Origin of the sequence: uncultured Sunxiuqinia sp. (assembly GCF_963974515.1) — a bacterium.
Lineage (GTDB): Bacteria > Bacteroidota > Bacteroidia > Bacteroidales > Prolixibacteraceae > Sunxiuqinia.
The window spans coordinates 1-57,671 of sequence record NZ_CAXBDD010000010.1; the positions used below are offsets into that span (position 1 = coordinate 1).

The 57,671-nt window shown below is 45.5% G+C and carries 54 protein-coding genes (1 of these 54 running past the window's edge); 19 read left to right on the forward strand and 35 right to left on the reverse strand.

Features of this window, described 5'->3' with window-relative positions; translation table 11 throughout:
- Window positions 1-39: 39 nt before the first annotated feature.
- From pfkA to AAC033_RS04550, 19 genes are all read right to left on the reverse strand, one after another.
- Entirely contained in the window at window positions 40-1,059 is a 1,020-nt protein-coding gene (pfkA, locus tag AAC033_RS04460) for a 6-phosphofructokinase (RefSeq protein WP_339735824.1), read from the reverse strand.
- A 202-nt stretch (window positions 1,060-1,261) separates the two neighbouring features.
- Entirely contained in the window at window positions 1,262-2,113 is an 852-nt protein-coding gene (locus AAC033_RS04465; protein ID WP_339735826.1) for a 4-hydroxy-3-methylbut-2-enyl diphosphate reductase, read from the reverse strand.
- A gap of 150 nt (window positions 2,114-2,263) precedes the next feature.
- Entirely contained in the window at window positions 2,264-2,974 is a 711-nt protein-coding gene (cmk, locus tag AAC033_RS04470) for a (d)CMP kinase (protein WP_339735828.1), read from the reverse strand.
- A 37-nt stretch (window positions 2,975-3,011) separates the two neighbouring features.
- Window positions 3,012-4,034: a type IX secretion system protein PorQ gene (gene porQ / locus AAC033_RS04475; protein ID WP_339735831.1), complete on the reverse strand. Its 1,023-nt coding sequence runs from the start codon at window positions 4,032-4,034 to the stop codon at window positions 3,012-3,014.
- Window positions 4,035-4,144: 110 nt separating this feature from the next.
- Window positions 4,145-4,648 carry a YkgJ family cysteine cluster protein gene (locus AAC033_RS04480; RefSeq protein ID WP_339735833.1) on the reverse strand — a complete coding sequence of 168 codons (504 nt, stop codon included), beginning with the start codon at window positions 4,646-4,648 and terminating at the stop codon, window positions 4,145-4,147.
- Window positions 4,620-5,537: a DMT family transporter gene (locus AAC033_RS04485; RefSeq protein WP_339735835.1), complete on the reverse strand. Its 918-nt coding sequence runs from the start codon at window positions 5,535-5,537 to the stop codon at window positions 4,620-4,622. The genes AAC033_RS04480 and AAC033_RS04485 overlap by 29 nt, the downstream gene beginning before the upstream one ends.
- 59 nt (window positions 5,538-5,596) lie before the next feature.
- Window positions 5,597-7,024, reverse strand: coding sequence for a sodium:solute symporter family protein (locus AAC033_RS04490; protein WP_339735837.1), 1,428 nt, complete (start codon window positions 7,022-7,024; stop codon window positions 5,597-5,599).
- Window positions 7,024-7,245, reverse strand: coding sequence for a hypothetical protein (locus AAC033_RS04495; RefSeq protein ID WP_339735839.1), 222 nt, complete (start codon window positions 7,243-7,245; stop codon window positions 7,024-7,026). Before AAC033_RS04495 ends, AAC033_RS04490 begins: the two co-directional genes overlap by 1 nt.
- Before the next feature lie 2 nt (window positions 7,246-7,247).
- Entirely contained in the window at window positions 7,248-7,463 is a 216-nt protein-coding gene (locus AAC033_RS04500; protein WP_339735841.1) for a hypothetical protein, read from the reverse strand.
- Window positions 7,463-8,323 (reverse strand): putative beta-lysine N-acetyltransferase, encoded by an 861-nt coding sequence (gene ablB / locus AAC033_RS04505; RefSeq protein ID WP_339735843.1) that lies wholly within the window; start codon window positions 8,321-8,323, stop codon window positions 7,463-7,465. The genes AAC033_RS04500 and ablB overlap by 1 nt, the downstream gene beginning before the upstream one ends.
- Window positions 8,295-9,605, reverse strand: coding sequence for a lysine 2,3-aminomutase (ablA, locus tag AAC033_RS04510; protein ID WP_339735845.1), 1,311 nt, complete (start codon window positions 9,603-9,605; stop codon window positions 8,295-8,297). Before ablA ends, ablB begins: the two co-directional genes overlap by 29 nt.
- Window positions 9,606-9,821: 216 nt before the next feature.
- A complete protein-coding gene (locus AAC033_RS04515; RefSeq protein ID WP_339735847.1) occupies window positions 9,822-10,316 on the reverse strand; it encodes a MarR family transcriptional regulator in 495 nt (164 codons plus the stop codon).
- Between the two features lie 124 nt (window positions 10,317-10,440).
- Window positions 10,441-11,061 (reverse strand): carbonic anhydrase family protein, encoded by a 621-nt coding sequence (locus AAC033_RS04520; protein ID WP_339735849.1) that lies wholly within the window; start codon window positions 11,059-11,061, stop codon window positions 10,441-10,443.
- Window positions 11,061-12,020, reverse strand: coding sequence for an L-threonylcarbamoyladenylate synthase (locus tag AAC033_RS04525; protein WP_339735851.1), 960 nt, complete (start codon window positions 12,018-12,020; stop codon window positions 11,061-11,063). Before AAC033_RS04525 ends, AAC033_RS04520 begins: the two co-directional genes overlap by 1 nt.
- A gap of 34 nt (window positions 12,021-12,054) precedes the next feature.
- Window positions 12,055-12,525: an AIR carboxylase family protein gene (locus AAC033_RS04530; RefSeq protein ID WP_339735853.1), complete on the reverse strand. Its 471-nt coding sequence runs from the start codon at window positions 12,523-12,525 to the stop codon at window positions 12,055-12,057.
- The gene (locus tag AAC033_RS04535) at window positions 12,518-14,440 is read right to left on the reverse strand and encodes a DUF4914 family protein (protein WP_339735855.1); all 1,923 of its coding nucleotides are present in this window, start codon (window positions 14,438-14,440) and stop codon (window positions 12,518-12,520) included. The genes AAC033_RS04530 and AAC033_RS04535 overlap by 8 nt, the downstream gene beginning before the upstream one ends.
- A gap of 379 nt (window positions 14,441-14,819) precedes the next feature.
- Window positions 14,820-15,371 (reverse strand): XRE family transcriptional regulator, encoded by a 552-nt coding sequence (locus tag AAC033_RS04540; RefSeq protein WP_339735857.1) that lies wholly within the window; start codon window positions 15,369-15,371, stop codon window positions 14,820-14,822.
- Between the two features lie 48 nt (window positions 15,372-15,419).
- Window positions 15,420-17,681 carry a DNA topoisomerase 3 gene (locus AAC033_RS04545; RefSeq protein ID WP_339735859.1) on the reverse strand — a complete coding sequence of 754 codons (2,262 nt, stop codon included), beginning with the start codon at window positions 17,679-17,681 and terminating at the stop codon, window positions 15,420-15,422.
- 34 nt (window positions 17,682-17,715) lie between these two features.
- Window positions 17,716-18,546 (reverse strand): S1-like domain-containing RNA-binding protein, encoded by an 831-nt coding sequence (locus AAC033_RS04550; RefSeq protein WP_339735861.1) that lies wholly within the window; start codon window positions 18,544-18,546, stop codon window positions 17,716-17,718.
- A 221-nt stretch (window positions 18,547-18,767) separates the two neighbouring features.
- On the opposite strand from AAC033_RS04550, the gene AAC033_RS04555 reads away from it, so the two are divergent.
- Both AAC033_RS04555 and malQ read left to right on the forward strand, forming a co-directional pair.
- The gene (locus AAC033_RS04555) at window positions 18,768-19,865 is read left to right on the forward strand and encodes a Gfo/Idh/MocA family oxidoreductase (RefSeq protein ID WP_339735863.1); all 1,098 of its coding nucleotides are present in this window, start codon (window positions 18,768-18,770) and stop codon (window positions 19,863-19,865) included.
- On the forward strand, window positions 19,852-21,333 hold the full coding sequence (malQ, locus tag AAC033_RS04560; RefSeq protein ID WP_339735865.1) for a 4-alpha-glucanotransferase: 1,482 nt from the start codon (window positions 19,852-19,854) through the stop codon (window positions 21,331-21,333). Before AAC033_RS04555 ends, malQ begins: the two co-directional genes overlap by 14 nt.
- 28 nt (window positions 21,334-21,361) lie before the next feature.
- On the opposite strand, the gene AAC033_RS04565 is transcribed toward malQ, so the two are convergent.
- The 7 genes from AAC033_RS04565 to AAC033_RS04595 form a co-directional block, all read right to left on the reverse strand.
- Complete coding sequence (locus tag AAC033_RS04565; protein ID WP_339735867.1) at window positions 21,362-21,907, reverse strand: DUF1697 domain-containing protein; 546 nt, start codon at window positions 21,905-21,907, stop codon at window positions 21,362-21,364.
- A 155-nt stretch (window positions 21,908-22,062) separates the two neighbouring features.
- Window positions 22,063-23,493: an MATE family efflux transporter gene (locus AAC033_RS04570; protein ID WP_339735869.1), complete on the reverse strand. Its 1,431-nt coding sequence runs from the start codon at window positions 23,491-23,493 to the stop codon at window positions 22,063-22,065.
- A gap of 81 nt (window positions 23,494-23,574) precedes the next feature.
- On the reverse strand, window positions 23,575-24,027 hold the full coding sequence (locus tag AAC033_RS04575; RefSeq protein ID WP_339735871.1) for a VOC family protein: 453 nt from the start codon (window positions 24,025-24,027) through the stop codon (window positions 23,575-23,577).
- A gap of 51 nt (window positions 24,028-24,078) precedes the next feature.
- The gene (locus AAC033_RS04580; RefSeq protein ID WP_339735972.1) at window positions 24,079-24,699 is read right to left on the reverse strand and encodes a dihydrofolate reductase family protein; all 621 of its coding nucleotides are present in this window, start codon (window positions 24,697-24,699) and stop codon (window positions 24,079-24,081) included.
- 36 nt (window positions 24,700-24,735) lie between these two features.
- Window positions 24,736-25,038 carry an RNA polymerase alpha subunit C-terminal domain-containing protein gene (locus tag AAC033_RS04585; RefSeq protein WP_339735873.1) on the reverse strand — a complete coding sequence of 101 codons (303 nt, stop codon included), beginning with the start codon at window positions 25,036-25,038 and terminating at the stop codon, window positions 24,736-24,738.
- Complete coding sequence (locus tag AAC033_RS04590) at window positions 25,038-25,481, reverse strand: VOC family protein (protein ID WP_339735875.1); 444 nt, start codon at window positions 25,479-25,481, stop codon at window positions 25,038-25,040. The genes AAC033_RS04585 and AAC033_RS04590 overlap by 1 nt, the downstream gene beginning before the upstream one ends.
- Before the next feature lie 25 nt (window positions 25,482-25,506).
- Complete coding sequence (locus tag AAC033_RS04595) at window positions 25,507-26,385, reverse strand: SRPBCC family protein (RefSeq protein WP_339735877.1); 879 nt, start codon at window positions 26,383-26,385, stop codon at window positions 25,507-25,509.
- 204 nt (window positions 26,386-26,589) lie between these two features.
- On the opposite strand from AAC033_RS04595, the gene AAC033_RS04600 reads away from it, so the two are divergent.
- The gene (locus AAC033_RS04600) at window positions 26,590-27,105 is read left to right on the forward strand and encodes a GNAT family N-acetyltransferase (protein WP_339735879.1); all 516 of its coding nucleotides are present in this window, start codon (window positions 26,590-26,592) and stop codon (window positions 27,103-27,105) included.
- 3 nt (window positions 27,106-27,108) lie between these two features.
- On the opposite strand, the gene AAC033_RS04605 is transcribed toward AAC033_RS04600, so the two are convergent.
- Window positions 27,109-27,918, reverse strand: coding sequence for an alpha/beta fold hydrolase (locus AAC033_RS04605; RefSeq protein WP_339735881.1), 810 nt, complete (start codon window positions 27,916-27,918; stop codon window positions 27,109-27,111).
- 88 nt (window positions 27,919-28,006) lie between these two features.
- Window positions 28,007-28,723: a pyridoxine 5'-phosphate synthase gene (locus tag AAC033_RS04610; protein WP_339735883.1), complete on the reverse strand. Its 717-nt coding sequence runs from the start codon at window positions 28,721-28,723 to the stop codon at window positions 28,007-28,009.
- Between the two features lie 54 nt (window positions 28,724-28,777).
- Between AAC033_RS04610 and AAC033_RS04615 the strand changes: the two genes are divergently transcribed.
- The 8 genes from AAC033_RS04615 (at window position 28,778) to murI (ending at window position 36,799) form a co-directional block, all read left to right on the forward strand.
- Window positions 28,778-29,443: a CBS domain-containing protein gene (locus tag AAC033_RS04615; protein WP_339735885.1), complete on the forward strand. Its 666-nt coding sequence runs from the start codon at window positions 28,778-28,780 to the stop codon at window positions 29,441-29,443.
- A 14-nt stretch (window positions 29,444-29,457) separates the two neighbouring features.
- The gene (locus tag AAC033_RS04620) at window positions 29,458-30,339 is read left to right on the forward strand and encodes an NAD kinase (protein WP_339735887.1); all 882 of its coding nucleotides are present in this window, start codon (window positions 29,458-29,460) and stop codon (window positions 30,337-30,339) included.
- Window positions 30,340-30,525: 186 nt separating this feature from the next.
- Window positions 30,526-31,320 carry a DUF6089 family protein gene (locus tag AAC033_RS04625; protein WP_339735889.1) on the forward strand — a complete coding sequence of 265 codons (795 nt, stop codon included), beginning with the start codon at window positions 30,526-30,528 and terminating at the stop codon, window positions 31,318-31,320.
- Between the two features lie 5 nt (window positions 31,321-31,325).
- Window positions 31,326-32,069, forward strand: coding sequence for an isoprenyl transferase (locus AAC033_RS04630; RefSeq protein ID WP_339735891.1), 744 nt, complete (start codon window positions 31,326-31,328; stop codon window positions 32,067-32,069).
- A 13-nt stretch (window positions 32,070-32,082) separates the two neighbouring features.
- A complete protein-coding gene (gene bamA / locus AAC033_RS04635) occupies window positions 32,083-34,749 on the forward strand; it encodes an outer membrane protein assembly factor BamA (protein ID WP_339735893.1) in 2,667 nt (888 codons plus the stop codon).
- A 63-nt stretch (window positions 34,750-34,812) separates the two neighbouring features.
- Window positions 34,813-35,328, forward strand: coding sequence for an OmpH family outer membrane protein (locus AAC033_RS04640; RefSeq protein WP_339735895.1), 516 nt, complete (start codon window positions 34,813-34,815; stop codon window positions 35,326-35,328).
- A gap of 43 nt (window positions 35,329-35,371) precedes the next feature.
- Window positions 35,372-35,881: an OmpH family outer membrane protein gene (locus tag AAC033_RS04645; protein ID WP_339735897.1), complete on the forward strand. Its 510-nt coding sequence runs from the start codon at window positions 35,372-35,374 to the stop codon at window positions 35,879-35,881.
- An 81-nt stretch (window positions 35,882-35,962) separates the two neighbouring features.
- The gene (gene murI / locus AAC033_RS04650) at window positions 35,963-36,799 is read left to right on the forward strand and encodes a glutamate racemase (RefSeq protein WP_339735899.1); all 837 of its coding nucleotides are present in this window, start codon (window positions 35,963-35,965) and stop codon (window positions 36,797-36,799) included.
- Window positions 36,800-36,816: 17 nt separating this feature from the next.
- Here the strand turns inward: murI and AAC033_RS04655 are convergent, their stop codons facing one another.
- From AAC033_RS04655 to AAC033_RS04670, 4 genes are all read right to left on the reverse strand, one after another.
- Complete coding sequence (locus tag AAC033_RS04655; protein ID WP_339735901.1) at window positions 36,817-37,893, reverse strand: AI-2E family transporter; 1,077 nt, start codon at window positions 37,891-37,893, stop codon at window positions 36,817-36,819.
- A 126-nt stretch (window positions 37,894-38,019) separates the two neighbouring features.
- On the reverse strand, window positions 38,020-39,558 hold the full coding sequence (locus AAC033_RS04660) for an AbgT family transporter (RefSeq protein ID WP_339735903.1): 1,539 nt from the start codon (window positions 39,556-39,558) through the stop codon (window positions 38,020-38,022).
- Window positions 39,559-39,736: 178 nt separating this feature from the next.
- Entirely contained in the window at window positions 39,737-40,636 is a 900-nt protein-coding gene (locus AAC033_RS04665) for a sugar phosphate nucleotidyltransferase (RefSeq protein ID WP_339735905.1), read from the reverse strand.
- An 80-nt stretch (window positions 40,637-40,716) separates the two neighbouring features.
- On the reverse strand, window positions 40,717-41,232 hold the full coding sequence (locus AAC033_RS04670) for a gamma carbonic anhydrase family protein (RefSeq protein WP_339735907.1): 516 nt from the start codon (window positions 41,230-41,232) through the stop codon (window positions 40,717-40,719).
- A gap of 213 nt (window positions 41,233-41,445) precedes the next feature.
- On the opposite strand from AAC033_RS04670, the gene AAC033_RS04675 reads away from it, so the two are divergent.
- Both AAC033_RS04675 and AAC033_RS04680 read left to right on the forward strand, forming a co-directional pair.
- On the forward strand, window positions 41,446-43,287 hold the full coding sequence (locus AAC033_RS04675) for a 2-oxoacid:acceptor oxidoreductase subunit alpha (RefSeq protein ID WP_339735909.1): 1,842 nt from the start codon (window positions 41,446-41,448) through the stop codon (window positions 43,285-43,287).
- Window positions 43,288-43,290: 3 nt separating this feature from the next.
- A complete protein-coding gene (locus AAC033_RS04680; RefSeq protein WP_339735911.1) occupies window positions 43,291-44,364 on the forward strand; it encodes a 2-oxoacid:ferredoxin oxidoreductase subunit beta in 1,074 nt (357 codons plus the stop codon).
- Window positions 44,365-44,505: 141 nt separating this feature from the next.
- Here AAC033_RS04680 and AAC033_RS04685 read toward each other — a convergent pair whose 3' ends face one another.
- The gene (locus AAC033_RS04685) at window positions 44,506-46,065 is read right to left on the reverse strand and encodes a GH3 auxin-responsive promoter family protein (RefSeq protein WP_339735913.1); all 1,560 of its coding nucleotides are present in this window, start codon (window positions 46,063-46,065) and stop codon (window positions 44,506-44,508) included.
- Between the two features lie 534 nt (window positions 46,066-46,599).
- Here AAC033_RS04685 and AAC033_RS04690 point away from each other — a divergent pair.
- The 3 genes from AAC033_RS04690 (at window position 46,600) to AAC033_RS04700 (ending at window position 48,705) form a co-directional block, all read left to right on the forward strand.
- On the forward strand, window positions 46,600-48,153 hold the full coding sequence (locus tag AAC033_RS04690; RefSeq protein WP_339735915.1) for a hypothetical protein: 1,554 nt from the start codon (window positions 46,600-46,602) through the stop codon (window positions 48,151-48,153).
- A gap of 215 nt (window positions 48,154-48,368) precedes the next feature.
- Window positions 48,369-48,554, forward strand: a complete 186-nt coding sequence (locus AAC033_RS04695; protein ID WP_339735917.1) for a CsbD family protein — start codon at window positions 48,369-48,371, stop codon at window positions 48,552-48,554.
- Window positions 48,555-48,558: 4 nt separating this feature from the next.
- Window positions 48,559-48,705, forward strand: coding sequence for a lmo0937 family membrane protein (locus tag AAC033_RS04700; RefSeq protein WP_339735919.1), 147 nt, complete (start codon window positions 48,559-48,561; stop codon window positions 48,703-48,705).
- A 194-nt stretch (window positions 48,706-48,899) separates the two neighbouring features.
- Here the strand turns inward: AAC033_RS04700 and AAC033_RS04705 are convergent, their stop codons facing one another.
- Both AAC033_RS04705 and AAC033_RS04710 read right to left on the reverse strand, forming a co-directional pair.
- Window positions 48,900-49,826, reverse strand: coding sequence for a YihY/virulence factor BrkB family protein (locus tag AAC033_RS04705; protein ID WP_339735921.1), 927 nt, complete (start codon window positions 49,824-49,826; stop codon window positions 48,900-48,902).
- Window position 49,827: 1 nt separating this feature from the next.
- Window positions 49,828-50,928 carry an AI-2E family transporter gene (locus tag AAC033_RS04710; protein WP_339735923.1) on the reverse strand — a complete coding sequence of 367 codons (1,101 nt, stop codon included), beginning with the start codon at window positions 50,926-50,928 and terminating at the stop codon, window positions 49,828-49,830.
- Window positions 50,929-51,187: 259 nt separating this feature from the next.
- Between AAC033_RS04710 and AAC033_RS04715 the strand changes: the two genes are divergently transcribed.
- The 3 genes from AAC033_RS04715 to AAC033_RS04725 all read left to right on the forward strand — a co-directional run.
- A complete protein-coding gene (locus AAC033_RS04715) occupies window positions 51,188-53,074 on the forward strand; it encodes a BamA/TamA family outer membrane protein (RefSeq protein WP_339735925.1) in 1,887 nt (628 codons plus the stop codon).
- A gap of 225 nt (window positions 53,075-53,299) precedes the next feature.
- Window positions 53,300-57,178, forward strand: coding sequence for a translocation/assembly module TamB domain-containing protein (locus tag AAC033_RS04720; RefSeq protein WP_339735927.1), 3,879 nt, complete (start codon window positions 53,300-53,302; stop codon window positions 57,176-57,178).
- A 155-nt stretch (window positions 57,179-57,333) separates the two neighbouring features.
- Window positions 57,334-57,671 carry the 5' portion of a mechanosensitive ion channel domain-containing protein gene (locus AAC033_RS04725; protein WP_339735929.1) on the forward strand. The gene runs 721 nt beyond the window's last position, so 338 of the gene's 1,059 nt are visible here — the first part of the coding sequence; the start codon lies at window positions 57,334-57,336; its stop codon lies off the right edge, out of view.

Here is a 57,671-nt window from a genome sequence, read left to right on the forward strand (position 1 = left end):
GAAGTTGTCTTTGATACAATCAATTTTCAAGTCTGACGGCTAGCTGTTGAGCATGTGTTGAATTTTTATTAGGTTTTCGTCAATGCTGTGGTTGAGCTTAACAGCGTCAGCAAATGGCACGTGTACCACTTGGTCATGTCTCAATCCAATCATGATGTTTAGCTGGTTGTCTATCAGTGCTTCCACGGCGGCAACACCCATTTTGGACGCTGCGATCCGGTCTTTGGCTGTCGGACTGCCTCCTCGTTGCATGTGTCCAAGGATGGAGACCCGGATATCCAGATCAGGATTTTCCTTTTCTGCTTTGGCGGCTATTTTTAGGGCACCACCCATTTCGTCACCTTCAGCAATAATAACAATTCCGCTGGTTTTTCTTCGTTTGTATCCTTTGCTGATAAATCGGTCAAACACCTTTTGGTCGTCGGTCGATTCTGGAATCAGGATTACCTCTGCACCCACGGCAATACCGCTGTTGAGAGCCAAGAGCCCGGCTTCACGGCCCATGACCTCGATAAAAAAGATCCGGCCATGAGAGACAGCTGTATCCTTGATTTTATCGACTGCCTGCACGACCGTGTTGAGTGCCGAATCGTACCCAATGGTGTACTCGGTTCCGAAAATGTCATTGTCGATCGTGCCGGGAATACCGACGAAAGGGATATCATATTCTTCGGAGAACACCAAAGCACCGGTAAATGATCCGTCACCACCAATGACCACCACCGCATCAACTCCTTCTTTTACCAAATTTTGCCAAGCTTTCTTTCGGCCAGTTTTGGTCATGAATTCTTTGCTGCGGGCTGTTTTCAGCATCGTGCCTCCGGTGTGCAGGATACCGCTGACATCGCGCCAGCTTAAATCTCGAAATTTACCTTGGATCATACCTTGGTAACCACTTTGGATGCCGACTACTTTCAAGTCTTTTGCAATGGCGGCCCTTGTTACCGCGCGAATAGCTGCGTTCATTCCCGGTGCATCACCTCCTGAAGTTAAAACGCCGATTTTCTTCAACTGGCTTGACTTTCCTGTTTGTTGAATTGTGGACGGGTTATTTGGCATGGTATTTCCTTTTGAATCGCTTTGCCGCAAATTAAGAATTGAACGTCCGAAAATCAATTTATTGGCGGCTTTTTTTGATTTTTATTCTAATGCAAGTTTTATTTTGACATGGAAGGAAACGAGAGCACGCCCTGGAAAGCGATGTGTGTGGCCGTTGGAGTTGGTTTTCAAAGGTTTATGCTTCATTGAAATTGCCGGTGATTTAGTACGCTCTAATTTGTTCGGCAACGTTTTCCATTAGCCATTTGGGTGTGGAAGTAGCCCCGCAAATACCGGCCGATTCTTTTCCTTCAAACCATTCCTGGTTCAGTTCTTCGGCCGACGAAATGAAGTAGCTGTTGGGGTTTTCCTTTTTGCAAACGTCAAACAGGAATTTAGCATTGGAGCTTTTTTTTCCGCCGACAAAAATCAGGATGTCATGCTGTGTGGCAAATTCTTTCATACGTGGAACCCGATTGGCTACTTGCCGACAAATCGTGTCTTTTACCACCAGTTTCCCGGTTGATTTTTGCCCGATCTTTCCGGCTAAATCATGAAATTGATCCAATGATTTGGTGGTTTGCGAAAACAGGTAAGCCGGCTTGTTCGGGTTGATTTTCTGCAAGTCGTCTTCATCTTCAACAATAATGGACTGGTTGTTGGTTTGTCCGTTTAGCCCGGTCACTTCGGCATGCCCTTTTTTACCGAAAATGATGATTTGTCCATCTTTTTGCTCCATTTCCCTGAAAGCCTTTTTAACCCGCTGCTGCAGTTTGAGCACCACCGGGCAAGTGGCGTCAACCAACTCAATATTGTTTGCTCTGGCGTATTCGTATGTTTCCGGAGGTTCGCCATGTGCCCGCAACAATACTTGGCAATTTTTTAAGGTGAAGAAAGTTTCGCGGTCAATGGTGACTAAGCCGATGGCTTCGAGTCGTTTGACCTCCATGCCATTGTGTACGATATCTCCCAGACAGTAGAGTTTCCCTCCCTGGTCAAGTGTTTCTTCCGCTTTCTTAATGGCATTCACCACCCCAAAACAAAAGCCTGATTTATGATCGATCTCTACTTTCACAGTCTTTGTCAGTTTCGAAATTCGAGTTTTCAGTTTCGGATTCCAAGGTCCATATTTCAAGTTGTCTAATCTCTGGCGACCAATGTGACACCTAATGACAACGGAATGATTTAAAATGCCTAATTCCCAATGACCAATCCCCAGTCACGACTAATCAACGTCCATTCGCTCCTGTGCTTTAGCCAGTGTCCATTCCAACTGCTCCTCCCGGTTCAGGTAGCTGTTGTCCAGAATCAACGCGTCGTCGGCCTGTTTTAAAGGGCTTTCTTTCCGTCCCGAATCAATACGGTCGCGGTCTTCCACGTTTTTCAGAATCTCCTCGAAGCTCATTGTTTGACCCTTGGCAGTCAGCTCATCGTAACGCCGTTGGGCACGTACTTCGGGACTGGCGGTCATGAATATTTTAAGTTCGGCATCAGGAAAAACCACCGTGCCAATATCGCGGCCATCCATGACAATGCCTTTGTTTTTACCCATTTCCTGTTGTTGTTTGACCATGGCTCTACGTACTTCGCGAATGGTTGCTACCGGACTAACATGGCTGGCAACAGGCAACTGCCGGATTTCCTCCTCTACATTTTCGCCATTCAAATAGGTTTCGTTTTCCCGGGTGGTTTCATTTAGCCTGAATTCAATGTTGATTTCATCCAGACGGTCAATGAGTGCTTGTTCATCCACACGACCGTTTCCGGCCAGTTGATGACGCAAGGCAAAGAGCGTTACGGCCCGGTACATGGCACCGCTATCCAGATAAATGTAGCCGAGCAGTTTGGCTAATTGTTTGGCAACCGTGCTTTTGCCGCAGGAAGAATGACCGTCAATGGCAATGACAATCTTTTTGTTATCCGTATGTTGATTCATGATCGCAAAGATATTGTTTTTCGACAGAACAGCAGATTTAATGAAAGCTTTCGTTTAAGTTGATGGCTACTGATATGTGGTTGCTGCTTGCAGCCAAATGGTAGCGGGCCGATCCGTAGTTGAAATGAAAACGGTTGACCTTGAATCCAAATCCCCATGAAAAGCCTACGGTTGAAGCTTTATCATCAAACATGAGTTCTTGCCGACGTTGGTAATTATAGCCGGCCCGGATGGAAAAATTTTCAGAAGGAAGCAGCTCTACTCCCAGTAAGAGGTGACGCATGAACATCTTTCCAAACCCATCTTTCTCTATTCGTGTTTCAAAAGCCGAGCTGACCTCTTGCGGCTGAGTCAGCTTCCATTGTTGCATGTGTTGAAGCGTGGCTGATAAACGGAGTGGGGCATGTTCCAGTCGTTTCGAAAAGCCCAGTTGCAGGTCAAACGGGATGGACTCGCGTTCGGCTCCATCATAATAGGCGGTGATTTGTGTGCCCATGTTTTTGAAAACCAAGGCCACATTAGTCAGGTGATCCAGGCTGGCGTAGCTTACCCCGGCATCCAAGGCTATTCCCAGCGATTGATAAGCTTCAAAAGATGAGAGAATGGGTTTCAGTGTCGCTCCGACGCGAAATCGTTTCAGCTTTTTCGACCACAAAATGTTTAGTGCGTATTCGGCGGCTTTGAAAGTTCCGCCTCGTTCGCCAAACTCATCGGCATAAATAAATTTGCCGTAATTGATGTAGTGCATGCCCAGGGCGAAAGTCCCCAACGCTTCGTAGTCTTTGGCAAACGAAGCATAGCCAAATTGAATATCGTCGAAGTAATTGACGTAGTTGACCAGCAGCTTGTTGTCCATGCTGGCATGCAGCAGAGACGGGTTGTTGTAGGCAACATTCAAATCGGTTGAATCGTTGATGGCCACTTGGTTGCCGCCGAGCGCCGCCATTCGGGCTGAGTTCGGCAGGTTCAGAAATTCGTAAGTGGACTCACCTCCAATCTGGGCGCTAAGCCGGACTGTAGCAAAAACAAATACAAGTAACAGGAGTCGTTTGGTTACCATCAGCCGATACCGGTTTATTTGATCAGAGACCAAAGATATTTTTTTATTTTGATCAAGAGATGAATTTGGCGGATTTTCACAGGTATCGATGTCGAACATTTGAAGCCGGGCTACCAATCTTTCTTTGTCAGTTCGTCGGTGATGGCATAAACAACGGGGCACACTTCGCAGTTCTTGTGCGTCAGATTCAGAATTTGATAAAAGCGTTTCCTGTCGGTGTGAGGGTATTCGCGGCACGCTCGCGGCCGGTTTTCATATACACAGCAGTAATTGTCGCCCATCAGGAAAGGGCAGGGGGTTTGTTGAAAAACGTAATCTTGATCTTCATCCACATACAGGTACTGGCTGATGAAATCGACCGTCTTTATTTTCTGGCTTTTGGCCAGTCGTTCAGCATCCTTGTCAGTTACAATCGGGCTAATCCCGGAGCAGCAATTGGCGCAGTCAAGACAATCAAACTGATCGAAGGCTTCGTCGTGCAGTGCATGAACAATCGCGTCAAGGTTCTTGGGCTTTTTCTTTCTCAGTTTCTGAAACAAGACCGAGAATTCCTGCTTTCGGTTGGCAGTCATTTGCCTGAGTTCTTCAGGTTTGTAATAGCGGATAGCTTCCATCTGTGCGTTTTTTGCGTTTCAACTGGGCCAAAAACAGGCCGGTAATCACCACGGTAATTCCCAGCATTTTCTGAACTGTAATTTCGTCACCCAAAATAAAAAAGGAAAAGAAAGCGACAAACACGGGAATCAGGTTGATAAACATGTTCGACTTGTTGATGCCAATGTGACGAATGCTGTAGGTGAAAAAGATAAATCCGAGAATGGAGGCAAAGACTGCCAGTTTCACAATGGCGGAAAAAGCCACAGGTGAAAAGGGAGTCGCCAAAGCGTTTTTGGCCTCGAATATGCCCCAAAAAGGCAAAAACATGATAGCACCGATCAGGTTTTGGTAGCTGATGATGGTGTATCCGTTGTAGGTGGCTACCATCTTCTTTAGAATCACCGCATAGCCAATGGTGGAGAGCACGGCAATAAATTCAAGTCCAATACCGAGAGGCGAAGCGGTGAGGCCGGTTGACAGGTCGAATACCACCAGGCTTACGCCGGCAAATGAAATGACCAGCCCGGCCAAATTGGCTCCGCTTAGTTTTTCCTTAAAAAAATACCAGGCCGCGAATGGAGTGAATAGCGGAATGGTGGCAACTATGACCGCCGCAACGGTGGACGACACATACTTTAAACCAAAACTTTCGCCCATGAAATAGAGGAACGGTTCGAAAAACGACAACAGCACCATCCAGCCTATGTCGCTTTTTTTTACGGTTTGCAGTTTTCCAATCGCTTTAGCAACCATAAACATAATGGCCGCAGCCAATGTCAGCCGGATGAGCACAACGGTCATGGGCTCGTAGGCTTCGTAGGCCACCTTGAACCAGACGAACGAAAAGCTCCAAAAAAACATGGAGAGCAGTGCCGCTCCATAATATTGCAACCTTTTATTTTTCATGAAATCCCTGATAATTGAGCGGCAAAAATAGAGATTAGTTTGCGAATCTGAAACAGTTTTTAGCGGGTTGCAAGCTTTCGGTTTGTCAGCATGGCAACCAGCAGGAAAACGGCCAGCGAACTGGAAATTCCAAAAATAATCGGATCCAATCCAAAAGGCAGTTCCGGGTTCAGAATGATCAGGCTGAGAGACATTCCTCCGCCGGCAATCATCGACCAAAAAGCTGCTGCCGGATTGTTGTGTGTTTTGATTAGCGCAGCAATGACCGGAACAAACAGTCCGGAAACCATGAAGGTGTAGGAATGAAGCATTAATTCCAGCACGTTGGGCATTTTTAGTGCAATGAGCAAGGCCGCAGCTCCCATCAAAAAAGTTAGAATCTGCGAAAAACGCAAGCTTGAACGGTGGTTGTGTCCACGAAAAATATCGGTCAGCACATTGCCCGACGCAGCCATAAGGCAGCTGTCGGCTGTTGACATGATGGCTGAAAAGTAGGCAGACAGCACGATCCCTGTAAGGCCAACTGGAAGGACGGTTTTTAGCAACAAGGGCAAGCCCATTTCGGAGTCGATGGCGCTTCCTGCCGGAAATCCCGCTCCGGCCAGCATGCCATTGTCAAAAGCTACTTTTGAGAGCAGGCCGAGAATAACGCCGGTGAAAGCCATAATGGGATATTCAAACAAGCCGGCAATAAACCAGGCGCGTTGGGCCGATTTGGGCGTTTTTGAAGCATAAATACGTTGGTAAAGGGTCATGCCGATAAACCAAATGGGAATGACAATGGCCATCCAGTTAAGGAATTGCTGCCAACTGATGTTGGTCAGGCTCAGAAACGAAGCCGGCAAGGTTGCCCGAATGGTTTCGTAACCGCCCACTGCGTAGTAGGACAGAGGCAGCGCTACAAAAATTAATCCTACCATCAGGATAATCCACTGAATGGTGTCGGTATAAATCACTGCTTTCAACCCGCCAATTACAGTATAAACGACGGCAATAACACCCATAACCAGCAAGGCTGTCGTGAAGTCAAGCGCCGGGAATGTGGCTGATGCCAGTTTGGCTCCGGCCAGAATTTGCGAACTGGTAAATCCCAGGTAGCCAACGGCTGAAATGATTCCGGCAATGAGTGCTACCTGTTTGCTGTAGCTGTTTTCGAGAAACTGAGGAAACGACAGTAGGTTTTGACGCTGCGAAAGCCGGTGAACCTTGGGAACCAGAACAACGGCCGTTAACCAGGCGCCAATTAGTCCGGAGAACAAAAGCCAGCTGCCAGATAATCCCATGACAAAGCCCAGTCCGCCCAGCCCGATGGAGAAGCCTCCGCCAACATCGGTCGCCACCACCGATAAGCCAATGTGTAAACTGCTCATTTTACGTCCACCAACAAAGTAGTCATCTGTAGTTTTGTTGCGACGTAGAAAAAAGTAGCCTACGCCCAACATGAAGATGAGGTAGACCGTAAAAATGGTCAGATCAATCCAATGCATTATTTAAGGTCTACGTTGATGGTATAATACGGTGCTTTTTCCGTGTTGCTTACCCATTCCTTGTCCAGAAGCGAATTCAGATATTCATGTCCGCGCTGGTAGCTCAGCTTTAACTTCATCAGGATGTCACCCATCATGAATTTTTCGTTTTCACTCAGCAGTTTAATAATTTCTCGCTCGGTGTTGTCTTCAATTTTTTCCAATTCAATTTTTTCTCTCATTATTATCTTTGTTTATATGGGGTTGCTGTTACTGGGATTTCCTGTCCCTCGTCTGCCAGCTTGAACCGCTCGCAGTTTTTCCATCCTTTGTATCCCCGGTTGCAAAAAACATTTTTGATCAGAAAAGAGGAAACCTTTTCGATCTTTAAATCTTCCTGATATACCGGGCAATCTTTGGCATAAGGACATAATTTTCCCAAATGTCGTTGACTAATCATTATTCAATGGTTTTGTAATACACGTTCATGCTTTCAATTTGACCGGAAATGTTGGTGTTGTTTTTCAACAAACCCGAAAAACGGTACCCATGATTGATAAACGTTTTATTCATTCCCGGCGAATTTAATCGGGCAATGGTGTATAAGGTTTTATACTGCTGTTCTTTTAATTTTTCTTCCATCATTTCAAGAAGGAAGTAGGCCAGCTTGTGTCCGCGATAGTCGGGCAACACAGCAAAGTCAGTCATTTCAGCGTTTTTGTTTTCAGCGTCAACTTCGGCCGACGAAACGCCGATCAGCTTGCCTTGGTCCCAGACTCCAAAGTAAATGACTGAGCCATCCAGCATGGTTTCTTTGAGGTATTCGGGATTGGTAACCGGAAATGGGTAGGTGGCAAAAACCTGTCCGAATATTTTTGCCATCTCTGCGGCATGTTCTGGTCTGGCTACGCCTAGTTCGAAACGATCGTTAAGTGTAGTGCCGTTGTTGTTGGGCGCTTCATTCAATAAACCGGTAAGTGTAGAAAGGGCCTCGTTTGGGCTTGTTCTTCGTTCGTCGCTTAAGAATTTCGACATGAAAAACACATCATCATGCCCGTTGTAAAAAGAAGGGATAAATGCTTCCTGCGTAAATCCATCCTGCAAAAATACGGGTTGGGCAGCAGCCGGAATTTTGGCGATGATTTTGGTATATCCTTTCGCCTTGGCCAGTTCGTTCAACTGCCGGGTTATGTTCGCTCGGTCACCCGGGTCGTATTTTAGCAGAAAAATCCGGTTGTTGAATTTTCCGTGGTGAACGACAGAATGTCCTATTTTTTCAATTAAATCCATACTATTCCTCTCTTCTGTTATAACGTTCATTATTTTCAGGAATTAACGAAATGGAGTCATTCGAATCGGCCAGGAGCCGTTCAATTCCGAGTGCTTCTATTTCTTCGCTTCCTTCGAGTTTCAGGTCGAGGTTGCAGTTTTCGCAATCCCGATCGCAAAAAATATTTTCGTAATGATCAGGTTCTTTATAGGTTGTGATGACACCTTCGTAGTTTCGTAGCACCACTTTGTGGGTCGACCACGAAATGATGTAGTTGGGCATCACCGGAATTTTTCCGCCACCACCAGGGGCATCAATCACATAGGTTGGCCGTGCAAAACCACTGGTGTGTCCGATCAGGCTTTCCATAATTTCGATTCCCTTGCCAATGGGCGTACGGAAATGCGAAAGTCCTTCTGACAAGTCGCACTGGTACAGGTAGTATGGTCGCACCCGGTTTTGCACAAGTTTGTGTACCAGGTTTTTCATGATTCGAGGGCAGTCGTTTACATTGGCCAGCAGCACACTTTGGTTGCCTAAAGGGAAGCCCCCGTCCGCCAGTTTTGCAAGGGCCTCTTTGGCCGATGAGGTGATTTCTCGTGGATGATTAAAATGTGTGTTGATCCAAAGGGGTTGGTATTTTTTCAGAATTTTAATCAAATCGTCTGTAATTCGGTAGGGAAGAACCACCGGCATCCTCGTTCCTATGCGAACAACTTCAACATGAGGAATGGCGGTCAGTTCACTCAGCAGCCAGTCAATTTTGCTGTCGGGCAGCATGAACGGATCGCCTCCCGAAAGTAGTACGTCGCGTACTTGTGGCGTTCTTTTAATGTAGTCGATGCCCTTTTGGAGTTGCTCCCTGGAGGGAACAAAATCGATGTCGCCAACTTTTCGTTTGCGGGTACAATGGCGACAATACATTGCGCAGACGTTGCTTACATGAAACAAAACCCGGTCCGGGTATCGGTGGGTAATCCCTTCCTCTGGGCTGTCACTGTCTTCCGAAAGCGGATCGGCCAAGTCAGTATCTAAAACATTTAGTTCATGAATATTGGCAAATGACTGCTTAAACACCGGGTCATGCTCATAATTTTTTTTCGAAATTAAGGAGGCATAATAAGGAGTAATGGACAAAGGGAATTTATCCGTGGTCTTTTTTAGTTGTTCTTTTTCCTCCGTACTAAAGCTAATTCCAGTCAGCATTTCAAATTGTTCCACGGTGCTAATTGAATTTTTTAGTTGCCACTTCCAGTCACTCCAGTTCGACAGAGTTGACGTTTTATTGATTTTTGTTGCGATCGCTTGTTGAGCGCCATTAAAAATTCCCATAGTCGATGTATTGGTTTCTATAGGAACAAAAATACGCTTTTAACCATCAATAGCCAAATTCAGCGCGAATGCAAGCATGGGTGTTGATCTAAACTTAACAGAGAAAGAAGTTGAAAATAAGCCTTTTATTACGGCTATCAAGAATCAAAAAAAAAGAATGAATTGAATTGTGGACCTGCGAACTTTTCGAATTGGGTTGGTGTGGATAGATTAGGACTAGCTGTCGAGCATTTTGTTTTCTTCAATGGGTTCATCGCTGGTAAGCATGGGCGAAGCTTCCAGTTGTCCAATGTCAAGCAGGTTGACCAGGGTTTGGAGGCTTTCCTGTATTTGTTGAAGTTTCACATTCGGCAACGATTGCAGCTTTTCCGTTAGTTGGTCGTGGAGGAGCGGTGGAATCCCGTTCAGTAATTCGGATCCTTTCGATGTTAATGCGATATTGACCACGCGCTTGTCGCCTTGCTTCGGAAGCCGGGCCAGAAATCCCTTGATTTCAAGTCGGTCAATGATTCCACTCGTGGTGCTGGAGTTCAGATTTAGAAAGCGGCGAATTTCGCCTTGAGTTGACTGAAAGTTTTTCGATGCATGCAGGTAGCTCAAGCACAGGATTTGAGGAATGCTGACGCCGTATTCCTTTTGAATTTTCTTGGACTCTAAGTTGATTGATCGGACAATTTTCCGAATGGTAATTAGTATTTCAGTCGTATCCATGTCATTTTGTTTCCGTACGACAAAAATAGTTGAGTTTTTGAATATTCCAAAAGCACAATTCGAAGCATTTTTGCTGTCAGAAGCCTATTAGGTTACAGTGCGAAAAAAATGATTTTCCGAACCGTTAGAAAAAGGAGACTTCACCGGATTCAACATCATACATACCTCCCACGATCATCATCTTTCCTGCTTTTTCTAAATCGGAGAGGATCGGGCTTTTTAGGCGTATCTGGTTGATTGTGAGCTGAACATTTATTTTGCTGACGTGATTAACAAACGCAAAGTTTTGGCCATTTCTTTCAGCAGTTGTCGCTGTTTCGCTTTCAATGGCCGGATTAATTTTGCTGAGTAGCCCGGTGATATGCCCCAATTTTACCTGGTTGCAAGCACTGATAACCGCACCGCATCTGGTGTGTCCCAACACAACAATGATTTTTGAATTGGCCACACCGCAGGCATATTCCATGCTTGCCAGGATGTCGTTGTTGAGAATATTGCCAGCAATTCGAATGCTGAAAATGTCACCCAGTCCCTGGTCGAAAATTAATTCGGCCGAGGTTCTCGAATCGATACAACTTAAAATGGTGGCAAAGGGAAACTGCCCTTCCGAGGTTTGATTGACCTGCATAAGCAGGTTTCTGTTCACTTTCAGGTTATTTAAAAACCTGAGGTTACCTTCTTTTAAAAACTCCAGCGCTTGCTGCGGAGTAATTTTGTCCTGCGTTTCTTTGGTATGTGCCCACATTATGCTGTTGGTTGATATTTGTATGCTGCTTTTTTAATCCGGTCCATGATGGCGACGCCCAAACCTGATTCAGTAACAGGTTCAATAAATATTTGTTTAACCGTTGCATCGTCTTCCATCGTATGAAGCGCTGAAAATAAGTTTGCTGCGATTTCCAGTTGGTTATGAGTTTTTGACGTATAAATGATCTTATGGCTGTTTGTGAGCAGGTCTTTTTGTCCGTGCAAGATAAGTCCTGATGCATCCGGAAGCCGCACATTTGTCTGATTGTATATGTATAAAGGTTTGTTTGGCGAGTAATGGCTTTTTAGCAGGCCGGGAGCGACCAGTTTTTCCGGCTTTGTGGTGTTGAAAACAAACCGGCCGGGCAAGGCTTTTTCGATATCGTTCAGGCTAATTTTTCCCGGACGAAGCAAGGTGCAAACGTTTCCTTCAACCGAGATGATGGTTGACTCAATACCTACAGTGGTCATTCCTCCATCCAGAATGTAATCTACGTCGGGTAACTGTTTTCTGACATGCTCAGCGCTTACCGGGCTTAAGTGTCCGAATTTATTTGCACTGGGTGCGGCAATCGGGCATTTAGCCATCCTGATTAGCTTCAATGCAATTTGATGATCCGGCATCCGAATCCCCACGGTTGGTAATCCCGAAGTGACAATGTCGGGAACGAGTTTGCTTTTGGGCAGAACAAGGGTCAGTGGGCCGGGCCAGAACTTCTTAGCCAACTGCATGGCCGCATCAGAGGGATTTTCGGTCAGCATTTTTAGATCGTCAAGCGAAGCGATATGCACAATTAGCGGATCGAACGATGGCCGTTCTTTCAGTGCGAAAATTTTAGCAACAGCTACGGAATTAAGCGTGTTGGCGCCTAATCCGTAAACTGTTTCTGTTGGAAATGAAACGAGACCGCCCTCGTTGATGATTCGGGCGGCTTCTTTCAATTGTTGGATATTCATTCCTGTTGGTGTTCTATGTCATCAAACGTTCTGCTCACGATTGCAAGGCTTGGTCTGCTTCTTCGAGTTCGACCCGTTTTTTATTTTGATATTCGGTAATTTTCGATTGGATCTGTGGATTGTTCAAACCCAATATCTTGGCGGCTGCCAATGCTGCATTTTCCGGGCTGAGGACCGTTAATGGTGCCACGCCTGATGGCATGCGAACGCTTGAAAAAAGATCACCTCCGCCAAATTTATCACTGTAAGGCGGACATGCAATTACCGGGCAATGGGTTTGCGCATCGGTAAATCCGCTCAGCGCATTGCTCATTCCGGCAATGGTGATAAACACCACATTTTCCTTTTCGTACGCTTTGATCAGCTCGTAGCATTTTAGCGGTACTTTGTGTGCTGATGCAATTCTGGAAACGTTGCTGATCTCAAAGTGATCCAGCAATTTACTTATTTGATTGGCCCAATCAAGATCAGCTTTTGAGCCCATAATGATCACTACTTTACTCATTGTCGTTGGTTATTAAAAATGAATATTGGTAATCCATTGGAATAATGGATAAGTACTCGTCAACACCCGCGCCGGACAGGCAGGCATCAATGATTTGTTTTCCGGTTTCAGACAGCTCGGGTGTCTGGTATTTCTTCAACTCTGTTTTGAAAAAATCATACAACATCTCAGCTCCGGCATCGTAACCTTTCGTTTCAACTTCGGCTTGTTGGTGAACCTGGAGAAAGCGTGCCGGTATTTTAGCGCCTTCAATGGTCAGGTAATTCAGTTCAAAACCCAAGAGCGGACAGCGTGCGTTTTGGTATTGGTCGCTTCGGAGTTTGGCATTACCCCGTCGGGTCAGGTACTCACGCATCAATAACTGTGGTTTGAAGCCTACTTTCCAGGCCCCGATGTGTTGATTGGGAACGAGTGTATAGCGCATGCGGGGATTTTGAATAATCTGCTCAAGCAGCAGGTTGGCGTGCGTCACCATTCTACCGGTGGCAAATGGCCAGTAAGAACCAACGCCTTCGCTTCCCATTCCTCCGCCATCAACAATGCTGGGATTGGCATGTCCGCGTGGCGAAACGAGTCGCCAAAGCCATGCGAGGGCGGGTGGCAAAATGTGAAACAATCCGACGATTCCATAGGTCGGGTTTTCTTTTGTGCAGGGCGGAGTGCGAACACCGAAGCTTCGGATGTCAACGGTAACCGGCTTGCTCACCACATTGGGCACGATCGCTCTGGGTACGACAACGCGTGGGTTGGGGCATTTCTTGCCAGGGGCATCTTCGGTATGATCCCAGACTAAAGCGGTGCAGTCTGGTTTCGATTTTATATTTAGAAACAGAAGAGGATCTTCTGGCTTGATTGTCAGTTTTTCAAGAAACGGATCATCGCCATAATCGTTGATGCTGTCAACACGGATGAACCAAGCATTTTCGGCATCTAAAACGGTTAGTTTTCCATTGTTTTTTTGAATGGACGGCGGGCATAAAGCCATGTCGTCGGTGACTGGGTTGAACGAACAGAAAATTGGAAAGTTGATCAGTCGTTTTTCACCCGTTTTAATGTTTTCACCAATCTGAACCTGTCCGTTGGGTTCCCGCACAATGTTTTGGAGCATTTCGCTCTTCCCGCCACCGCTGGCTCCTTCGTGCATAAATGTGGTGATGTTGTCATATGGGCTGACCACCTGTACAGTAGAGCAGTGCGCGGTAATCCACCCTTCTTTTTCTCCTTTGGACAGCAAGGCTCCGTATAGGCCCTTTTTTGCACTGGGGCCAGGGTAAAGGTTGTACGAAAAGATTTCGTGTAAGTCCTTCGAACGTTTGTGGACAACCACTTGTTTGCCATCAAAATGTGTGTGCCGAAAGGTTGGTGCTACGTAGATGGCAGAGTCAACGGAAAAACCTTCGGGCAATTCGTTTACCGGAATAATTTGTTGAAGCATGGCCAGACCCATAGCAAAAAAACCAGCATTGGCAGGAGCCACCGCAATTCCGCCCGATCCAATCTGATCGCGACCGGCGAAGTAGAAAAATATGGCCAAATCCTGTTGCTGGAGCCAGTTGATGGTTTCGTTTCTCAATGAATCAAAATGATAGCCAAATTTATCCGCAAAGCGTTCTTTGTCACTTGGCAGATCGTCGGCAATGGCCATGGTGTCAGGGTCTCTCCGCCGCATATACGCGTCGGTATAGTTTGCCGAGATCCCGTTGCTGACTTTGTGTATGATTGCTTCGCTGGCTTCACCTTTTCCGGGGATATCGTATTTTACCTCAAAACTTGTCTTGTCGCCATCAACGGCTGCTGATGCCAATTGTTTAACTGTGTCAAAGGTGTTATAGGAAATACAGTTTTTTAGAATTGCCTGTACATCCGTTGGTAGGGTGATCTTTTTGTTGTTAAGGATGTTGAATAAATCGCTCATAAATTTCACTTTTAAAATTGCTGCTCAATAAATTTTGGTTTTTTTAAACTATTTTTCAATTACTCCATAGCGGAGGCCAGGTCGCAGCATGGTTTGTGTCCGGATTGAAATCCGAAACAGACCAGTAATGGACTGGTATTTATTTGCAAAATATATTGCGAATTTCAGTATGTAATTAATGATTTGGTGAAAGCGATTTTATTAAGTCAGGCTTTTTTTATGAAATAAAACATGTGTATTTTTTGCTCACATGTTGTTTGTTGCAACGTTTTCTTCGTTCAGATTCATTGGTTTGTCTTTCCCATTTCTCATTATTTCGATCGCAAAGATATAAATTCTACTTAAAAAATAAAGTACAGCTTAATTTTTTTGAAAAAAACTAGAAGTTGGGGGGAGACTGGATCCACAGAAGTTCGCTAATGCCATTGTGGTTGTTGATGGCGTCGTGTGGTGTTTTGGCATTGAAATAGATGTTGTCGCCCGGCTTTAGCAGGTAGCTTTTTCCATTCAGGTCGAAGCGGATTTCACCTGAAAGAACATGACAAAAAATCTGGCCGTGGGTGTTGCTGAAGAAACCTTCAATACCCGATGTTTTGGCAAACCGAACTAAGTACGTGTCCATTTGTTTGTTGGCATCATGATGCGATAGAAGATAAATGATTGTGCCCGATTGGTTCTGGTCGATGTATTTGATATCTTTCCGGCTGACTACCGGATTGTTGACGAGCGATTCGTTCTCTCCAATGAGTTCTCCAACAGTGGTATGAAGGTTTTCAGCAATCGATTTCAAGGTTAAAATTGAAGGAAACGATTTGGATTTTTCGATTTGCGAGAGCGCGCTTGAGCTGATTCCAACTTTCCCGGCAAGTTCATTCAGGTGAAGGTTCAAGAGTTCCCTTTTCTTTCTGATTCGTTCTCCTATGCGATTCATGCTGTTGTTCTTGTTTCTGGCAAAGGTATAAATTTATTAAGTATTACTTCATTGGTTTTTGTCTGCCGCTTCAATTTCAAATGGTACCCTGAAGTCGCAGCCGCTTTTAAAGTTGGAGCAGCCCCAGGCGGTTTTGCCTTTCATGATTTTACCGGTATTGCATTTGGGGCAAGAGGGTTCGTCTTTTATTTCTGGTTGAAGCTTAATGGAGTGGTCTTCATGCAGGAGCAGCCGACCATCCAGTTTCAGTCCGTTGTAGCTGAAAGCTTTAATTAGGGGCGATTTGCTTTTGGTAGCAAGCGCTTGAACTTGTTTGTCGGTCAGTTTTTTGCCAAACCATTTGAAGGCAATTTTGAAATGGCAGCCATTGTTCCATTGCGAGCATCCCCAGGCCGCTTTCCCCTTCAGTAGTTTTCCTTTTTTACATTTCGGACAAATCAATTCTCCGGCAGGTTCGCTCGCTCGTTTCTTCTTTGCTTTGCCAGCCGCCTTATCCGGTTCTTTCGCCTTCGCCTGTTCTTCGGGGTCTTCTAGAATGGTGATTGCCTTTTTCTTTGAATTTTTCACCTGCCAGATTACTTCGGTCACCATGTTTTTTAGCTCCGCCATAAACTGGGCGATCTCCAGTTCGCCCGATTCAATCTGACGGAGCTTTCGTTCCCACATGCCGGTCAGTTCAGCCGATTTCAGCAAGTCATTTTCAATGGTGTTGATCAGGTCAATGCCCGTCGGTGTTGCCACCAGCCGCTTGCGTTCCTTTTGGATGTAACGCCGGCGGAAAAGCGTTTCGATGATGTTGGCGCGGGTCGATGGTCGTCCGATGCCGTTTTCCTTCATCAGTTCGCGTAGTTCATCATCATCCATATTTTTTCCGGCAGTTTCCATGGCGCGCAGCAAAGTTGCTTCGGTGTAATAGTTAGGTGGTTGGGTTTGTTTTTCCTGCAATTCGGGTTGGTGTGGCCCATGTTCGCCAGTGCTGAATGCCGGCAAAATGTTGTCGTCGGATTGGCCCGCTTTTTTGTCGTTTTGAAAGACGGCACGCCAGCCAGGTTTTAAAATTTGCTTGCCGGTCGCCTTAAATTGGTGCTGTTCAATGTTGGCTTCAACCGTGGTGTTGGCAATTTCGCAGTCGGGGTAAAAAACCGCGATAAAGCGTTTGACGACCATGTCATAAACTTTGCGTTCAGCTTCGGTCAGGTCGATACGGTAAACGCCGGTAGGAATAATGGCGTGGTGATCGGTGATCTTCTTGTTGTCGAATACTTTTTTCGATTTTCGGATTTTCCCTCCGCTCAACACTGGCTGGGTAAGGCTTTCATAGCCTTTCAGCGCTTTTAGTGTACCGGGTACTTTCTTATAGATATCATCCGACAAAAATGTAGTATCGACACGTGGATAGGTGGTGATTTTCTTTTCGTAAAGCGACTGGATGGTGCGCAGGGTCTCGTCGGCACTCAGGTTCAGCTTGCGGTTGCATTCCACTTGCAGCGAGGTAAGGTCGAACAAGCGAGGCGGGTGTTCCTTGCTGTTTTTCTTTTCAATTTTCCCGATAAAAAGATCCTTGTCCGAAATTTCCTGCAATACTGTTTCTGCTTTTTCTTTTTGCTGGAATCGTCCAGTTGTGTACGAAAAAGTGGCTTCGCGATACCAGGTTTTAATTTCCCAAAATGGTTCGGGTTTGAAGTTGACAATTTCCAGCTGACGGTTTACAATCAGCGCTAGGGTGGGGGTTTGCACCCGGCCAATGGAAAGCACTTGCTTGTTTTGTCCGTATTTGAGGGTGTACAGGCGGGTGGCGTTCATTCCCAAAAGCCAGTCGCCAATGGCCCGGGCGCTTCCGGCTTCGTACAGTTTATCAAATTCTTCGCCAGGCAACAGTTTTTCAAAACCTTCCTGAATGGCTTCTTCGGTCAGCGAGGAAATCCATAGCCGCTTGATTGGCGCCCGGTTGCCTGCCTTGGCCAGCACCCAGCGCTGAATCAGCTCTCCTTCCTGGCCGGCATCGCCGCAGTTAATGATTTCGTCGGCTTTGGAGATCAGTCGTTCCAATATCGAAAACTGCTTTTTCACCCCCGAATCATCAATCACTTTTATGCCAAAACGCTTGGGAATCATGGGCAGCTCGTGAATATTCCAGTATTTCCAGCGGGTGGTGTAGTCGTGTGGTTCCTTCAGCGTACACAAATGCCCAAAGGTCCAGCTCACCTGGTAGCCATTTCCTTCAAAATAGCCATCATGCCGGGATTTCGCTCCAATAATTTGTGCAATCTCTTTTGCTACACTTGGTTTTTCTGCAATACAAACTTTCATGAAAAGTGGTCAGTTGTCCGTTCTCGGTTTTCAGTTAAAGCAACTTGATGCCATTATCTTCGATGCTAATGAGCCGTTGCCTGTACAGGGCTCCAATGGCTTTTTTAAAGTTCTTTTTACTGATATATAGGGTCTGTTTAATTAGCTCGGGGGAACTTTTATCGGTTAACGAGAGAAATCCGCTGTTGGCAGCCAGTTTGTTGAGAATGGATTGCGAGATGTCGTCGATTTTTTCGTAGCCTTCTTTTTGAAGTGACAAGTCAATCTTTTCATCTTCGCGGATGGTTTTGATGAAGCCTTTCAGCCTTTGTCCGGTTGTAAGTGGTTGAAAAACTTCATTTTTATAAAGCATTCCCCAATGGCTGTTGTCGATGATGGCTTTAAATCCCAAATCAGTTTGTCCGGCTATAAGCAGGTCTACTTCTTCACCCACTTCATAATCAACCGGAATGTTGTCCACACATTTGTCCAGCTTTGAAGTGGCGACAATACGCTGGCTTTCATTGTCCAGGTAAACATACACGAGGTAGGACTTTCCGGCTTCCATGGTTTGCTGCTGCTCGCGGAAGGGCACCAGCAAATCTTTGGGCAATCCCCAGTCCAGAAAGGCACCCACCGAGGTAACCGAAACGACGGTCAGCAGAGCAAAATCGCCCACCATTGCTTTGGGCTTTTCGTTGGTTGCCAACAGCCGATCTTCCGAATCGAGGTAAATAAATACCTCGAGCGTGTCTCCCGGCTTGGATCCTTCGGGCACGTAGCGTTTGGGCATCAGGATTTCGCCATGTGGGCCGCCATCAAGATAAACACCAAAATCTACTTCTTTTACAACTTCCAATTCGTTTATTAAGCCAATTGCTGCCATTGTTTTTCAATTTTAAAGTCTTGCACTTCTTCTGCTTTGTGATCGCTTTTATCTTCGGATTGTTAAACCCTGATAGACGACGTTCAAAAATTCAGACTTATTGCTATCGGGCAAAGGTACGTTTTCGGAGGAAATATTGATAACAACCCACCGATTTAATGGGAAAAGGAAAACGGTTCAGGAGAAAAGGCTTATTTTTGACGCTCAAACAGGAAATGCTTATGTCAAAGGTTAAGATAGGATTTTTAGGTGCCGGCGGAATTGCCAAAGCACATGCTTTTTCATTGAATTCGCTACGCTATTTTTATCCGAAAACGCCGCAGGTGGTTTTTGAGTCGGTATGTTCGCAGCGGCTGGAAAGCCGCGGGCAGTTTGCTGAAAGCTATGGTTTTCGGCAAGCGCAGTCGTTCGATGATTTTGTGCAGAATGAGGCGATTGACACGGTGCTGATTCTGGGGCCGAACAAGGTACATGCCGATCATCTGAAGGCAGTGGCTACGATGCCGAATGTAAGGCGAATTTACCTTGAAAAGCCCGTATGTTCCAGCCTACAGGAAGAAAAGGAATTGGCTGCCTTGCCGCTGGATGGACGGAAAGTCCAGCTTGGTTTTCAGTATTTGCAAACGGCTTCGGTGCGCGAAGCCATCGACTTTTGGAAGTCGGGAAAGCTTGGGAAGCCGATTCATTTCGATTTAAAATACTTTCACGGCGACTATTTGCAAAAAAGCTACCGCGACAAGCGGCAGACCCGCTTGACGCCTGCTCCTGATGGTGGCGCAATGGCTGATCTGGGCTCGCATGGCATTAGTTTGCTGTTGGCATTTTTTGGAGAGCAACTGGAAATTACCAGTGCATTGCAGGGAGGGCAGTTTGCCGACGTTCCCAAGGATTCGGATTTATTCTCGCTGATTTCGATTGTTGAGCTGAAAACCCGGGCCGTAGGTAATCTGTCGGCCAGCCGAATCAGTTCAGGAACCGGTGATTTGGTTCATCTTGAAATTTACGCCGAAAAAGGAACGCTGCGCTATTCATCGCACCGGGCCGAATCGTTCGAGTATTTTTTGGAAGAAACGCAACAATGGGTAAGCCAGCCTGTTGGCAGTCATTATAAGCCCATCAGCAGTTTTCCTTCGGGACATGTGCCACCGGGTTGGCTGCGCTCCATGATTCATGGGCATTACCTGTTTTTAGGCGGTCGCGATGAGAAAGCGTTTGTGCCCGATTTGAAGCATGGTTTGGAGGTTCAACGCTTAGTTCGCGAAACGGCAGAGCATTTAAATACCTATAGAAAACAACTGGAAAAGTATGGCGAGAAGTAGCGGAATTTTAGTGCATATCAGTTCACTGCCCGGAAAATACGGGATTGGAAGCATGGGCGAAGATGCTTTTACCTTTGTAGATTTCCTGAAAGAAACCGGACAAAAATATTGGCAGATTTTACCGCTTGGGCCAACGGGTTACGGCAATTCACCTTACCAAAGCTATTCGGCGTTTGCAGGAAGCGACTTGTTGATCAGTTTGGATAAGCTGGTGGAAGACAAGCTGCTGAAGCCCGAAGAATTACTTGATCTAACTCATTTCTCGGAGCGGAAAGTAGAATACGAAAAGATTGGTGTGTTGAAAAGTAGTCTATTGAAGAAAGCTTTTGGACGGTTCAATACCAAATTTGACGACTTTAAGGACGCTTATTATAACTTTTTGGGCGAGCATTCATGGTGGCTTGATGATTATGCTTTGTTCCAGGCGTTGAAGGAATATAACTTGGATGTGATCTGGAACGAGTGGAAAGCCGATTATAAAAAGCGGGATGTGCACTCGCTCGATAAAGCCCATTTACAGTATGCGGAGTCGATTAATTTTCATCGTTTTGTGCAGTTTATTTTTTTTAAGCAGTGGTTTGAACTGAAACAATATGCCAATGACCTTGGGATTCAGTTGTTTGGCGATTTGCCTTTGTATGTGTCGCTGGATAGCTCAGATGTGTGGGGAAATCAGGATATTTTTCTGCTGGATGATGAAGGAAAACCAACGCATGTTGGAGGTGTTCCTCCCGATTATTTTAGTGAAACCGGCCAGCTTTGGGGTTGTCCTGTATTTGACTGGAACCGGTTGGCTGAGCGGGGTTTTGATTGGTGGATGGCACGCTTGCATTTCTGTCTAAATATGTTCGATGTCATCCGCATTGATCATTTCCGGGGCTTGGAGTCATTTTGGTCGGTTCCGGCTAGCGAAAAGACAGCCATAAACGGCCAGTGGTGGCCGGCCAAGGGGTACGAATTGCTTCAAATGTTGCAATCGCAACTGGGTGAGCTGCCTGTGATTGCTGAAGACTTAGGCGTGATAACGCCGGAAGTGGAAAAGTTGCGTGACGATTTTAATTTGCCGGGGATGAAAGTTTTGCAGTTTGGTTTCGCCTCGGACGCAACCAACGAGCACCTACCCCACAACTACGGGAAGAATTTTGTGGTTTACACCGGGACGCACGATAACAACACCACACTGGGTTGGCTGAAGTCGGCTACGAAGAAAGAGCAAAGAAATATTCGGAAATATTTCAGGCGAACCCGACGTCGGGCGCTTGACCCGGTGATTGAAGCTTGCTGGGGTTCTGTAGCTGAAATCGCGATTATGCCCATGCAAGACTTGCTTCGGCTCGATGCCAAAGGGCGGATGAATGTTCCCGGGGTACCCTCAGGAAACTGGGAGTGGCGCTTCCGCTGGAGGCAACTCCGGCAGTCGAGGCGTGACTTTCTGAAAGAAATTACCCAAAAATATAATCGAAGATAGTTTTATGCCTGTGTGGTTGTCACACGTTTCAGTCTAATTTTTTAGCAATTCGCTTGATGGTGTTCCAGTTTCGGGTGGTCATGGTTGCTTTGCCAAAAAGCTGTCCCAGGGCATCCATTCCTTTGACCGTGTTGGTTACCGAAAGATCGAGCACACTGCAAATGGCTTTCTGGTATACTGACAGGATGCGAAATGAGCCATCATCCGCAGTCCACGGCAATTCGATTCGGGTTTTCGGGTTTTGTTTCAAAAAAGAAACATACAAACGGGTGTCTTTGGTTTCTTCTACTCCTTTAAATGGCTGGGAGCGGATCAGTTGACGGATGTCGTCAGCAGTTCGAATCAGCACCGGGATCGGAAATCCGAAGGCTTTTTCAAGGCCTGTGCTGAGTTGCTCTTCTGGGGCTGTTTTCAAATAGAAAGTTCCTTCAAAAATTACATTTCCGGAGTTGAGCAGCGTTTGCACCTTTTCGAAGCCCATTTTTTCCATCGTTGTTCGTAGGTCGGCCATGGGGACTTTATGATGTCCGCCAACGTTGATGCCCCTAAGGAGGGCTACATAAGTTTCTGACATGGTATTTGTTTTATAAATATCGGCTCGATTATCTAATGTCATTAAAATAGCCACTCATGGTTATTAGGTGGCCATTGATTCGTTTTGAAACGATTAGTGACGCCAAATCGTTCATTGCTGAATGCAGTTGCAGTCCAAATTTCAAAAGGCTGTGTTTATACCTGCATTCGTTTCCAGGCTCCCCGGCTAAACAGCCACAGTGTAAATAAGCCGGCAGATGTTTCGGAAAAAAAGACGGCCCAGAAAACACCTGAGTGTTGCCACCCGAATTGGATGGCCAGAACATATGACAAGGGGATTTGAATCATCCAGAAGAAGACCAGGTTGATTTTTGTTGGCGTTTTGGTGTCGCCGGCGCCATTGAAAGCCTGAGTCGAAACCATCCACCATCCGTAAATCAGGTAGGAGTACGATAAGATGCGTATCCATTCGGAGCCAATTGCGATTACCTGGCTGTTCGAAGTGAAAATTTGCATGAGAGATTGGTTGAAGAAGAAGTAAACCACCGATACGATCACTAAGAACCCCATGTTGTAAAGTCCGATTTTCCAGATGGATGATTCGGCGCGCTCCGGCCTTCCTGCTCCCAGGTTTTGTCCCACCAGGGTTGCTGCTGCATTCGACAGCCCCCAGGCTGGCATCAAGGTAAACAGCATGATCCGCAGGGCGATGGTTGAGCCGGCAACGGCTTCGCTCCCGACATCGGCCAGAATTCGCATCAGGAAGATCCATGAAGTCATTGCCACAATCATTTGCCCGATTCCCCCAATTGATGTGCGCAAAATGTTGACTGTTGTTTTGGCATCCCAGTGAATGTGCGAACGGGTGGCCCGAATGTGCTTGCCTCCTCTGAAAAGTACCCACAACTGGGTGGCTACGCCAATGCCCCGGCCAATATTGGTGGCAATGGCCGCTCCTTCGATACCCATAGCCGGAATAGGGCCTAGTCCGAAGATGAGCAGCGGGTCCAGGGCAATATTGATCCCGTTGGAAATCCAGAGCACGCGCATGGCAATAGCCGCGTCGCCTGCTCCGCGAAACACGGCATTGATAACAAAAAGTAGCATGATAATGCCATTTCCGCCAAGCATCCATTGCGTGTAGCGGTAGCCGTGTTCAATGGCCCATTCGTCGGCGCCCATCAACGCGAGCAGATCCTTCGCAAAAAAGATGCCTCCCAGCGCAAAGGGGACAGAGGCCAAAATGGCCAGGAAAATGGACTGGATGGCTGATGTTCCGGCGCCTTCCTTGTCTTTTTCGCCAATGCGCCGCGCTACGATGGCCGTCACGGCGGTTGCCAGTCCCATGGCAATGGAGTAAAGTAAAAAGAGATAGGTTTCGGTTAAGCCGACCGTAGCTACAGCCGACGCACCTAGCTTGCCCACAAAATAAATGTCAACCACAGCAAAGGTTGATTCCATAACCAATTCCAAAATCATGGGTACAGCTAACAGGAAGATGGCCTTTTTGAGTCCAATCTGCGTGTAGTCCGATTCGGTGCCTTTGAGTGCGTTTTTAAACTCTTGCCAGATGGATGTGCGCTGGCGCGTTGTAGAATGGCTTAGGGGGTAACTCTCTTCTTTCACATCGATTCAATTTCTGTTCATAAAGATTTGTAAGACGGCCTAGTGTCATCAAAAGTTGCGTTGGCCACTTAAACTTCCTGGTCACTTACCATCGAGTGGTTCTGCCAGCCCGATGAGAATCCCCTCGGGGCCGCGAATGTAGCAGAGCCGATACGCGTTTTCGTACTGAACGACTTCGCCGACGAGATGGGCGTCGTGCTTGCTGAGCCTGGACAGTAGCTCATCGATGTCTTCAACAGCAAACATGACACGCAGGTAGCCGAGAGCGTTGACCGGGGCAATGCGGTGATCAGAGACAACCGGCGGGGTCAGGAATCGCGAAATCTCCAGTCGGCTGTGTCCATCGGGGGTAACCATCATGGCGATCTCCACACGCTGGGTGTCCAGTCCGGTAACGCGACCCGCCCATTCCCCTTCGACGATGGTCCGCCCCTCGAGCTCCAGACCGATTTCCGTAAAAAAGGAGATGGCCTTATCGAGTGATTCGACAACGAGGCCAACATTGTCCATTCGTAGTAATTTGTTTTCTGCCATAATTTGATCGTTTTGCAGCAACCCGAAGGTGGCGATTTCGGAACACTTTCGTTATGATTCTCTGTCCAACAAGTAATTCAGTTCAGTTACCCCGCAAGTAAATTGTCGAGTCGCAGGCAATAGCTTGAGCGTTATTTTTTCTTTGATGTCTGCAAACAATGGAATGCCTTTTCCGAGAATAATTGGATTGACAAATAACCAGTAGCCGTCAATTAAGTTTTGTTGAATGAGTGAATGTGTTGCTGTCGGGCTGCCAAAAAGCAAGATGTCTTCACCCACCTGTTGTTTTATTTCATTAATGCTGGCTGGAAGATTGTCACGGATAATGGTTGTGTTGGCCAAATCCGCATTTTTTATTGTTTTTGATAGAACCACTTTGTGAACTTTGCTATACCACTTAGAATGTTCAATGTCATGTTTGGTTGCTGTCGGCTTGTCTCCTGCTGTCGGCCAGTAGCTTTCCATCATCTGATAAGTTACTCGTCCATATAAGGCCGTGTCGCCTTTGCTGATCCGCTGACCGACATAGTCAAAAATTTCCTGGTCAACTTTAATCCAGTTCATTTCTCCGTTCGGTCCTGCTACAAAACCGTCAAGCGATACGTGCATAAATGAAATTATTTTCCTCATGAATTTGCTTTCTTTATTTGATTGTCGGCTGTTCCTTGCCATACCTGCCAATTCAATGGCTATACGGACAATCCGATTTTATTTTTTCGACCTCGGGTCGGTTTGAAATCGGAGTCCATGTTCTTTTAGTGCCGAATGAAGCTTTGGCAAGGAACTCTTTCCCATACCATGCAGTTGTAAAATCTCCGATTCGCTCCGTTCAGCCAGTTGCTGTATTGTTAAAATACCCTCGTTTTCCAAAGCTCTTCTTGCCGGAGCTGCAAGCGAGGAAAGAAAACCGGCCGTTGGCTTTCGCTCCTCTTCGCAAACCGGGCAAGTAGGGCAGTCACTGCTTTTGTAGTACAGGTGACCATTTTTACAGGTTCGTAATGATGCCGGCATCAATCCGCCTTCTCTTCACAGTTAAACATCCATTGCACCCCAAAACGGTCTTTGCAACTTCCGTAGTAATCGCCCCAAAACATGTCTTGTAACGGCATTTCCACCTCGCCTCCGTCTGAAAGCGCGCTAAACAGGCGTTCGGTTTCCTTGCGGGTGTCCGGCTGCAGGTTGATATAGACGTTGTTTCCTTGTTTTGGTTTGAAACCCATGGACTCCGGCGTATCCGATCCCATAAGCATATGGCCGCCGAGCGTGGGTAAGGAGACGTGCATAACCAGGTTCAGGTCTTCTCCAGGAAGGGGTGGCATCTCTTCGGTTGGAGGAACATCTTTGAAACGCATGATGCCTTCGCCCCAAAATTCGGTTCCAAAAACAGACTTATAAAAGTTGAAGGCTTCCTCCGTGTTACGCTTAAAATTTAAATACGTGCTTACTGTTGCCATGATCGTTGTGTTTTCAGGTTGATAATTATCGTTCGCAAATTTCTTTCAATTTGTTCAATGCCTTGGGCCAGGCCTCCGAGAAGTACTTTTCGTATTCATGGTTGGTGTCTACATCAACCGAAAGCAAGGTTTTTCCACCAGTCTCTGTGAAAGTGTAGTTTTCAAGGGCGCCTGCCCAGCCTTCAACCTCCGGACCGCTTGTAATCTCCCGATCGTTTTGAAGGATTCCAAGGTGTTCGATACTGATGAATTGATGGGGAATGTTTTCTTTAATTCGAGACACCATTCCGCCAACATTGCCTTTTTCATCTTCACCAATGAAAAGAATCTTTTCGCCTCTCTCCCACGATCCCCGGTAGTGTGATGTTGGGTTAAAAAGTGCCGTCCACTCGCGGTAGTGCGTTTCGTCGAGCATGGTTTGGTAGACCCTTTTTGCCGAGGTGTTGATTTTAACTTCGAAATGCATTCTTTCCATATTGCTATGAGATTCAACGTACTTTTTGAAGTTATTCAAAATAGCTTGCCAGCCTTCCCTTTGCATTTCGGGCGAGTTGGTTGTTTCTGCTTCAAAGGTTTCTTCAACCCTGGTTTCTTGTCCGTGGCTGCGAAAGGTTATTTCTACGCGTCGGTTGTCTCCCATGGTGTAGCTCAGTTTCTGGTTCGGGACCACCTCATCAAACACGCCTTCAAAATCAAAGCCCATACTTCCGTCTTTGGCTTCCATGCGCGAACTGAATGTTCCTCCCACGCGTAAATCACTTTCTGCTTCGGGCGTGTGCCAATCGTCTGACGCGTTGTTCCAGTTTACGATATGCTTAGGGTCGGTCCACAATTGCCAAACTTTTTCAACTGGTGCCTGAATGTTCGCACTTACCATGATCAGTGTTTTGTCTTTTGTCTCCATGATGAATCGTTTTAATGGGTCACTTTGTTCTACTATTTCGATAGGATAAAATTAGAGCCATTTTCTCAAATTGATGGCGTGCAAATACGACGAATCAGGGGGAGGATTGCGACAATCCTTCGTCGCGCCTTATTTTCATTTCCGGAATTATTTGTTAGCTTGAAGTTTTTCGCAAAAACAAAATCAATTTTGAAAAATGAGCAAATGATACAGAATAAAACGATTGAAATTATTCCTATGGAGGCCCGGGATATTGCGAATGCCGTTGGATTGATTAGCCAGGCCATGAACCAAGACGAAGGGAAATGGGCTTCCGAAACCATGCATTTTCATTTTAAATGCGCGGAGCAGGAGTTGGACGATGGACACGATTACTATTTATGGTGGGAGCATGATGAGGTAAAAGGCATCGTGGGGCTTCATCAGTATGCTTGGGGCCCACCCGAAAATGTTTGGCTGGCCTGGTTTGCTGTTTCGCCTGCCGAGCAAGGAAAAGGTTATGGCAGAGCTTTGTTGGATGAAGTTGAGAAAAAAGCCCGGCAGCGCGGCTTTCGAAAGTTTTTTGTTGAAACGTATGCGCATCCGGATTTCGACAAAGCCATTCGGTTTTATCAAAAATATGGATTTACCGAGCATGGACGAATCGCGAATTACTTGCCCGACGGCTCGCAGATGATTGTCTTAGGCAAATCCTTGTCGAGTGGCAGAAGGCTGGAATGAGAATCAGATAAACCGTTCCAGCGCTTCCATAAATAATTTGGGTTGCTCGGCATGAAGCCAGTGTCCCGCATCGGGGATGGTGTCGATTTGTGCTTCGGGGTAAATCTCCTTGATCTTCTTTTCATCCTCTTCGGAAATGTAAGGTGATTTTTCGCCTTTGATGAATAGCACCGGGTAGTTCAAAATCGGCATCCGGTCTTCCATCCAGCGGTAATTCACCCCACTGATCACTTCATCCAAATGATCGTATAGGACATCCACATTGATGCGGCAGTCGAACTTGTTGGTTTTTTTGTTTCGATAGACATTTTTCAGCAGAAACATTATCAGCCCTTTGTTATCGAGCTTAAGACTTAGAAAGTCAGCAATTTCCTCGCGGGTTTCAAACTGATGTTTTCGCACTTCTTTCAGCGATTCCAGAATATGCTGGTGCAAATAGAACTGGCCTTTTTCTTCCAGTTCAAAATAATTTTTTGGAGCAATGTCTGCAACAATCAGTTTGTCAATTTTCTCCGGATAATCTGCCGCGAAATACATGGCTGTTTTTCCACCCATACTATGCCCGATAACAATGGCTTTTTCGATGTGGTGTTCGTCGAAGAAACCGGCTAAATCTTCGGTCATTCCTTCGTAGCTATGTTCGTCGGCATTGGGCGAACGCCCGTGGTTGCGCTGATCCACCATGTACACATGGTATTTTTTGCCCAGTTTCTTGCCTACCGTCAGCCAATTATCCGACGAACCGTAAAGCCCGTGCACAATCACAATGATTTGTTTATTTCTCTTGCCTTCTTCGCGGTAATATAGTTTCATAATGAAAGATGCGGTTGTTTGTTAGCCGGTTTCACCCCTGATGCTTACGAAAAAGATCAATTTTAAAGGTTCAGTGTGCCCCAAAAGCTTATGGCTGAATACAATCAAGGTACTCGTGAATGGTATTTTTCAGACCAAGGTAAAGAGCATCGGCAATAAGGGCATGGCCAATGGAAACTTCATCAATGTAAGGAATTTTATCGATCAGGAATTTGAGGTTTTTCAGGCTCAAATCATGGCCAGCGTTGATCCCCAAATTCAATTGCCGGGCCAGTTTGGCCGCTTCAATAAAGGGGGCAATGGCTTTATCCGGATCCGATGGATAAACGGTGGCATATGGCTCGGTGTACAACTCAATGCGGTCGGCTCCTACTTTGGCAGCGCCTTCAATGACGTGCAAGTCAGGATCAACAAAAATAGAAGTTCGGATACCAGCAGCCTTCAGCCGACCAATCACATCAACCAAAAAATCATGGTGTTTCAACGTATCCCACCCGTGGTCCGAGGTCAATTGTCCGGGCTCATCGGGCACCAAGGTGGCCTGATCGGCTTTAATATCAGTTACCAGTTTGATAAAATCTTCGCTGGGATAACCTTCGATATTGAACTCCGTGGTTATGTGGGGTTTAATGTCATAAACATCTTGCCGGGTAATGTGCCGCTCGTCAGGTCTTGGATGGACTGTAATTCCTTCAGCACCAAATTTTTGACAGTTGATGGCAGCTTCAAGTACATTTGGGATTTTACCGCCGCGGGAATTTCTTAGTGTTGCGATTTTGTTTATATTTACACTTAGTCTTGTCATAACGATTAAATAGAGGCTTGCAAGTTACAACATACAATTGAAACAATTAAAAAATTGATCGCAAAACAGCTCATATCGGAAGTTATTCCTTCGCTGAGACTGACCGATGACGGACAGAAAGCGCTGAACTGGATGGAGATTTTTCGCATTTCGCATCTGCCGGTTGTGGATGATCGTGAATATATTGGATTGATCTCGGATAAGGTGATTTATGATTTGAATCTGATTGATAAAAAAATGGATGAATGCCGCGAACACCTGACGCCTTCGCACGTGCATTCCAATCAGCATATTTACGAAATTGCTTCCGTTATGTCGGAATTAAAATTGAGTTTGGTACCCGTGCTCGATTTAAAACACAGCTATATGGGTGTTGTTTCAGTGATGGATTTGTCGAAGAAATTTGCTGATTTGGTGGCTGTTCATGAACCCGGTGGCATTATTGTGCTGGAGTTGACGCCGATCGATTATTCGCTGCCTCAGATTGCCCAGATAGTTGAAGGAAATGATGCCAAGATATTGAGTTTGTACACTTACAAGGAGGAAGATTCGAAAGAGCTTTTGATTACACTAAAAATTAACCAGGTTGATTTGTCTCCAATTATTCAGACTTTTGTACGTTACGATTACTCAATCCGGGCGGTTTTTATGGATGAATCTATTCTTAATAATTTGTATGACGACCGGTATAACCAGCTGATCAAGTATATGAATATTTAGCCCAAGCATACCCTATGATTATTGCAATTTTTGGAATTCACATCGATTCCGCCTTTACATCTGATTTGTCCAGGTTGTTTGACTTGCTTAAAGAGCGAAATATTCGGTTTTACATGTACAAACCGTTTTTCGAGTTTGTAAAGGAAAACTGTCATGTTCAACCCGAGGTTAAGGGGCTTTTCAATGCCGGAGATGATCTACCCGACGAAGTTCGTTTTCTCTTTAGCATTGGTGGTGATGGCACTTTTCTCCAATCGGTTCTGACCTTGAAGAACCGAACGGTTCCGGCAATTGGGCTGAATTTGGGACGGCTTGGTTTTTTGTCCGATATATCACGTGAGGACATGGATGAAGCGATTGACCATATCATGAATGGAAGGTACGACGTGGAAGAGCGGTCGGTTCTTCAGTTGGATGAAGCACAGCATTTGTTTGGCGATTTTAACTATGCTTTAAATGAAATTGCGGTCACCAAGCTGGATACTTCCTCCATGATCAGGATTCACACTTATTTGAATGAGGAATATTTAAGTACTTATTGGGCCGACGGTTTGGTGATTGCAACAGCAACAGGTTCCACAGCTTATTCACTAAGCGTGGGGGGACCAATTCTGACACCTGATGCCAAAAGTCTGATCATTACACCCATTGCACCTCACAATTTAACGGTGCGCCCCATTGTTGTTCCCGACAATATCTCCCTTCGCCTCCAGGTGGAAGGTCGTGGACACCAATTCCTGACTTCGCTCGATTCGCGTTCCGAAGCCATTGGTTTTCCGGGAGAACTACACATCCGGAAAGCTGAATTTCACGTGAAAACACTGAAGCTTCCAGGACATAGTTTTTTCAGTACCCTTCGCAATAAGTTGATGTGGGGCGCAGACAAGCGAAATTAACCAATTTAGCTTAACAATTTTTAACCTCTCTTTGGGTTTTATAATAGGCACTCGGTAAGATGTTTTGAGAATTATATTACTTTTGTAGCTCTTGAAAGGAGTTATGTTTTAACGATGTAGTTGTATGCCAGAATGTTTTACCTTGCTGTCTTTTTATTATCAACCTTTCAATGAAAAAGATAGTCGATGAAAAGATTTTTTATAATCATTTTTAGCATCCTGACTTTTAGTTCGGTTTCTGCTCAAAATTCGGCAGATATTGGCATATGGGGCGGCATTGGTGGTTACATGGGTGATATGACTCATATTGATCAGGCAAGTTCTTTGAATCCAAATGTGGGTTTATTCATTCGTTACAATTACAATTCGCGCGTTGCCTTGCGGACAATGTTGCTGGTGGGGCCAATAGGTGCAACGGGTGAATATGAAGCGGATCCCTGGGATTTTGACAAGTTTGTGACCGATGTCTCGGTGATGGGTGAATTTAATTTTTTCAGGTACATCATTGGCAGTAAGCGGCATCCCTGGACCACATACTTGCTGGGAGGAGTTGGAACAAGTTTGTATAAGTACACTTACGATCCGGGACGAATGAGCCCGATGCTTTATTATCTCAGCATGGATCAGTTAAATGCCGTGCCAGGTGACATTCGCGATGAATTAATTATTGAGACTGAAAAATCGGTTATTGGGCTGAATATTCCGCTGGGATTTGGGGTCAAATTTAATATTGGAGAACGAATGGGAGTTGGTGTTGAGGCCATTTTGCGAAAATATTTCAACGATAAAATGGACAATTTGGATGATCCCCGTAAGTTTTATTCCTTGGATATCAACCCGGAAGGTGATCCTCCGGGAGGATGGAAAGGTTACAACAGTTTTCTCCATAACAACGACTTTACCTTTCATTTGGGAGTTCACATAACCTACCGGTTTTACAGGGGTGACCAAGAGTGCCCGGTATATGAAAATATTAACTAGAGTAAATGACCGTTAAAGACAAAATACAAAAAAATAAGCTGCCGAAGCACATTGCCATTATTATGGACGGCAATGGACGGTGGGCTGCCAAACAAGGCAACGAGCGTATTTTTGGGCATGAACATGGCGTGGAATCTGTTCGTTCAACCGTTGAGGGAGCCGCTGAAATAGGACTTAAATATTTGACCTTATATGCTTTTTCAACCGAAAACTGGTCACGACCCGATGTGGAAGTGAATGCGTTGATGGGCTTGCTGGTGCAGGCAATCAATGAGGAAACCGAAAAGTTGAAAGAGCAAAATGTGCGCCTAAGCATGATTGGTGATTTTGAAAGTTTACCGCCTGAAGTGCAGTCTAAACTGAACTGGTCGATTGCTGAACTGAAAGAGTGTACCGGGCTAAACCTGGTGCTGGCCTTAAGTTACAGTTCAAAATGGGAGATTACCGAAGCCATCCGGAAAATAGCCACGGAAATTAAAGATGGCACCCTTCAGCTTGAAGAAATTGATAAAAATCTACTTGATAAATACCTTGCTACAGTTGGAATACCAGACCCCGAATTGCTTATCCGAACAAGCGGCGAGAACCGGGTGAGTAACTTTTTACTCTGGCAAATTGCCTATACGGAGTTCTACTTCACTCCAAAACTTTGGCCCGATTTTCGTAAAGACGACCTTTTTGAAGCGATTTGCGATTTTCAAAACCGAGAGAGAAGGTTTGGTAAAACCAGTCAACAACTAGTCAGCTAATTAATTCCAGAAAATGCGTAAACTGAAATTTTTCTTTATCCTATTCCTGTTTAGTATCAGTGTTCATGCCCAGGTAAATGATGACACGAACTTTACGATCCGGTATTCCAGTCCACAGAACTATACAATAGCAGGTATCAACGTATCAGGTATCCGCTACCTCGATTCCAATGTTTTGATCCAGATTTCAGGGCTTGCTGTTGGAGATGAAATCACTGTTCCCGGCGATCAAATTACAACGGCCATCAAAAAACTGTGGGGACATCAGATGTTCTCGGATGTAAAAATTGAAGCCAGCAAAATAGAAGGCGACAAAATCTGGATCGATATATATTTGCAGGAACGGCCAAAACTATCGGATGTCAACTTCTATGGGGTGTCGAAAGGAGAACAGGATGATATTACCGAAAAAGTGTTGTTGTTGAAAGGTAGTCAGGTGACTGACAACCAGTTGAACAATGCCGAGCGGATCATTAAAAATATTTTTCTTGAAAAAGGATTCCTGAATACTGAAGTGAACATTGTTCAGCGCGATGATACCGCAAACGTGAACAGTGTGATTCTGGATATTAACGTGGACAAGAAAGAGAAAGTAAAAATTGATGAAATTGTCTTTCATGGCGTTGATGAGGTGAAAACTTCGATGCTTGAGAAAGCAATGAAAAAGACCAATGCAAAAAAGCTGAAAAACTTCTTTAAAACAAAAAAGTTTAACGAGGAAAAGTTTGAAGAAGATAAGCAGAATGTCATCAAGAAATACAACGAAAAAGGTTATCGCGACGCTATTCTGGTAAAAGACAGCATCACCAAAATCGATGATGATTTGATTCGGCTTGATATATGGGTTGAGGAAGGAAATAAATACTATTTTGGCGATGTCAACTGGGTGGGAAATACAATTTATCCTCCTGAATACCTGGATGCTTATCTGGGAATTAAAAAAGGTGATATTTTTGACCAAAAGCTGTTGAATAAGCGACTGACCGAAGATGACGATGCGGTAGGCAACCTGTATTTGGACAACGGTTATTTGTTTTTCAACCTCGACCCGGTTGAAGCGCGGGTTGATAATGACTCGATTGATCTGGAGATGCGTATCTACGAAGGCGATCAGGCAACCATCAACAAAGTCCTCATTGAAGGAAACACCAAAACACATGAGCATGTGGCCCGGCGCGAGATTCGGACGATACCCGGCGACTTGTTCAGCAAATCAAAGATTATTCGTTCCGTGCGTGAATTGTCGCAGTTGGGACACTTCGATCCGGAGGCGATCAACCCGAATGTGATTCCGCATCCTGAAAATGGAACTGTTGATATTAAATACGAGTTACAGGAAAAAGCCAACGATCAAATTGAGCTTTCCGGAGGCTGGGGAGCCAACATGTTTGTTGGAACCGTTGGTTTAAGGTTTTCCAATTTCTCGGTCCGTAACATCATGAACAAGGAAGCTTGGCGTCCGTTACCAACTGGTGATGGTCAAACTTTGAGTGTTCGTGCCCAAACCAGTGGCAAGTTTTATCAATCTTACAGCGTATCGTTTATTGAGCCTTGGCTGGGAGGCAAGAAACCAAATTCATTCTCCGTTTCATTTTCTCACTCCCGGGTTAATTATTCAGCCAACAACTATTACAGTAGTGCATACAGCCCATACGGCTCTGGTTATGGGGGCTATGGTGGTGGTTATGGCGGATATGGCGGCTATTCTCCATATGGCTATTCGCCTTACGGATATGGCAGTGCTTATGGTTATGGGGCTTACGACCCGGGAAGCAGTTTCCAGTACGACGATGCTGAAACTTCTGATGATGATCAAATTCAGGTTACCACCTCGTTTGCTTTGGGATACGGTTACCGTCTTTCGTGGCCCGATGACTTTTTCACTGTGTATCACGAGTTATCCCTGGAGCATTACAAGCTTCAAAATATGTCGGGTTATTACTACTTCCTGAGCGATGATGATGGTTCTGGCGGTGGTGGTTTCAATAACCTAAGTTTTAAAACTGCTTTTGGGCGCAACTCTGTTGATAACCCGCTATATTCCAGAAGCGGATCCGAGTTTTCACTGGCCCTCCAGTTTACACCGCCCTTCTCCATGTTTAATGATGTGGATTACAGCGATACCGATCTGACCAGTGAAGAACGTTACAAGTGGATTGAATATCACAAGTGGAATATGAAGGGTGCCTGGTTCACTCCGGTTTCGAAAAACAGAAACCTGGTGATGCACACCAAGTTTGAATATGGATTCTTGGGGTACTACGATAAAAACAGAAGATCGCCGTTTGAACGTTTCCGTGTTGGAGGATCCGGAATGTCCGGCTACAACTTCTACGGAGCCGACATTATCTCGCTGCGAGGTTATAAGGATTACAGTTTGAGTCCGACAACCGGCTCAAACATGTACAACAAACTGACCATGGAAATGCGTTACCCGATTACACTGAAGCCTTCGGCCACGATCTATGTGCTTGGCTTCCTTGAAGCAGGTAACGCCTGGATGGACTTTGAAAACTACAACCCATTTGACTTGAAGCGTTCAGCAGGAGCAGGTGTTCGCATCTTCCTTCCCATGTTTGGTTTGATGGGTATCGACTGGGGGTATGGATTCGACAGTGTTGCCGGAGACTCATCCGTTGGCGGAAGTCAGTTTCACTTCGTTATTGGTCAGCAGTTCTGATAGTTATGAAATTGGCTCGGTATTTGTTTGCGGAGGAACAGTATGAATTTAAATAGATTTGCCATGAAGAAGAAAGTGTTATTATTTGTTTTCCTGATTGCTTTTGGAACAGTTGCAATGGCACAGAAATATGCCTTCATCGATACTGAATATGTATTAGAAAATATTCCGGCTTATGGTGCCGCACAAGAACAATTGGATCAGATTTCAAAACAATACCAAAAAGAGCTGGAAGCCATGCATGCTGAAATAGAACAGATGTATCAGGATTTTCAGGCCGAAGCTGTCTTGTTGTCCGAAGATATGAAGCGCAAGCGCGAAGATGTAATCATCAGCAAGGAAAGAGAGTATAAAGAATTGCAACACAAGTATTTTGGACGTGATGGTGATTTGTTCAAAAAGCGACAGGGGCTGATTAAGCCCATTCAGGATGACGTATTCAATGCCGTCCAGGATTTAGCTACAGAAGGCAGTTATGCCGTTATTTTTGACAAGGCAGGAAGCCTGACCATGCTGTATACTAATCCGAAATTTGACCTTAGTGATCAGGTTCTTGAAAAGCTTGGTTATAAAAATTAATAAACTATATTTGTCAACAAAAATTTAAAATCCGAAAAAGATCATGAAAAGTATTTTCAAAATTTGTTTAGTAGCTGTCATGTTCCTCTCTGCAGGAATGGTAAATGCTCAAACATTAAAATTCGCCCATATCGATTCACAGGCCCTGATTGAAGCGATGCCTGAAACAAAAACTGCTCAGGCTTCAATAGAAAAGGAAGCTAAAGGTTTGGAAGACCAAATGGGTGCATTGCAAAAAGAATATCAAACGAAATTAGCTGATTTGTCAGACAACGAGGATTCGTTAACTGAGATCGTATACCAATCGAAAGTGGAAGACTTGCAAGGTCTGCAGCAGCGCATTCAGAATTTTAATTCTTCGGCACAACAACGCCTGCAACAAAAGCAGGGCGAACTGATGCAGCCAATTTTTACCAAGGCCAATGAAATGATTGCTACAGTGGCGAAAGAGCAAGGCGTGATTTATGTATTCGACTCCAATGCAGTTTTATACAAGTCGACAGCAAGCATTGACTTGCTTCCTTTAGTAAAAGCAAAACTGGGAATTCAGTAAAACTTTTAAATATCTGGTGAAAAGCCATCTGTCAGCTGACAGATGGCTTTTTTTTTTACTTTTGCTTACAAAGCTTTTTCCATGCCAGCAAATGATCATCCAATTGGTGTTTTTGATTCGGGCTACGGCGGCCTGACTGTGCTCAAAGAGTTTGTCGCTCTTTTGCCTGAATATGATTTTATTTACTTGGGCGACAATGCCCGAACACCTTACGGTACCCGATCGTTTGATGTGGTTTATGAATACACGTTGGAAGCCGTAACGCGACTTTTTGACGAAGGATGCCACTTGGTAGTTTTGGCTTGCAATACGGCATCAGCAAAGGCCTTGCGAACCATTCAACAGCGCGATTTGCCCAGGATTGCACCACACAAACGCGTGCTGGGTGTCATTCGTCCATCTGTGGAAGAAGTGGCCGAGATGACCAAAAATGGGCACGTTGGGGTGGTGGCTACTTCCGGAACTGTGGCTTCCGAATCGTATCCCATTGAACTGGAGAAGTGGTCGGGTGGAAGAGTTAAGCAAACCACTCAGGAAGCTTGCCCCATGTGGGTGCCTATTGTGGAGAGCAACGTGATGGATACGGATGGAGCCAATTTTTTTGTGCAATCGAATCTGTGTTCACTTTTTAAGAAGGATCCGCTGATCGACAGCCTGATTTTGGGTTGTACGCATTATCCTTTGTTGATTGACAGCATTCGTAAGTACGTTCCCAGCGAAGGAGTCCGGATTATTGAACAGGGAAAAATCGTTGCCCGAAAGCTTCAGGAATACCTGCAGCGACATCCCGAAATCGATGAGAATTGTACCAAGACGTCGGGACGTAAATTTTTAACCACCGAAGATGTATGTTTCTTTGAAGCCCGTGCGGAGCAATTTCTCGGTTATCCCATTCAGGCTGAAAAGATCGAACTGTGATCCACCAGGGCTGATCCCTAGTGCTTGTAGTTCTTCTTCAGAAAGCAATGAATGTCCTGATCAGGGCCCGCAATTAAGTCGGCTAACAGGCGGGTTTTTGGAAACTGCTCCAAAATAATACGCAGGAACACCGTAATGGGAATAGACATGATCAAGCCTGGGACTCCCCAGAGATACCCCCAAAACATGAGCATGATCAGGATGGTAATAACATTGATCGAAAAGGTTTTCCCCATGAAAATCGGTTCCAGCACGCCGCCCATCAGAACCTGAACGGCGGTAATGGTCAGGACGAAAAAGAAGAGCACACTGGTCGGATCAAGCTCAATAAAGGCGAAAAGTGCCAGTAAGACTACCGAAATGACAGAGCCGATCATTTGAACAAAATTGATGACAAAGGCAAACAACCCCCAGAAGATAGGAAAACTAACATCGAAAAACAGGCAGGCCAAACCAATGCCGATACCGGTAAACAAGCTGATAAGAAACTTGACCAGGACAAACTTGATGATGTCTTTTTCAATCTTCATGAAAATCTTGATCGAGGAATATTGCTGCTTAAAAATCGTGTCATTCAGTAGTTTCTGAAAGTTAATGGAGCCCGAAAGCAGTAGGACTGTAAAAAACAGCGTCATCAAAGTCATGGTAACAGTGTCGCCGATAAAGTCAAGCGTTGTACTGACGTTCCCCAAATTGTTGTTGCTCTCGAAGTAGTGAAGCAGGATGTTTTCACCCTGAACCCGATCCATCCCGAAGAACTGCTCGATGGACACAATTACATCTGTCAGTTTGGTTTCAGCCTTGGCAAAGAACTCATTGTCGGTTGCCATGATTTCATGGCTGGATAATTTGATCAATTCGACGCCTGCTTTTAGGGCTCCAATAATAATTAGAATGATTAGGAGAATACTGACGGGCCTGGGAACTTTGCGTTTGTTGAGCCACCGCATTAAAGGCAAAAACAAAAGGGCGATAAACATCGAAGCAATCAAGGGAATGAAGATGAAAGAAAGCGTTTTTAGCAGGTAAAAAACTATTGGAATGGCGACGATCAATAGCAGGATATTTGTGGTCCGTGTATCTTTAAGGTTCATTTTTTCAGAGATAATTTTGCTTCTTGGATGTTATCTATAACAAGCATTTGGATTTAAAGTTTGGCTTGTTTGACAAGCAATTTTCAAGTCCGAAAGCTTGATTTTTGACGCTTCTAATTAAAGTCTTTATTGCGGCAGTTCGTAATGGATTCCGGCATCGGGCCCCAGTGGAATCCCCAACAGCAGCCAAGCTACCAGCAGCAGAATCCAGAATAGCAGGAAAATGATGGAATAGGGCAGCATGGTGGCGATAATGGTTCCAATGCCAGCTTTGGGGTCATACTTCTGCACAAAGGCGATGATCAGTGCGAAGAAGCTCATCATGGGCGAAATGATGTTGGTTACACTATCGCCAATGCGGTACACCACCTGCGAAAGCTCTGGTGAATAGCCCATGATCATAAACATGGGGATGAAAATGGGTGCCAGAATAGCCCATTTGGCTGAGGCGCTCCCCATGAGCATATTGATGGACGCCGACAAAAGAATGAACAGGATCATCAGTGGAATCAATCCGATATCTGCCGACATGAGCAAGCCGGCACCTTTCACCGCCAGAATCATTCCGAGGTTACTCCACTTGAAATAGGCAACAAACTGGGCGGCAAAAAAAACGAGTACCAGGTAGGTGGACAAGGTTTTCATACTTAAGGACATTCCATCCATCACGTCTGCGTCGTTTTTGAAGGCGCCGGTGGCAAATCCGTAAGCTAATCCCATCGCTCCCGCTGTAACAAAGAGCATGGCGACAACGCCTTTGATCAGTGGTGAATTCAACATACTCCCATCTCCTCCACGTAGAAAACCAGTGGCAGGAATTAGACCGGAAAGGGAGATGGCTGTAATCAGGAGGAAAACGACCAGCGCCCCAAGCAATCCCTTCTTCTCTTTTTTCGAAAGCTTGTCAAAAGCCTGATCTTCCAGAACCTCGCCGTTTTTATACTCTCCCAGTCGTGGCTCTACAATTTTTTCGGTAACCAGTGTGCCTGCCAAAGCAATAACAAAGGTAGAGGCCACCATGAAATAATAGTTGGCGGTGGCATTCACTACGTAGGTTGGATCAATAATCTGAGCCGCTTCCTGCGACAAACCCGCTAATAGGGGATCGATGGCTCCCAGAGCCAGGTTGGCGCTAAACCCGCCTGAAACACCGGCAAAGGCAGCTGCCATTCCGGCAATTGGGTGCCGTCCAACGGCACGAAAGATTACACCAGCCATTGGGATCAAAAGCACGTAGCCTACATCGGCTGCCATGTTGGAAAGAATTCCCGAGAAAACCAGTACGAATGTTAACAAGTGCTTGGGCGAATTGAGCACCAGCATGCGAATGACCGCGTTGACCAATCCACTTTGCTCGGCGATTCCAATACCCAGCATAGCCACCAAAACGATTCCCAATGGTGCAAATCCTGTGAAGTTGTTAACCATTTCGAGTAAAATGCGGTGGATACCCTCGACCGATAGCAGGTTTACCGGGCGGATGAGTTCCTGGGTGCCCGGATGAATCACTTCCCATTGCAAAAAATGGCCGACGGCTGAGAGTATTAATGCTGAAAGGGCGAATAAGGCAAAAAGGGTTGCCGGGTGGGGCAGGGCGTTTCCAGCCCGCTCCGTCCAGTTCAACATCTTCTGAAAGAATCCTACGTTGCGATTTGCTTGGGTCATATGCGTGGTGAATTGTGCTATTTTCTAAATGCGGTCTGAGTTCTGCTTGTCAATCAGGTGATTGACGGTTTGTTGCGGGCTTTATGGATACAAAGTACACCGCTTTTTGGCTTTTTTTTGAAAGAATGAAACGACAGATGAATCGGTGGTAACACTTCTTCATCTGTCGCTTCTGGAATTACCAAAGTTTTTTTGGATAAGCTCCCCTGTCGGTCAGGCGTTTAACCTGTTCCACAACAAAAGCCTTGTCTTCCGGGTAGGTTACACCAAACCAAGGCGAATCGGCTTGCAGCACTTTGGCCTGTATTTGGCTGGATTCAATAAGATCGAAAACTACGCTGGGAATGTAGAACTCAGATTTTGGCTGATCCATTTTTTCATCCAGAAAGGATTTGAACTGCCTTTCAAGGTGCTCAAACAAGGAAGGATGAAACCCCCAGAAATTCATGGATGCGGGTGTGTTTTCATCAACCACAATGCTTGCTCCTGCTTCATCTCTGAAGGATATTTCAGATCCGGTACGGGCTATTCCGTGGCGTTCGGTTATTTCTACCAGGTTGTTATCCTTATCAATTTTGCAGAGGCCTCGCGAAACTGTTCCAAATTCCGACAAGGTGTTCTTTAGTTGATAACCCACCATGGCGTATTGGTTGCCTGTTACCTGCTTGTTCAAAAAATTGGCTGCGACCCGGAAGGATTCCTGTCCGTAGAAATCATCAGCGTTAATCGCTGCAAATGGTTCGTTGATCACCTCTTTGGCCATTAGTATAGCATGTCCGGTTCCCCATGGCTTCTCCCGGCCTTCGGGTAGCGAATAGCCTTCGGGTAGTTTATCCAGTTCCTGGTACACATATTCAACGGCTATTTTTCCGTCGAGTTTATCAGCAAAGCGGCTTTTGAAATCGTCGGCAAAGCTTTCGCGAATTACAAAAACGACTTTTCCAAAACCAGCACGAATGGCGTCGAAAATTGAATACTCCAAAATGGTTTCTCCGTTTGGGCCAATGGGTTCAATTTGTTTCAATCCACCATATCGGCTACCCATTCCTGCGGCTAAAATTAAAAGTGTTGGTTTCATGTATGAGTTTTGAATTTCGAGCTTCGAATTTAGCCATTGTCTTTACAATAACCAATTACGAATGAACAATAACGATTGCTTTATTCCTTGTACCAACCAGCGTACATGCTGTAGGCGTTGGCAATGCGATGGATTTCTCCTTCGAGTAAATCAGAACCAATGGCTTTCACTTTTTTTGCCGGAATTCCAGCGTAGACGCTGCCCGATTCCACAATCGTACCTTTGGTGACCACCGAGCCGGCAGCAATAATGGTGTTACTTTCAACCACCGCGTCATCGAGCACCACGGCATTCATGCCAATCATCACATGGTCTTTGATGGTACAGCCATGCACAATCGCACCATGAGCAATGATCACGTTATCGCCAATGTTGGTGGGTGATTTTTGGTAAGTAGCATGAATCACAGCACAGTCCTGAACATTTGAATTGCGCCCAATACGGATGGAATGAACATCACCCCGGATCACGGCGCCGTACCAAACACTGCTGTGATCGCCAATCTCAACATCCCCGATGATCGTTGCATTTTCGGCTAAAAAACAGTCTGCACCGATCTTCGGTGTTTTTCCTCTCAATGTTTTAATTAGAGCCATTATCTATATTCATTTTAAATTGAGAGCAAAGATATGAAAAGCTATAAATAATTGAATACATCCTATTTGCCTTATCGATTATTAGTTATTTTTGCTCAACTACTGAGAAACGATCCTTATTCAAAATGATTCCAAAGTGATAATTCATTAATTTAGCGGTCGTTTTTTTTAGTGTTTAGAAGGAAAAATCCAGCTATTTAAAATAATTGTCAAATGAAAGACACAAAAGTTATTGAGTTAGAAGAAGTGACCATTCGGTTTTCCGGTGACTCGGGAGATGGGATGCAGCTTACGGGAACTTTGTTCTCGGACGCCACGGCGTTGTTTGGGAATGATATATCAACTTTTCCGGATTATCCGTCCGAAATTAGAGCTCCGCAAGGTACTGTTGGCGGTGTCTCCGGGTTCCAAGTGCAGTTTGGGCATAAGGAAGTCAACACCCCGGGAGATGATGCGCACGTGTTGATTGCCATGAATCCTGCTGCCGTGAAAGCCAACGCCCGTTTTATTCGTCCGGGTGGAACCATTATTTATGATGTTGATTCTTTTAATCAGAAAAACTTAGATAAGGCGAAGTTTTCCACCACTGATCCTTTTGGTGAATTGAAATTGGAAGACTTCACCAAGATTCCGGTGCCTATTACCAGCCTGACACGCGAATGCCTAAAGGATTTTGGGATGGATAATAAATCGGTATTACGAAGCAAAAATATGTTTGCTTTGGGCTTGATTTGTTGGATGTTTGATCGTCCGATGGATTATATCGAGAATTTTATTTCAACGAAATTTGCTAAAAAACCGGTGGTTGTTGAGTCAAACCTGAAAGTATTGCACAGCGGCTACAACTATGGCATGAATATGCAGCATATGACACCACGTTATTTGGTCGACGCTGCAGCCATTGCCAAAGGAACTTACCGGAACATAAACGGAAACCAGGCAACGGGCTGGGGATTTTTAGCAGCGGCCGAAAAGGCCGGGCTCGACTTGTTTTTAGGTTCTTACCCGATTACCCCGGCAACCGATGTGCTGACCACCTTGGCTGCGCGTCGTGACCTGGGCGTGAAAACCTTTCAGGCTGAAGATGAGATTGCCGGAATTTGTACGGCTCTTGGTGCTGCTTTTGCCGGTAATCTGGCGGTAACCAATACTTCGGGCCCGGGATTGGCTTTGAAGTCGGAAGCGATTGGCCTGGCTGTGATGGCCGAGCTGCCCCTGGTGGTGGTCAATGTTCAGCGTGGCGGCCCTTCGACCGGATTGCCCACCAAAACTGAGCAGTCTGATTTGCTGCAAGCCTTGTATGGGCGCAACGGCGAAAGCCCGGTGGTCGTTATTGCAGCCAGCACACCGTCCGACTGTTTCTATTACGCTTTCTTGTCGTGTAAAATTGCACTGGAGCGCATGCTGCCGGTGATTTTATTAACCGACGGGTTCCTTGGCAATGGAAGCGAGCCTTGGCGTATTCCGGCGATGGCCGAACTACCTGAGATTACTCCCAGAATAGCTAAAGACAGTAGTCAGTTTAAAGCTTATCGTCGCGATGTGGATACCTTGGCCCGCGAGTGGGCTTTCCCTGGGATGGATGGGTTTCAACATCGGATCGGTGGGCTGGAGAAGAACGAGGAAGGTACGGTAAACCACGATCCGGAGAACCACCAGAAAAATTGCGAAATCAGAGAGGCAAAGGTTCAAAAAGTGGTGGAAATGCTGCCTGAGCTGGAAGTGTTTGGCGATGCGGATGGAGGCGATGTGCTGATGGTCAGCTGGGGAGGAACATACGGCCATACGGTTAGCGCTGTTCGTGAGATGCGCAAGGAAGGCAAAAATGTGAGCCTGGCACACTTCAATTTTATCAAGCCACTTCCGGCCAACACCCGCGACGTATTCAGTAAGTTTAAAACCATCGTGGTTTGCGAATTAAACCTCGGGCAGTTTGCGGCATATCTCAGAGATCAGGTTCCCGGATTTGAGTTCCGCCAAGTCAATAAGTTGAAGGGTTTGCCATTTACCATTACCGAGCTGAAGGAAAATGTTGAAAAATTACTGGAGGACTAAGATATGATGACAGATTTGAGTTATACAATCAAAGATTTTAAAAGCGAAAACGAAGTACGTTGGTGCCCGGGGTGTGGCGACTACGCGATTATGAACGCGGTGCAAAAAACCATGGCTGACATGAATGTGCCTCATGAAAAATTTGCCGTCATCTCCGGTATTGGCTGTTCGTCTCGGTTTCCTTATTACATGAGCACTTTTGGTTTTCACTCCATTCATGGACGTGCTGCCGCAATTGCATCCGGGGTGAAAAGTGCCAACCCTGACCTGAATGTTTGGGTCATTACCGGCGATGGCGATTCGATGGCCATTGGCGGGAATCACTTCATTCATTTGGTCCGCAGGAACATCGATTTGAATGTGATCCTATTCAATAATAAAATTTACGGATTAACGAAGGGACAGTATTCACCGACAACCGACCGGGGTTTTGTGACCAAAACTTCGCCATTTGGAACCATCGAAGATTCATTTATTCCCGGACAGTTGGTGCTGGGGGCCGGCGGCACCTTCTTTGCCCGCGGGGTCGATTCGAATGTGAAGCACAACCAGCAGGTGTTTGCCGAAGCAGCCAAGCACAAGGGAACATCCATTGTTGAGATCCTACAGAATTGTGTTATTTTCAATGACGGAATTCATGAGCAAATTGCGGATCCGAAGCACCGTGCCGAGCGTCAGCTGTTTTTGGAGCACGGTAAACCCATGATTTTTGGGAATGATAATGAAAAAGGCCTGGTGCTGGAAAATGGCCGTTTAAAGGTGGTGACCATTGGTGAAAATGGGGTGTCTGAAGCAGATATTTTGGTCCATGATGCTACCGAAGTCGATCTTTCCATTCATATGCAGCTGATCAGGATGACCTTACCTGATTTTCCGATCGCCATGGGGGTGATTCGCTCGGTGGAGGCCCCGATTTATGATCAGGAGCTGAAAAAGCAGATTGACACCGTTTCTGCAAAACGGAAAGTGAACAACATGGATGAGTTGCTGCGCTCGGGAAACACTTGGGAAGTAAACGAACCCAATAGCAAAGAGCCGGTACCTTTCTTCCAGAAGAAGTGTCTGATAGTTAAATAACAACCTTGATTAACCTTAACTGGCTAATGCAACGATCCAGGCGACGATACGATAAAGTGTTCTGATCCGTATATCAAAATAAAAAAAGAGGCTGAAGCCTCTTTTTTTATTCGCCACGGGTGGTGAACATGAGAAGCCGCGTTAACGCGGGCTTGCTGTTTTGAGTTTTTCTTTTTCTGAAAGCCAGTTCCTAACAAAGGATTCCCACTCCAAAAAGCGTTCTTCATTCATCATTCGTTCCATTTTTACCTGGCCGCCTCTCTGTTTGCCGTGTGCATGCCAATCGTGAAAGCAAGCCTCCGGAACAGTATGCACCAACACGCCTTTTAGTGCCTTTGACCGGGCAACGGCATAATTCTTATTGGATTCTTTCAGGTGTTTATCCAAGGCCCAGGCCAAAGCCTTATCGTTACTGTTGTCATCACAGGCCAGATGCCATACGTGATGAAATTCACCATCGATTCTTACGGTTGAAAGCGTGAACTCTGGAATCTTAATGTTGAACAGCTTCTCCAGCTCAATCATTGCAGCATTCATTTTATCGACCGAAAGTTGCGAGCCAACCACATTCATGAAAAATTTAGTGCGTCCCGTGATTCTGATTTCTGCCCTGTCAACATCCGAAAATTCAATCGTATCGCCAATCATGTAACGCCACAAACCCGATACTGTGCTCAATAACAGGACGTATTCCACGTTTTCTTCCACCTCGGTGAGATTCAAAACCGGAGCATCTTCAGCAATGCTTCCATCTTCGTTCATGTTTTGGGGCCGAAAAGGCACAAATTCGAAATAGATTCCATTATCGACCAATAGTCTCATGGCGCGTGTCTCTGGTCGTTCCTGAAAAGCAATGAATCCTTCGGAGGCAAAATATGTGTCGATGATGGTGATGGGGTGGGCGAGCAATTCGTTGAAACTTTTTTGGTAGGGCTCAAAAGCCACCCCGCCGGTGGTGTAAACCTGCAAGTTGGGCCAGATTTCATGAATGTTTTTTGCACCATGATAGGTTATCACTTTCTTCATCATGAGTTCGAGCCACGATGGAATGCCGCTGATGGCGCCGATATCCCAATCTCGGGCACGCTTGGCAATTTCCAAAACACGTTCATCCCAATCCTTCAGCTTCGAAATTTCTTCGCCCGGTCGGTAAAAGCCTTTGAACCAAGCCGGAATATTACTGGCGCTGATTCCGCTGATTTCGCCTTCGAGGTAGCCGTTACGTTCGTTCAGTTGGGTTGAGCTACCCAGCATCAGAATTTCTTTTTCGAAAAATGAAGGCGGCAAATCGAAGTTTGCTGTTGCACCGACCTGTTTAATTCCAGCCAGACGTATGTAATTGAGCATTTCGTTACTCACCGGAATGCGTTTGCTTTCCTTGCCAGTTGTTCCTGAGCTCAACGCAAAGTAAGCCGGCTTGCCAGGCCAACTGATGTTCTCTTCTCCCTGATAAAGCCGGTGCCACCAATCCTTTTGCATTTTATTGTAGTTGAAAAAAGGAACATGGTAGGCGAAGGCTTCCGCCGGATTTTCTGCGTACAGAATTTCTTTAAACCGATGATGTTTTCCGAAGCTTGTACTTCTTGCTTTGACCAGCAAATCGTGTAACAACTGCTGTTGCACTTCGTGGTATTCGGTTTTTGAGGTGAATGCGTAGCCCAACTCAATGGCTTTTTTTATAATCGCTCCTATAATTGCCATATTCTAAATTTTAGTGGTTGTTGTTTTAGCCCTATCAATTAAAAAGCCAGAAACCAAAGCGCCATTCAACACCGTTTTTTATTATTTCGGCTCAGCGCTGTGAGGAATGGCCGCCTCAACGTGTGGAATATCCTGGCCATAAAAGACAAGGTGTTTACTCCTACGGGTAGCCTCCAACTGTTGTTACCATTGGATAAACCGGATTCAACCGGGCATTGTTGGCTTGGCTTGAACGAGTTGGCATAGTTTTATCTTGTTAAAGGTATAAACTTTAAATCTTTTAATGATGAGAATTGTAGGATCTGTTTTATTAATTTTAGGAATAATCGGACTAGTTGTCTTTGGGATACAGGCATTTAATGATTCCGAGAGCTTCAGTATCCTTGGGGCCGAAGTTGCCGTTAGCAAGGCTAATTGGACTCCGGTGATTGTCAGTGCGGTGGTTTTAGTCGTCGGATTCTTTCTGACTATGAGCAGAAAAAGAGCCTGAGTCTGGCGTGAAAAGCCAGCCCGGACTATAAAAATCGTAATTGGATGAAATACTCGCACAAGATTTTAACGACAGCTTTTATTCTGATAGTCGCTGTCGTTTCTTTTTTTCTTATCGGTGATACCGTATTGTCTGGGATAATCCGGAAAAAACTGGAGAAAGGACCCGTTGCCTCCATTCGTATTACATCCAAATCAGTTGAGGCCAGTTTGTGGCGCGGCCGAATTGTTTTAGGCGAGGTGGAGCTGACCGATACCAGTGGTCTTGGTCAAGCTTCTATTCCCAAGGTTGAGTTTGGGGGCTTTAAGCTTTGGCGACTTCTTATTCATCGTGAAATTGTGTTGAAGTCGGTTGAAGTGCTTCGTCCAACAATTGAAATGACCATGACAAATGATTCGGTGTCAGTTGATGAAGATTCAGCAGGAGAATTCTCACAAGCTTTTCGGATTCGGCAAGTGAAGTTTGTTGATGCCCGAATAAATCTTCTTCAAAAGGGAGCTGAGAAAACTGATACGATATTTTTAACCCGTTTGGATCTCGATTTCTGGGATTTGGCGACCAGCACTCCTCAAGAAAAATACAGCTATGAATCCTTATCGTTTAACCGGCTTCGGTTGGTGCTTCAGCAAGGACAATATTTGCTTCCCGGCGGATTGTATGCTGTTGATTACGACACGTTGGATTTCGATTCTGAAAAACGTTTACTTAAGGGCGCCCAAATTAATTTACGATCAAGAGACGGCAAATATGAAATAGGCCGAAACAGGGGTGTCGAGACCGATTGGTTCGATATCGCAGTGACCAGGATATCCTTCTCGGAAATTCGTCTGGATGCGTTGCTGAACGACACGGCCGTCGTGCTCAGTAAAGCACAAATTGCGGGGCTGAATGTCAAATCGTTCAGAGATAAGCGCCTTCCTTTTCCTGTGAAACCGGATACAAAGCTCTTGCGTGGCATGCTGAACAACTTGCCTGTTGCACTTCATGTCGATTCGGTTTTGGTTAACGACGGAACCATTTCGTATGCCGAGCGGGTAAAAGATTCGACCGACGAGGGCGAAGTTGTGTTTTCACAAGTCCAGGGGCAACTGTTTTGCCTGAGTTCCATTGATCGTTTGATTGGGCGTAAAACAACGATGCATGTTGAGGCACGGGCTATGGAGCGGGGACTCCTGACGGCTGATTTTGTTTTTCCGAACAAAAGATTTCCGAACAACTACCAGGTATCAGGGACATTGGGCGAAATGGACATTGAGGCGTTTAATCCGATGCTGGTTCAAAATGCCTCGGTGAGAGTTGAAACCGGTAACTTAAAGCGCCTGGCCTTTAACTTCACCTATGATGATGACCGTTCTGCGGGTGATTTACTGTTTGAGTACGATAATCTGAAAGTTCACATTTTAGATAAGGAAGACAGGACCAACAAAAAAGTCCAATCATTTTTCACCAATATTTTGGTACTCCAAAAAGAAAACATCAGAGATGATCGCTCATTTCGTGAAGGAACCATCGCCTTTGAACGCGACAAGAAAAAGTCACTGTTCAATTACTGGTGGAAATCGCTATTGAGTGGTATCAAGAGTATTGCGATCCTTTAAATCATAAAAAATGGGTAGAAGTTTGCACACCTTCCCACAGTTTTCCACAATGAGATATTTCTTTTTGTCGACATAAGGCTTTGCTGTTTAGGTCTTTGGTTGTGAATGTTTTTTCTGGCATGGATTTAACAGTAAGTATAATTGATGATGTTCTCGGTGTGAGTTTTACAGCTTGACTGTCATTACATAGAAGTATTAATTTTAAAATCACAATTATGGACAACTTGGAAATAAAAGGCAAATGGAATGTATTGAAGGGAAAATTCAAACAACGTTATGCCGAATTAACGGAAGATGATCTGACCTATGTTGAAGGTAAGGAAGACGAGTTACTTGGGCGTCTCCAGGAAAAGACCGGAAAAGCAAGAGAAGAGCTAATTGAGGAAATCAATAAGTTATAATGTTATGAGATCCCTATTGTATTTAATCGCCGTCATTTTGATTATCGGGTGGTTGTTCGGATTCTTCGTTTACTCGGTTGGCCATTTAATTCATATTTTGCTTGTGCTAGCCGTGATTTCGATCTTGATTTCGCTCATTCGCGGCAGGTGACCAGAACGGTGACGAGTAATTTAAAATAAGCTAAAAACGAATTGGACTCCAATTCGTTTTTTTATGGGAGTAGCTCGGATGTTTGATGATTCGTTTGTTTAAAAAATCAACAGTAAAATACAAACTGTAAGCAGGTATCGGAGAAACTTACCTCATGTTTTTATTCCAAAGACTTAGGGGACGGCTCTGCTCCCCTAAGTCTTTGTTTCAATTGTGTTGATTTCAAATGGGATGGCGTAATTGACCGGTTTGTTGGTGTGCTTGTAAAATCTTGAATATTGATGGGTCAGTTCAACCCCAAAGTAAAAGATGATCGATACGAAATAGATCCAAACCAAAATAACCACAAAAGAGCTGGCGGCTCCATAGACCGCGCCCAGGTTGCTGTTCCCGATGACGATTCCAATGACAAACTTTCCAATGACAAACAAAATGGCGGTGAATACAGCACCAAACCAGCTGGCCCGCCATTTCACGCTCACATCGGGAAGAAAACGGTAGATGAGCGCAAAGATGGCAGTAATGATGGCCAGCGAAAGGACGATGTTGGCGAGCTGGGCCAGGAAAACAAAATCGGAGCTGAAGTAGGTGCGCAAAAAATCTTTGAGAAAACTGATCGATGCGTCAATAATCAGCGAAACCAAGACGACAAAGCCTAAGCTTAAAATCACCCCAAACGAAAAAATACGGTCTTTAGCCAGTTTCAACGCTCCTTGTTTCAGGCTTGACCGGACTTTCACCCGCCAAATGAAGTTGATGGAATTCTGCATCACGCTGAATAGTGTGGTGGCTGAGATCAGGAAGAAAACGATCCCGATAAAAGCACCTATTCCACTGTTTTCCGTAATTTGGAAATTATCAATGGCGTTTTGCAACACCTGTGTACTTTCGTGGCCAATAAGAACATTCAGCTCTTCGAAAAGCTTGGCACGCATGGTTTCGTCTCCGGTAAAAAAGCCAAATACCGAAATGATGATCACCAGAATGGGCGCCATCGAAAAAATGGCAAAGTAGGCGGTGGTACCGGCAAGGTTGACTGGATTATTTGTGCCGAATTGGACAAAAGTCTTCCGGAATATCCGGAGCGTATCGTTGATTGCTTTGAATCGTTTGCGTTGCATATTATTTCCGTTTTGTTATTCGGGTCCATATTCTTTTAAAAGAGATCTCATGGCTGGTAGTCCCCCGGTCGCTAATTAGATAAGCAAAAGGTTGCAAGTCGGGAATGTTTTGCATAACGATCTTCAGGATAGCCAAACAAGGGATCACAATCAGCATACCAGGAATCCCCCAAATCATATTCCCCAGTAAAAGGCTTAGAATAATGGCCAGTGGATTGATTTTAATGTTATTGCCGACCACGTTGGGGGTGATGAGGTTATTTTCGAGAAACTGAACGACACTGAACAGGATAAAGATCTGCAGAATGACCTGGAACGGACTAGATGAGGTGAGCAGCACGTACACAATCGGAATCAGGCCGCCAATAAAGGTTCCGATGTAGGGAACCAGGTTCAGGAGCGCAGCTAAAATCCCAAACACCAACGCATGACGAACACCAATAATGAATAGCCCGGTTGTATTCAAAATTGCAAGAATAAAAACAACAATCAACAGCCCGCTCATGTATTTGGTCGTTATATGGGCTATCTGACGCAAAATTTTCAAGGTTTTGCGTTTGTTTCTTCTCCCGGCAAGCCTGAATATGAAATAGGCTGTCTTAGTGCGGTAAAAAAGCAGGAAGAAGGTGTATACCGGCAGTAACCCAATCTGGAAAAGTGTGGTGGTGGTGGCGCTAAACAGGCTCCCAATCTGCGATTCCCAGGAAGAAAAGAAACTTTCTGTAGCCCTGCTGAAGTAATGATCCATTGTATTGGGATTGATTCCAATTCTGGTTTCCAGTACACGTTGCAGATGATCAATCTTGCTGTCCATTTGGTTTTTCAGCTCGCCAAAATCAATGGTCATGTTTGACAGCTTTGCCGATAAAAAAAGGCCTGCGCTTCCTATAATCAGGATAGCTGCCAGGATGACGACAATGATGGCAATTCCCCGATGAACCCCGCGTCGCTCAATGGCCCAAACCAGGGGATAAAGTAGGTAGGCAAAGAAAATGCTGAGGGCAAAAGGAACCAGAACATTTTTTGCTAAAATCAGGAATAGAACGAAGATTGAGAGAATAAATAAGTTGAGTGCCGTTCGTATAAGTAACTCATTTTTCATAGTTCATTTGTTATCGATTATTTGGGTTGGCTGAAAGAATTGTGCCAGTTGTATGAATGCCGGAAAAGCGCCACATTTGGCTTGTTTTCCAGATGATGATTGGTCTGTATGGCCTCGCTTTTGGGGAATGGTGTGGAAATTTATCCCCGAAAGCGGTGCTCGTGGGGTTGGGTGTGAATCAATTACACGACTGGTATAAAATTCGCATATTTCGGACCTGTTTGGACTTCATGGATTACAAACTGGGAAAAACTTTTTTATGATCAAAGAATTAGTTAAAATTGGCAATTCCTTTGATAAGATATTTACACGTATGGCAAAACCTTTTCTGCGCAGTCTCTTTTTTTTTCTGATTTTTTGTAGTGGTTATCAACTGGCCGCACAGGAAAACTATGAAGTCAGGCGTGTAGACTTTCATGGCAATAAAACATTGGATTCCGATTTTTTGCTCGACCGGATGGCTGTAAAAGAGCTATCGTATCTCGAAAAGCTGATCACAAACGAACAACCGTTTCTTTTTAACCGACGACTCGTTGAGCTCGACATGGAGCGCTTAAAACGGATTTACCAAAGTGAAGGTTTCCTGAATGCCGAAGTCAAGCTGGATCCACTTGAAATCAATGAAAAAAAACAAATCGTAAAACTGTCGGTTCAAATTGAGGAAGGCGAACCCGTGCTGATTGACAGTGTGGCCATTGTGGAAAAGGAAGCCTTGAGCGGAATTGACCTTGATTCATTACAGAAAAAGGTTTTTCGCGAAATGGAATTGCGGAACGGAAAGCGGTTCCGGGATGAATGGATCAAGCACGATGTGCAGGCGGTCGAAAATGCCTTTCGAAACCTTGGCCATGCGTACGTTAAGGTAAGCTACGAACTGGATTTGAGGCCAGACGAGTTTAAAACCAGCATTTTTTATTCGGTTGAGCCCGGGCCGGTCAGTTACTTTGGTGAGACCCGTATTGAGGGGCATAAACATGTTGAAGAAGCATTTGTCCGAAAACAACTCGTATATAAGGAGGGCGAATTGTACAACAAGTCCTTGTTGACAGAAACCCGGCAGAATTTGTATTTCTTGCAGCTTTTCCGCATTGTCTCGGTACAGCCGCAAACCGATGCAGCCACACAAAGAAGCCCAATTCCCGTTAAACTTTTTATTGAAGAAGCACCACGCCTGACCACCCGTTTTGGGGTGGGCTATGGTACCGAAGATAAATTTCGGACGTTTCTGGATCTGAATTACCTCGGTTTTTTGGGAAGTGCCCGGCGCATCCGGCTTTATTTAAAGCATTCGGCTTTGGAACCTTATCACGTCAGTTTAAAATGGATTCAACCCCAGTTTTTAGGAAAGAAAAGCACCATTTCGATCAACCCGTTTCTTAGTCGAAATTCGGAACCCGGCTACGAAACCCGGACTTACGGTTTGAATGTACCGGTTACTTACCGCTTTAACAGCCGACTGAATAGCACCGTGACTTATTATCTCGAAGAAGTGGAGCAGCGAGTTGAAGAAGGCGATGTCGAGCTTCCGGACCCGGAGGATGACAAGTTCGCTTACAACAAGTCGGGAATGCTGTTTAGTGCTGTGTTCGATAATTCAATACCAAAATTCTCACCCGAAGAGGGCGTGAAGGTGTCGCTTGGTTTTAAGTTGAACGGGTATGTATTTGGAAGTGATTTCAATTACACACGCCTGTGGGGAGATATACGCCACTATCAGGAAATTGGTGATTGGGTGTTGGCGCTACGCCTGATGGCAGGTAACATCAGCTCACCCGACAGCAGTGGCTTTATCCCTGTTGAAGACCGCTTTTATGCTGGTGGGAGCAACTCCGTTCGTGGTTGGAACCGGTCGGAGCTGGGCCCCAGGCGGGAAAGCGGAACACCTATAGGTGGTAATAGTATTGTTGAAGGAAATATCGAATTTCGGTATCCTTTGTTTTGGCGTTTCAGTGGGGTTGTTTTTCTGGAAGCAGGGAATGTTTGGCGCGAATCGTTTACCTACCGGTTGAATGATTTGGGTTATGCCGCCGGAGGAGGACTGCGTATTGAAACACCAATCGGCCCGATTCGGCTCGATTTGGGTGTTCCGGTGTGGAACGAAAAACGAAGTCCGCAGTTTTTTATTAGCGTTGGGCAGGCGTTCTAAATGAGTTGGTTCGGAAGTTGGGATGGCTTCGGCTTCCGATTAATTGGTGCGGCGCGGAACGTCGGTGTTTGTCATTCATAGTCAATCAATTGTTATTGACCTTCTTTAAGACAATTGATTGATTACCAAATGACGATTGAATGACTTTTTAATGACAGGAAGTAAAATCAGGAAATTCATTAAATAGAATTACAGGTCGGTGATCTGAAAAGCATAAAATAGTTCATGAAGAAAGTAATCACATATAGTCTGCGAATCCTGGGGTATTTGCTTTTACTGGTTGTAGTTGTTGTTTTGCTGGCCGGTTTGCTCATTCAGACTGCACCGGTAAAGCGCAAGCTTGCTGATTTGGGGGGCGAGCAGGCTTCGGCTGCTCTCAATGGGCAACTGACCATTGGAGAGCTCGATGGCAATTACTTTACTAACCTGCAATTGCATGATGTTTTGTTGATGGGCGACGACGATACGATTGCATACATTGGTGAAGTTAGCCTGGATTACTCCTTGTGGCCCTTGCTACAGAATAAGTTGCAGATTCGTTCGATCCTGATCAGCCGGCCCTATTTCTACCTGGAGCAGCAAGCTGATTCGAGCTGGAATGTGCAGCAGCTCGCCAAACCTTCAGAAGAAGAAGCTGATGCCAGCAGTACTCCCTCCACCTTTGAGTTGGAGGTGACTCGCTTCGAACTGGCCGACGGGAGTGTCCGTATTTATTCGTTTGATACCTTGATTCCGCGCCAGGTTGAAAATCTGAACACCAAATTGAGCTTACAGTATGCTACTGACAAGCAGCAACTGGTGTTGAATGAATTTTCACTGTCTACCCATCAGCCATATTTTGAATTGCAGCAATTGGCCCTTCAACTTAACCGGAATCAGGAAGTCATCCGGCTTTCCGATTTTCACCTGAAAACAGCCCGCAACCAATTGGATGGAAGCGGGAATTTCGCGGGAGTTCCGGAGCGGAAGGGAGCGGTCAAACTGAATAGCGAACCCCTAAGCATCCAAGAGTTTGAGTTTTTTCTGTCTGGATTTGAATTGCCCGCCTCGCCGGTGTTTAAGCTCGATGCCTCGATTGATCAGGATGCTGCTGCAGCAACCATTGACCTTGAGGATGAAGGGCAGTTAATTCATCTCGACGTCACATCTTCAAACTTGGCGGCTTTCCTTTTTAACCAGGATGCACCGATTCTGCAGTACACCGTGGAGGGCACCTTCGAAAACATTGACTTGGCACACTGGTTGGGTGATTCGGATTTGAACTACCTGGTAAATGGGCAGTTTACTGTGGATGGAAGCGGCATCGATTTGGAAACGGCAGTGACCAGGCTGGAAGGTAACTTTAGTGATTTGCTGGTTGATGGCCGGCAGGTGGAAAAGTTGCTGCTGAATGTTGATTTGAACAAGGGAAATTTGAAGGGCTTTGCACAAGGCCGGGGCGATTTTGGTTCGTTTTACCTAAAACCTGAGCTGGAAAATCTGCAGGGTGAGCCTACCTATTCTTTTGAACTGACCACAGAAAGGCTTGATTTGGCAGCATTAACCGGCAATGACAGCCTGAAGTCGGACCTGAACCTACTGGCCAGCGTTAAGGGAAAAGGGTTTGATCCTAAAACCTTGCAGGCCAAAGGGGATATTTGGTCGAGGAAATCCAGCTTTCAGGATGTCCAAGTGGATACCCTGTTTGCTAAACTGGCATACGAAAAAGAAGCAGTCCATATCGATTCGCTGAGGCTGGAAACAAAAGGTCTGCTGGTGAAGGCCAGTGGCGATTACAGCCTGAAAGGCAGTTCAGATCTTTCGCTCGAGGCATCTTTCGATGGAGTTGAAGAATTCGCCGCTTATATTCCGATGGAAGATTTTGCGACCAGCGGCGAAATTCATGCACGCTTGTGGGGAACAACGGATTCGCTCCGCCTGGAGTCGGTGCTGAAGCTGAACCAAACCTCCTATCAGAATATGACATTGGACCGCTTGCTGGTGGAAGCGCAAGGATTGCTTGCCGCGAACGACACAATGATCAACGCACAAATTCAGGCCTACGACTTGTTCAGTAATAATTTCACGGTCGATTCACTGGTTTTCAGTGTAGAAGCAGCCCCGGATTCGGTGTTTATGGACGGGCGACTGGTAAGCGACGAATTGAGCACGGACATGCAGGCTGGCCTTCGCCTGCAGGATGTGATTCGAATCAGCTTATCTGAGTGGCAGATTGACTACCAGGATCAACATTGGAGCTTACAGGATCCTCCGGCAGTTTTCGAAATCGATTCCGTCAATTACAGGCTGGAGAATTTTAAGCTGGTTTCAGGAACGGCTGACACCAGTCAGTATTTGTCGGCTCAGGGGGTGATTAGCCGGGAGGGAGTGGAAGATTTTAGCATGCAGGTTGCCAACATCAATTTGGCACAACTTTTAAAATTGACGGGGCAGGATATCGAGGCTTCGGGCCTGATTAATTTGTCGGTGGATTTGTCTGGAACGGCTGATGACCCGCTTGTTGATGGAGATTTTAGTTTGGATGAGGCCATGATGAATGACTACCATTTTACTGATTTTGGCGGAACGTTCGCTTATTCGGGCAAACAACTGGAGATGGACGCACAGATTATACCGCAGGACAGCGGAAAATTTGTCTTTTCGGGAATCATTCCGTTTGAGTTGATGCTGGATAGTATGGGAGTGAAGTTCAACCCCAAAGACTCGTTGGATGCCCATCTGACGATTGAAGAATTTCCACTGGCCATTTTGCAGATAGTAAATATAGGAGAAGGGGTTTCCGGCTATATCGAGGGTGATGTTACCGTGAAAGGAAGCATGGAATCACCCGATCCGGAAGGTGGTTTTCATTTGGTGGATGCTTCGCTGCTAATTTCTGAATATGGGGTGGATTACCGCGAAATCAAGTTCGGAATTGACTTTCAAGGAGAAGAAGTTTTGTTGGATACGCTGCTTATTCGCTCCGATGACGGGACCTTGACAGGTGGTGGGCGAATCGGGTTTAGCTCCGACTTTTACAGGGGTGACGTGAATGACTCTGAGATCAAGCTGCAGTTTGATAAATTCAATCCGGTCAATCACAGACAATTTAATATGCAGGTTTCGGGTAACGCCAGCCTCGGAGGATCGAAAGATGATGTGAAGTTTGATGGTGACCTGAACGTTCCACAAAGTGAGATTTATTTGCCCGCCATCTTCAATCTGATGGGAAAAATGGTTGAAGCGGAGATGCCCCAGCCTATATTAGTGCGCGAATTGCAAGCCATCGAATCGGGCACCATCGATTCCATCAATATTTCGGAGATTGACACCACAGCGACGGATAGCCTGAAGTTTGACTACTTCAATAATTTGACCGGTGAAGTGCGGCTGAAGATTCCAAAAAATACCTGGATTAAGAATGAAGACATGCACATTGAAATTTCGGGAGACCTGGAATTCATTAAGCACAAGCAATTTTTCGAGCTTTTTGGTTCAGTTGAAGTGGTGCGCGGGCAGTACGACCTGTTGGGACGGACCTTTATGATTGAGTCCGGCACCATCAGTTTTCAGGGAGGCGAAGAGCTGATGCCGCGAATGGATATTACCGCCAGTTATGTGTTTCGTAACACGGAGCGTGTGCAGCAAGAACTGAGAGTGGCGATCAGCGGGACAGCCGAACAACCGGCCGTTAGCTTTAGCATGGACGGCAGCAGTGTGAGCGAAGGTGACGCATTGTCGTACATCCTGTTTGGCAAGAGTATGAATGAGCTGAGCATGGACCAGCAGGAAAATGTGGCAGGCGCCGGTAGTATGGCAGGACAGGCGGCAGCCTCCATCCTGTCGTCTCAGCTGACCGACTTTTTGGGCGACAAGATCAACGTAGATTACATTGAGGTAAAGAGTGAGGGTAACTTCGAAAACGCTACGGTGGTGGTGGGAAAATACATTACCAACGACCTGTTTGTGAGCTACGAGCAGCGCTTTGGCGAAACGGATCAGAAAGACATGGCTAAGTACGAAGTGAAGCTCGAATACGAGCTTTTCAGATTCCTGTTTTTCCAATTAAACAACTCCTCCAACGACAGTGGTTTTGATGTGATTTTTAAGCTCAGTGCGGAATAAGACTGGAGCAGAGCTTTAGCTGATTATGTAAAAGCGTTAGTATGAGTAGATAGTCGTCAGTTTTTTCATTTTCATTAAATGAATTCAACAAGTGAGAACCATTTGAAGGCGGAACAAGTATAATTCATTAAATTTAACCGAAATTGGAATCATTCATGGGACAGATCGTTGATATCATCAAATCACTCCTGCAGCCGGGATCGGTGTTGTTACTCGTTATTTTGTTGTTGATCTTCAATTCCTGGATTTTTAACCGGTTCAAATCAGTCAAGTCCGATGCAAATATCGCCAAACGCTCAGTTTCGTTTTTTCTGGTGCTGTTTGGTGCACTTTCATTTATATTGGTGTTGCCGATTGAAAAATCGCTGAAAGGGCAAATTTTGAGTTTTTTCGGCATCATCATCAGTGCAGGGATTGCGCTGAGTTCGACCACCGTGCTAGGTAACCTGATCGCAGGGTTGATGAACAATTCGATGAAGCGGTTTCGCAACGG

What these genes read in the sequence shown, in the direction of transcription:
- porQ (WP_339735831.1), bottom strand. Translation starts at nt 4,034, where the DNA reads ATGGTAACCAAACGACTCCTGTTACTTGTATTTGTTTTTGCTACAGTC.
- AAC033_RS04675 (WP_339735909.1), top strand. Translation starts at nt 41,446, where the DNA reads ATGAAAGACACAAAAGTTATTGAGTTAGAAGAAGTGACCATTCGGTTT.
- AAC033_RS04485 (WP_339735835.1), bottom strand. Translation starts at nt 5,537, where the DNA reads ATGAAAAATAAAAGGTTGCAATATTATGGAGCGGCACTGCTCTCCATG.
- AAC033_RS04500 (WP_339735841.1), bottom strand. Translation starts at nt 7,463, where the DNA reads ATGATTAGTCAACGACATTTGGGAAAATTATGTCCTTATGCCAAAGAT.
- AAC033_RS04585 (WP_339735873.1), bottom strand. Translation starts at nt 25,038, where the DNA reads ATGCCGGCATCATTACGAACCTGTAAAAATGGTCACCTGTACTACAAA.
- AAC033_RS04555 (WP_339735863.1), top strand. Translation starts at nt 18,768, where the DNA reads ATGTCAAAGGTTAAGATAGGATTTTTAGGTGCCGGCGGAATTGCCAAA.
- ablA (WP_339735845.1), bottom strand. Translation starts at nt 9,605, where the DNA reads ATGGGAATTTTTAATGGCGCTCAACAAGCGATCGCAACAAAAATCAAT.
- AAC033_RS04625 (WP_339735889.1), top strand. Translation starts at nt 30,526, where the DNA reads ATGAAAAGATTTTTTATAATCATTTTTAGCATCCTGACTTTTAGTTCG.
- AAC033_RS04495 (WP_339735839.1), bottom strand. Translation starts at nt 7,245, where the DNA reads ATGAGAGAAAAAATTGAATTGGAAAAAATTGAAGACAACACCGAGCGA.
- AAC033_RS04520 (WP_339735849.1), bottom strand. Translation starts at nt 11,061, where the DNA reads ATGTGGGCACATACCAAAGAAACGCAGGACAAAATTACTCCGCAGCAA.
- AAC033_RS04580 (WP_339735972.1), bottom strand. Translation starts at nt 24,699, where the DNA reads ATGGCAAGGAACAGCCGACAATCAAATAAAGAAAGCAAATTCATGAGG.
- pfkA (WP_339735824.1), bottom strand. Translation starts at nt 1,059, where the DNA reads ATGCCAAATAACCCGTCCACAATTCAACAAACAGGAAAGTCAAGCCAG.
- AAC033_RS04710 (WP_339735923.1), bottom strand. Translation starts at nt 50,928, where the DNA reads ATGAAAAATGAGTTACTTATACGAACGGCACTCAACTTATTTATTCTC.
- AAC033_RS04535 (WP_339735855.1), bottom strand. Translation starts at nt 14,440, where the DNA reads ATGAGCGATTTATTCAACATCCTTAACAACAAAAAGATCACCCTACCA.
- AAC033_RS04540 (WP_339735857.1), bottom strand. Translation starts at nt 15,371, where the DNA reads ATGAATCGCATAGGAGAACGAATCAGAAAGAAAAGGGAACTCTTGAAC.
- AAC033_RS04595 (WP_339735877.1), bottom strand. Translation starts at nt 26,385, where the DNA reads ATGGAGACAAAAGACAAAACACTGATCATGGTAAGTGCGAACATTCAG.
- AAC033_RS04545 (WP_339735859.1), bottom strand. Translation starts at nt 17,681, where the DNA reads ATGAAAGTTTGTATTGCAGAAAAACCAAGTGTAGCAAAAGAGATTGCA.
- cmk (WP_339735828.1), bottom strand. Translation starts at nt 2,974, where the DNA reads ATGAATCAACATACGGATAACAAAAAGATTGTCATTGCCATTGACGGT.
- AAC033_RS04640 (WP_339735895.1), top strand. Translation starts at nt 34,813, where the DNA reads ATGAAGAAGAAAGTGTTATTATTTGTTTTCCTGATTGCTTTTGGAACA.
- AAC033_RS04670 (WP_339735907.1), bottom strand. Translation starts at nt 41,232, where the DNA reads ATGGCTCTAATTAAAACATTGAGAGGAAAAACACCGAAGATCGGTGCA.
- ablB (WP_339735843.1), bottom strand. Translation starts at nt 8,323, where the DNA reads ATGAACGTTATAACAGAAGAGAGGAATAGTATGGATTTAATTGAAAAA.
- AAC033_RS04620 (WP_339735887.1), top strand. Translation starts at nt 29,458, where the DNA reads ATGATTATTGCAATTTTTGGAATTCACATCGATTCCGCCTTTACATCT.
- AAC033_RS04715 (WP_339735925.1), top strand. Translation starts at nt 51,188, where the DNA reads ATGATCAAAGAATTAGTTAAAATTGGCAATTCCTTTGATAAGATATTT.
- AAC033_RS04575 (WP_339735871.1), bottom strand. Translation starts at nt 24,027, where the DNA reads ATGGCAGAAAACAAATTACTACGAATGGACAATGTTGGCCTCGTTGTC.
- AAC033_RS04600 (WP_339735879.1), top strand. Translation starts at nt 26,590, where the DNA reads ATGATACAGAATAAAACGATTGAAATTATTCCTATGGAGGCCCGGGAT.
- AAC033_RS04655 (WP_339735901.1), bottom strand. Translation starts at nt 37,893, where the DNA reads ATGAACCTTAAAGATACACGGACCACAAATATCCTGCTATTGATCGTC.
- AAC033_RS04680 (WP_339735911.1), top strand. Translation starts at nt 43,291, where the DNA reads ATGATGACAGATTTGAGTTATACAATCAAAGATTTTAAAAGCGAAAAC.
- AAC033_RS04660 (WP_339735903.1), bottom strand. Translation starts at nt 39,558, where the DNA reads ATGACCCAAGCAAATCGCAACGTAGGATTCTTTCAGAAGATGTTGAAC.
- AAC033_RS04480 (WP_339735833.1), bottom strand. Translation starts at nt 4,648, where the DNA reads ATGGAAGCTATCCGCTATTACAAACCTGAAGAACTCAGGCAAATGACT.
- bamA (WP_339735893.1), top strand. Translation starts at nt 32,083, where the DNA reads ATGCGTAAACTGAAATTTTTCTTTATCCTATTCCTGTTTAGTATCAGT.
- AAC033_RS04490 (WP_339735837.1), bottom strand. Translation starts at nt 7,024, where the DNA reads ATGCATTGGATTGATCTGACCATTTTTACGGTCTACCTCATCTTCATG.
- malQ (WP_339735865.1), top strand. Translation starts at nt 19,852, where the DNA reads ATGGCGAGAAGTAGCGGAATTTTAGTGCATATCAGTTCACTGCCCGGA.
- AAC033_RS04550 (WP_339735861.1), bottom strand. Translation starts at nt 18,546, where the DNA reads ATGGCAGCAATTGGCTTAATAAACGAATTGGAAGTTGTAAAAGAAGTA.
- AAC033_RS04605 (WP_339735881.1), bottom strand. Translation starts at nt 27,918, where the DNA reads ATGAAACTATATTACCGCGAAGAAGGCAAGAGAAATAAACAAATCATT.
- AAC033_RS04645 (WP_339735897.1), top strand. Translation starts at nt 35,372, where the DNA reads ATGAAAAGTATTTTCAAAATTTGTTTAGTAGCTGTCATGTTCCTCTCT.
- AAC033_RS04565 (WP_339735867.1), bottom strand. Translation starts at nt 21,907, where the DNA reads ATGTCAGAAACTTATGTAGCCCTCCTTAGGGGCATCAACGTTGGCGGA.
- AAC033_RS04720 (WP_339735927.1), top strand. Translation starts at nt 53,300, where the DNA reads ATGAAGAAAGTAATCACATATAGTCTGCGAATCCTGGGGTATTTGCTT.
- AAC033_RS04515 (WP_339735847.1), bottom strand. Translation starts at nt 10,316, where the DNA reads ATGGATACGACTGAAATACTAATTACCATTCGGAAAATTGTCCGATCA.
- AAC033_RS04530 (WP_339735853.1), bottom strand. Translation starts at nt 12,525, where the DNA reads ATGAGTAAAGTAGTGATCATTATGGGCTCAAAAGCTGATCTTGATTGG.
- AAC033_RS04590 (WP_339735875.1), bottom strand. Translation starts at nt 25,481, where the DNA reads ATGGCAACAGTAAGCACGTATTTAAATTTTAAGCGTAACACGGAGGAA.
- AAC033_RS04525 (WP_339735851.1), bottom strand. Translation starts at nt 12,020, where the DNA reads ATGAATATCCAACAATTGAAAGAAGCCGCCCGAATCATCAACGAGGGC.
- murI (WP_339735899.1), top strand. Translation starts at nt 35,963, where the DNA reads ATGCCAGCAAATGATCATCCAATTGGTGTTTTTGATTCGGGCTACGGC.
- AAC033_RS04665 (WP_339735905.1), bottom strand. Translation starts at nt 40,636, where the DNA reads ATGAAACCAACACTTTTAATTTTAGCCGCAGGAATGGGTAGCCGATAT.
- AAC033_RS04700 (WP_339735919.1), top strand. Translation starts at nt 48,559, where the DNA reads ATGAGATCCCTATTGTATTTAATCGCCGTCATTTTGATTATCGGGTGG.
- AAC033_RS04610 (WP_339735883.1), bottom strand. Translation starts at nt 28,723, where the DNA reads ATGACAAGACTAAGTGTAAATATAAACAAAATCGCAACACTAAGAAAT.
- AAC033_RS04705 (WP_339735921.1), bottom strand. Translation starts at nt 49,826, where the DNA reads ATGCAACGCAAACGATTCAAAGCAATCAACGATACGCTCCGGATATTC.
- AAC033_RS04690 (WP_339735915.1), top strand. Translation starts at nt 46,600, where the DNA reads ATGAAATACTCGCACAAGATTTTAACGACAGCTTTTATTCTGATAGTC.
- AAC033_RS04630 (WP_339735891.1), top strand. Translation starts at nt 31,326, where the DNA reads ATGACCGTTAAAGACAAAATACAAAAAAATAAGCTGCCGAAGCACATT.
- AAC033_RS04695 (WP_339735917.1), top strand. Translation starts at nt 48,369, where the DNA reads ATGGACAACTTGGAAATAAAAGGCAAATGGAATGTATTGAAGGGAAAA.
- AAC033_RS04685 (WP_339735913.1), bottom strand. Translation starts at nt 46,065, where the DNA reads ATGGCAATTATAGGAGCGATTATAAAAAAAGCCATTGAGTTGGGCTAC.